The 57,671-nt window shown below is 71.2% G+C and carries 46 protein-coding genes and 1 pseudogene (2 of these 47 only partly in view); 16 read left to right on the top strand and 31 right to left on the bottom strand.

Translation table 11 applies throughout. The features are described from left to right. Nucleotides 1–213 carry the beginning of a LamG-like jellyroll fold domain-containing protein gene (locus tag OG257_RS35115; protein WP_329214157.1) on the bottom strand. 3,114 nt of this gene lie to the left of the window's left edge, so the window shows 213 of its 3,327 coding nt (coding positions 1–213); its start codon is at nt 211–213; its stop codon lies beyond the left edge, outside the window. A 183-nt stretch (nt 214–396) separates the two neighbouring features. Continuing rightward, nucleotides 397–2,832 carry a GH92 family glycosyl hydrolase gene (locus tag OG257_RS35110; RefSeq protein WP_329214155.1) on the bottom strand — a complete coding sequence of 812 codons (2,436 nt, stop codon included), beginning with the start codon at nt 2,830–2,832 and terminating at the stop codon, nt 397–399. A 212-nt stretch (nt 2,833–3,044) separates the two neighbouring features. Here OG257_RS35110 and OG257_RS35105 point away from each other — a divergent pair, with 212 nt between their 5' ends. Further along, nucleotides 3,045–3,776 carry a VOC family protein gene (locus OG257_RS35105; protein WP_329214153.1) on the top strand — a complete coding sequence of 244 codons (732 nt, stop codon included), beginning with the start codon at nt 3,045–3,047 and terminating at the stop codon, nt 3,774–3,776. A 102-nt stretch (nt 3,777–3,878) separates the two neighbouring features. On the opposite strand, the gene OG257_RS35100 is transcribed toward OG257_RS35105, so the two are convergent. Continuing rightward, nucleotides 3,879–4,769 (bottom strand): LysR family transcriptional regulator, encoded by an 891-nt coding sequence (locus OG257_RS35100; protein WP_329214151.1) that lies wholly within the window; start codon nt 4,767–4,769, stop codon nt 3,879–3,881. A 134-nt stretch (nt 4,770–4,903) separates the two neighbouring features. Between OG257_RS35100 and OG257_RS35095 the strand changes: the two genes are divergently transcribed. The 3 genes from OG257_RS35095 (at nt 4,904) to OG257_RS35085 (ending at nt 6,582) form a co-directional block, all read left to right on the top strand. Further along, the gene (locus OG257_RS35095) at nt 4,904–5,356 is read left to right on the top strand and encodes a nuclear transport factor 2 family protein (RefSeq protein ID WP_329214149.1); all 453 of its coding nucleotides are present in this window, start codon (nt 4,904–4,906) and stop codon (nt 5,354–5,356) included. A 68-nt stretch (nt 5,357–5,424) separates the two neighbouring features. Next, on the top strand, nt 5,425–5,793 hold the full coding sequence (locus tag OG257_RS35090) for a DoxX family protein (protein WP_329214147.1): 369 nt from the start codon (nt 5,425–5,427) through the stop codon (nt 5,791–5,793). Nucleotides 5,794–5,925: 132 nt separating this feature from the next. Then, nucleotides 5,926–6,582: a PASTA domain-containing protein gene (locus OG257_RS35085; RefSeq protein ID WP_329214145.1), complete on the top strand. Its 657-nt coding sequence runs from the start codon at nt 5,926–5,928 to the stop codon at nt 6,580–6,582. A 435-nt stretch (nt 6,583–7,017) separates the two neighbouring features. On the opposite strand, the gene OG257_RS35080 is transcribed toward OG257_RS35085, so the two are convergent. The 3 genes from OG257_RS35080 to OG257_RS35070 all read right to left on the bottom strand — a co-directional run bounded on the left by OG257_RS35080 (nt 7,018) and on the right by OG257_RS35070 (nt 10,391). Continuing rightward, complete coding sequence (locus tag OG257_RS35080; RefSeq protein WP_329214143.1) at nt 7,018–8,922, bottom strand: rhamnogalacturonan lyase; 1,905 nt, start codon at nt 8,920–8,922, stop codon at nt 7,018–7,020. A gap of 27 nt (nt 8,923–8,949) precedes the next feature. Further along, entirely contained in the window at nt 8,950–9,291 is a 342-nt protein-coding gene (locus tag OG257_RS35075) for a YkvA family protein (RefSeq protein WP_329214141.1), read from the bottom strand. Between the two features lie 260 nt (nt 9,292–9,551). Further along, on the bottom strand, nt 9,552–10,391 hold the full coding sequence (locus OG257_RS35070) for a helix-turn-helix domain-containing protein (RefSeq protein ID WP_329214139.1): 840 nt from the start codon (nt 10,389–10,391) through the stop codon (nt 9,552–9,554). Between the two features lie 216 nt (nt 10,392–10,607). Here OG257_RS35070 and OG257_RS35065 point away from each other — a divergent pair, with 216 nt between their 5' ends. Next, on the top strand, nt 10,608–11,102 hold the full coding sequence (locus OG257_RS35065) for an ATP-binding protein (RefSeq protein WP_443054593.1): 495 nt from the start codon (nt 10,608–10,610) through the stop codon (nt 11,100–11,102). A 5-nt stretch (nt 11,103–11,107) separates the two neighbouring features. On the opposite strand, the gene OG257_RS35060 is transcribed toward OG257_RS35065, so the two are convergent. The 8 genes from OG257_RS35060 to OG257_RS35025 form a co-directional block, all read right to left on the bottom strand. Further along, nucleotides 11,108–11,788, bottom strand: a complete 681-nt coding sequence (locus tag OG257_RS35060) for a ribonuclease H family protein (RefSeq protein ID WP_329214134.1) — start codon at nt 11,786–11,788, stop codon at nt 11,108–11,110. 26 nt (nt 11,789–11,814) lie between these two features. Next, nucleotides 11,815–12,609 carry an SDR family NAD(P)-dependent oxidoreductase gene (locus OG257_RS35055; RefSeq protein WP_329214132.1) on the bottom strand — a complete coding sequence of 265 codons (795 nt, stop codon included), beginning with the start codon at nt 12,607–12,609 and terminating at the stop codon, nt 11,815–11,817. 94 nt (nt 12,610–12,703) lie between these two features. Further along, the gene (locus tag OG257_RS35050; protein ID WP_329214129.1) at nt 12,704–13,324 is read right to left on the bottom strand and encodes a DUF6629 family protein; all 621 of its coding nucleotides are present in this window, start codon (nt 13,322–13,324) and stop codon (nt 12,704–12,706) included. A gap of 162 nt (nt 13,325–13,486) precedes the next feature. Next, entirely contained in the window at nt 13,487–13,984 is a 498-nt protein-coding gene (locus OG257_RS35045; protein WP_329214127.1) for a peptidylprolyl isomerase, read from the bottom strand. A gap of 180 nt (nt 13,985–14,164) precedes the next feature. Then, nucleotides 14,165–14,749 carry a lamin tail domain-containing protein gene (locus tag OG257_RS35040; protein WP_329214125.1) on the bottom strand — a complete coding sequence of 195 codons (585 nt, stop codon included), beginning with the start codon at nt 14,747–14,749 and terminating at the stop codon, nt 14,165–14,167. Between the two features lie 677 nt (nt 14,750–15,426). Beyond that, nucleotides 15,427–15,852: a DUF6221 family protein gene (locus OG257_RS35035; protein ID WP_329214123.1), complete on the bottom strand. Its 426-nt coding sequence runs from the start codon at nt 15,850–15,852 to the stop codon at nt 15,427–15,429. A 160-nt stretch (nt 15,853–16,012) separates the two neighbouring features. After that, nucleotides 16,013–16,855, bottom strand: coding sequence for a PP2C family protein-serine/threonine phosphatase (locus OG257_RS35030; protein WP_329214121.1), 843 nt, complete (start codon nt 16,853–16,855; stop codon nt 16,013–16,015). A gap of 22 nt (nt 16,856–16,877) precedes the next feature. Further along, on the bottom strand, nt 16,878–19,328 hold the full coding sequence (locus OG257_RS35025; RefSeq protein WP_329214119.1) for a SpoIIE family protein phosphatase: 2,451 nt from the start codon (nt 19,326–19,328) through the stop codon (nt 16,878–16,880). A gap of 319 nt (nt 19,329–19,647) precedes the next feature. Here OG257_RS35025 and OG257_RS35020 point away from each other — a divergent pair, with 319 nt between their 5' ends. The 3 genes from OG257_RS35020 to OG257_RS35010 all read left to right on the top strand — a co-directional run bounded on the left by OG257_RS35020 (nt 19,648) and on the right by OG257_RS35010 (nt 22,932). Next, complete coding sequence (locus OG257_RS35020; RefSeq protein WP_329214117.1) at nt 19,648–21,342, top strand: lysyl oxidase family protein; 1,695 nt, start codon at nt 19,648–19,650, stop codon at nt 21,340–21,342. A 148-nt stretch (nt 21,343–21,490) separates the two neighbouring features. Continuing rightward, on the top strand, nt 21,491–22,276 hold the full coding sequence (locus OG257_RS35015; protein ID WP_329214114.1) for an SAM-dependent methyltransferase: 786 nt from the start codon (nt 21,491–21,493) through the stop codon (nt 22,274–22,276). Nucleotides 22,277–22,299: 23 nt separating this feature from the next. After that, on the top strand, nt 22,300–22,932 hold the full coding sequence (locus OG257_RS35010) for a class I SAM-dependent methyltransferase (RefSeq protein ID WP_329214112.1): 633 nt from the start codon (nt 22,300–22,302) through the stop codon (nt 22,930–22,932). A 16-nt stretch (nt 22,933–22,948) separates the two neighbouring features. Here OG257_RS35010 and OG257_RS35005 read toward each other — a convergent pair whose 3' ends face one another. The 6 genes from OG257_RS35005 to OG257_RS34980 form a co-directional block, all read right to left on the bottom strand. Then, nucleotides 22,949–25,645, bottom strand: a complete 2,697-nt coding sequence (locus tag OG257_RS35005; RefSeq protein ID WP_329214111.1) for a SpoIIE family protein phosphatase — start codon at nt 25,643–25,645, stop codon at nt 22,949–22,951. Nucleotides 25,646–25,728: 83 nt separating this feature from the next. Next, on the bottom strand, nt 25,729–27,879 hold the full coding sequence (locus tag OG257_RS35000; protein WP_329214108.1) for an MMPL family transporter: 2,151 nt from the start codon (nt 27,877–27,879) through the stop codon (nt 25,729–25,731). 122 nt (nt 27,880–28,001) lie between these two features. Beyond that, complete coding sequence (locus OG257_RS34995) at nt 28,002–28,694, bottom strand: YqjF family protein (protein ID WP_329214107.1); 693 nt, start codon at nt 28,692–28,694, stop codon at nt 28,002–28,004. Between the two features lie 136 nt (nt 28,695–28,830). Continuing rightward, nucleotides 28,831–29,844 carry an NAD(P)/FAD-dependent oxidoreductase gene (locus OG257_RS34990; RefSeq protein WP_329214105.1) on the bottom strand — a complete coding sequence of 338 codons (1,014 nt, stop codon included), beginning with the start codon at nt 29,842–29,844 and terminating at the stop codon, nt 28,831–28,833. After that, on the bottom strand, nt 29,841–30,368 hold the full coding sequence (locus tag OG257_RS34985) for an isoprenylcysteine carboxyl methyltransferase family protein (protein ID WP_329214103.1): 528 nt from the start codon (nt 30,366–30,368) through the stop codon (nt 29,841–29,843). Before OG257_RS34985 ends, OG257_RS34990 begins: the two co-directional genes overlap by 4 nt. A gap of 13 nt (nt 30,369–30,381) precedes the next feature. After that, the gene (locus OG257_RS34980) at nt 30,382–31,440 is read right to left on the bottom strand and encodes a type III polyketide synthase (protein ID WP_329214101.1); all 1,059 of its coding nucleotides are present in this window, start codon (nt 31,438–31,440) and stop codon (nt 30,382–30,384) included. A gap of 119 nt (nt 31,441–31,559) precedes the next feature. Between OG257_RS34980 and OG257_RS34975 the strand changes: the two genes are divergently transcribed. Next, complete coding sequence (locus OG257_RS34975; RefSeq protein WP_443054524.1) at nt 31,560–32,429, top strand: UbiA family prenyltransferase; 870 nt, start codon at nt 31,560–31,562, stop codon at nt 32,427–32,429. A 67-nt stretch (nt 32,430–32,496) separates the two neighbouring features. Here the strand turns inward: OG257_RS34975 and OG257_RS34970 are convergent, their stop codons facing one another. From OG257_RS34970 to OG257_RS34960, 3 genes are read right to left on the bottom strand one after another with little or no spacing between them, the layout of a single operon-like run. Then, nucleotides 32,497–33,396 (bottom strand): carbohydrate ABC transporter permease, encoded by a 900-nt coding sequence (locus OG257_RS34970; protein WP_329214099.1) that lies wholly within the window; start codon nt 33,394–33,396, stop codon nt 32,497–32,499. After that, a complete protein-coding gene (locus OG257_RS34965; RefSeq protein WP_329214097.1) occupies nt 33,393–34,352 on the bottom strand; it encodes a carbohydrate ABC transporter permease in 960 nt (319 codons plus the stop codon). Before OG257_RS34965 ends, OG257_RS34970 begins: the two co-directional genes overlap by 4 nt. Next, on the bottom strand, nt 34,349–35,689 hold the full coding sequence (locus OG257_RS34960; protein WP_329214095.1) for an extracellular solute-binding protein: 1,341 nt from the start codon (nt 35,687–35,689) through the stop codon (nt 34,349–34,351). The genes OG257_RS34965 and OG257_RS34960 overlap by 4 nt, the downstream gene beginning before the upstream one ends. Before the next feature lie 344 nt (nt 35,690–36,033). On the opposite strand from OG257_RS34960, the gene OG257_RS34955 reads away from it, so the two are divergent. After that, nucleotides 36,034–36,480, top strand: coding sequence for a hypothetical protein (locus OG257_RS34955; RefSeq protein WP_329214093.1), 447 nt, complete (start codon nt 36,034–36,036; stop codon nt 36,478–36,480). Between the two features lie 359 nt (nt 36,481–36,839). Then, the gene (locus OG257_RS34950; RefSeq protein WP_329214091.1) at nt 36,840–40,211 is read left to right on the top strand and encodes an ATP-binding protein; all 3,372 of its coding nucleotides are present in this window, start codon (nt 36,840–36,842) and stop codon (nt 40,209–40,211) included. A gap of 12 nt (nt 40,212–40,223) precedes the next feature. Here the strand turns inward: OG257_RS34950 and OG257_RS34945 are convergent, their stop codons facing one another. Then, nucleotides 40,224–40,544 carry a DUF6191 domain-containing protein gene (locus OG257_RS34945; protein ID WP_329214089.1) on the bottom strand — a complete coding sequence of 107 codons (321 nt, stop codon included), beginning with the start codon at nt 40,542–40,544 and terminating at the stop codon, nt 40,224–40,226. A 308-nt stretch (nt 40,545–40,852) separates the two neighbouring features. Between OG257_RS34945 and OG257_RS34940 the strand changes: the two genes are divergently transcribed. Both OG257_RS34940 and OG257_RS34935 read left to right on the top strand, forming a co-directional pair. After that, a complete protein-coding gene (locus tag OG257_RS34940) occupies nt 40,853–41,776 on the top strand; it encodes an AurF N-oxygenase family protein (protein WP_329214087.1) in 924 nt (307 codons plus the stop codon). 27 nt (nt 41,777–41,803) lie between these two features. After that, a complete protein-coding gene (locus OG257_RS34935) occupies nt 41,804–43,453 on the top strand; it encodes an FAD-dependent oxidoreductase (protein ID WP_329214085.1) in 1,650 nt (549 codons plus the stop codon). A 136-nt stretch (nt 43,454–43,589) separates the two neighbouring features. Here OG257_RS34935 and OG257_RS34930 read toward each other — a convergent pair whose 3' ends face one another. The 6 genes from OG257_RS34930 to OG257_RS34910 all read right to left on the bottom strand — a co-directional run bounded on the left by OG257_RS34930 (nt 43,590) and on the right by OG257_RS34910 (nt 50,542). Next, nucleotides 43,590–45,431 (bottom strand): ABC transporter ATP-binding protein, encoded by a 1,842-nt coding sequence (locus tag OG257_RS34930; protein WP_329214083.1) that lies wholly within the window; start codon nt 45,429–45,431, stop codon nt 43,590–43,592. Next, nucleotides 45,428–46,309, bottom strand: coding sequence for an ABC transporter permease (locus tag OG257_RS34925; protein WP_329214081.1), 882 nt, complete (start codon nt 46,307–46,309; stop codon nt 45,428–45,430). The genes OG257_RS34930 and OG257_RS34925 overlap by 4 nt, the downstream gene beginning before the upstream one ends. Nucleotides 46,310–46,314: 5 nt before the next feature. Further along, nucleotides 46,315–47,259: an ABC transporter permease gene (locus tag OG257_RS34920; RefSeq protein ID WP_329214079.1), complete on the bottom strand. Its 945-nt coding sequence runs from the start codon at nt 47,257–47,259 to the stop codon at nt 46,315–46,317. Between the two features lies 1 nt (nt 47,260). Next, nucleotides 47,261–48,853, bottom strand: coding sequence for an ABC transporter substrate-binding protein (locus OG257_RS34915; protein WP_329214077.1), 1,593 nt, complete (start codon nt 48,851–48,853; stop codon nt 47,261–47,263). A gap of 311 nt (nt 48,854–49,164) precedes the next feature. Further along, complete coding sequence (locus tag OG257_RS37290; protein WP_383805493.1) at nt 49,165–49,236, bottom strand: putative leader peptide; 72 nt, start codon at nt 49,234–49,236, stop codon at nt 49,165–49,167. 100 nt (nt 49,237–49,336) lie between these two features. Then, the gene (locus tag OG257_RS34910) at nt 49,337–50,542 is read right to left on the bottom strand and encodes an ROK family transcriptional regulator (protein ID WP_329214074.1); all 1,206 of its coding nucleotides are present in this window, start codon (nt 50,540–50,542) and stop codon (nt 49,337–49,339) included. Between the two features lie 521 nt (nt 50,543–51,063). Here OG257_RS34910 and OG257_RS34905 point away from each other — a divergent pair. Beyond that, the gene (locus OG257_RS34905) at nt 51,064–52,029 is read left to right on the top strand and encodes a TauD/TfdA dioxygenase family protein (RefSeq protein ID WP_329214072.1); all 966 of its coding nucleotides are present in this window, start codon (nt 51,064–51,066) and stop codon (nt 52,027–52,029) included. Then, a complete protein-coding gene (locus OG257_RS34900) occupies nt 52,026–53,501 on the top strand; it encodes a sulfatase-like hydrolase/transferase (protein ID WP_329214070.1) in 1,476 nt (491 codons plus the stop codon). Before OG257_RS34905 ends, OG257_RS34900 begins: the two co-directional genes overlap by 4 nt. A gap of 38 nt (nt 53,502–53,539) precedes the next feature. On the opposite strand, the gene uvrA is transcribed toward OG257_RS34900, so the two are convergent. Continuing rightward, the gene (gene uvrA, locus OG257_RS34895) at nt 53,540–56,038 is read right to left on the bottom strand and encodes an excinuclease ABC subunit UvrA (RefSeq protein ID WP_329214068.1); all 2,499 of its coding nucleotides are present in this window, start codon (nt 56,036–56,038) and stop codon (nt 53,540–53,542) included. Between the two features lie 252 nt (nt 56,039–56,290). Here uvrA and OG257_RS34890 point away from each other — a divergent pair. Beyond that, nucleotides 56,291–57,671 (top strand): annotated as a pseudogene (locus OG257_RS34890) (rhamnogalacturonan lyase family protein); its annotated part runs 470 nt beyond the window's last position; the annotation flags it as partial.

Genomic DNA, 57,671 nt, shown 5'->3' with positions numbered 1-57,671 from the left:
CTCGGTGGACGGCTCCTCGGCCGTGAACGCGGAGGCCGCGGCGGTGCCGGCATCGGGCGCCGCGGCGGCGGCCGGGACCAGGGTGGCCCCGACGGGGAGCAGCAACGCGGCCGTACAGACCAGCGTTCTGAAGAGCGTGCGGGGGCGGGCTAGTTGTCGTATCAAGGCGTCGTCCTCGTCGAAGAAGCCGGAGTGCCCCGAACGGCGAGGCACTGCACATAGTCGAACATTGAGCCACAGCCTCAAACACTTAACAACGGTCGTGCACGCATAATTTTCAACGATAGAAAAATCAGGTCCCCGACCGCCCGCCGAGCGTCCGGCCGTTCGCCCCGTCGGTCCGTTCCGTCCGGGCACACCCCGATCGCGGTGGATCGAGGTGTGCCCGGACGGCGGTTACTGCGGCAGACCCGCAGGTCCGGTGGCCCAGCCGGTGTTCGGCCGGTCGGCCAGGCGGTGGTTCAGCGAACCGCCCCGGGTGACCAGTCGCGCGTCGGTCCACGACCGGTCGCTCGGGCGGCCGTCGACCTCGACAGCGTCGATGTACGGATGTGTCGCATCGGCGGCCGGAGCACTGATCGTGATGTCCTTGCCCTGCGGCCGGTCGATCACCGCGGCCGGGAAGAGCGGAGCGCCCAGGAGCATCGTGGCGCTGCCCGGCGTCTGCGGGTAGAGGCCGAGGGCCGAGAACACGTACCAGGCGGACATGGTGCCGAGATCGTCATTTCCCGGCAGCCCGCGCGGACCGGTCCCGTACACCGTGTTCACGATCTCCCGCACGGTCTCCTGGGTCTTCCAGGGCTTCCCCAGGGCGTTGTAGAGCCAAGGGGCGTGGATTCCCGGTTCGTTGGTCGGGTCGTAGCGCAGCGCGTCGCCGCCCCTCACCGACCAGGAGCCGTCCGCCTTGTGGAAGAAGGAGTCCAGCCTCTTGGATGCGGCGTCCCGGCCGCCCATCGCGTCCGCCAGCCCCTGCACGTCCTGCGGGACCATCCAGGTGTAGGTGGCACTGGTGCCCTGGGCGAAGCCGCGGTCGCTGCCGGGGCTGAACGGGGTCACCCAGGAGCCGTCCAGGTTGCGTGCCTGGATGTATCCGGTCGTCCCCGCGCCGTCGCCGGCCTCGGGGTTGAAGACGTTGCGCCACCAACGGCCGCGCGCGTCGAAGGCGTCGGCCTCCGCATCACGCCCCAGCAGCCGGGCCCAGCGGCCCAGTGCGGCGTCCGCGACCGCGTCCTCCAGTGTCTCGGCGGCGCCGCCCCAGCAGTGGCAGACGTCCTGGGGTGCGTAGTGGGACTCCAGGTACTGGGCGAGGTTGGGCCGCTGGCCGGTGCACTGGCCGGGACATCCCGCGTCCGAGAGGCCGTCGGGGTGGGGCACGGTGGCCTGCCGGGCCAGGGACTCGAAGGCGCCCTCGTAGTCGAAGTTGCGTACGCCCATCGCGTAGAACGTGGCCAGGGTGGCCGCTGTGGGATCGCCCGTCATCACATGCGTGGCACCGTTGACGTGTACCCAGCGGTCCCAGACCCCGCCGTTCTGCTGGGCGAAGTTGTACAGGGACTGGGCGAAGTCGCCCGCGATCCTCGGCTTGAGGAGCGCGAGGAGCTGGATCTGGGCGCGGTACTGGTCCCACCCGGAGAAGTTGCTGTACTGAGCCCCCTGCCCGCGCGTCACACGGTGCGGTTTCCCGTCCATGCCCGGGTAGCGGCCGTCGGTGTCGCTGATCAGGTTGGGCTGCATCAGCGAGTGGTACAGCGCGGTGTAGAACGTGGTGCGCTGCGCGTCGGTCCCGCCGCCCGTGCGTACGGAGCGCAGCTCCTGGTCCCAGGCAGCGGATCCGGCCCGGGCGACGTCCTCCACGCCTGCCTTCGGCGCTATCTCCTTGCGGAGGTTGGCCTCCGCTCCGGCCTGGCTGACGTAGGAGATCCCGATCCGCATGCGGACGTCGTCATCGGCGGTGGTGTCGAAGCCGACCCATCCGCCGGAGCCGCGTCCGGCCCGGTCGGCCCCGGTGGCGTACCCCTCGCCGCCGCTCGCGGTGGTCGCGCCGGGTGAGAGGGTGCCGTCCTTCCAGGTGCCGGTGGAGGCGAAGTCCCGGTCGAAGGAGGCGCTGAAGTAGAGCCGGTAGTAGCTCTTGCGGTTGTTGGTGCCACCGTTGGCGCGCCGTCCGCAGAACGCCCCGGTCAGCACCGAGCCGGTCACCTTGCGGTGTGCGGTGTCGATCTCGACCTCGGCGTCCTCGCTGCCGTTGAGGGAGTTGGACACCCGGAAGAGCAGGTTGGCGGGTTTGCCGGCAGGGAAACTGAAGTCGGCCACCCCCGCACGCTTGCTCACCGCGAGGTCGGCCGACGCGCCGGAGTCCAGGCCGAGGGTGTAACGGCCCGGCACGGCACGCTCGTTGTCGTGCGAGAAGTTGGCCGCGTACACCGCGTCCTTGGTGTCGGCGGACGGCGACGAGGTGACGTCACCGACGAACGGCATGATCGGCACATCGCCTGCGGCGCCCGGATTGCACCCGGCACCGTTGACATGGGTGAGGCTCAGTCCGCGCAGACGGGTGGCCCCGTACTCGTAGCCGTTCGCCGCCCCGGTGCTGGTCTGGTCGCCGGTCGTACTGGTCGGGGACCAGGCGATCATGCCGTACGGGAGGGTGGCGCCCGGGAAGGTGTTGCCGCCGTTCGCACTGCCGATCAGCGGGTCCACGTAGGCGGTGGGACGGGTGACGAGCGCGTCGGCCTGGGCGGCCGGCGGCATGACGGCAGCGGCCAGCGCGCCGGTGATGACGATCGCGGCGGCTCGCGCACCGAAGCGCCTGGCCGTGGGCGGTCTGGGGGGCATGTCGTACCTTCCGCAGGTTGGACAACGTTGTCGGACGCCGTTCCCCGACGTCCACGTTGATCGTTGCGCGGCCGAGCGTAGGTCCCCGCAATGCCCGGGGGAAAGCCCTGCGCGGACTCCCACCGGTGAACGGGTGGTGAACGACCCGGCGGGGCGGGGCCCCTGGCACGATGACAGCACCTGCCCTGAACTCGACCTCGCGAAGGAGCGACGTGATCCGCTGGACGTACGCCCTCATCGACCGCCCGACAGCCGCCGCCGGCCGCGCACGCGCATTCTGGACCGAGGTCACGGGGACGCACGAGTCCGTGCCGCAGGGCGAGCGGGCCGAGTTCACCACACTGCTCCCCGACGAGGCCGACGCGTGCCTGGCGGTGCAGGCCGTCGGCGGGGCGGGCGGGGCCCATCCGGATCTGGCGGTCGAGGACATGCCGGCGTTCACCGCGCGGGCCACCGAGCTCGGAGCAGTGGTGGAGGCACGGAAGCCGGAACTGACCGTGCTGCGCTCCCCCGGCGGTCAGCGGTTCTGTCTCGTCCCCTGGCGCGGACAGAAGGTCCGCCCGCCGGTCCTCGCGGCCCGCGGGGTTCCCGAGAGCCGGCTGGACCAGCTCTGCCTCGATGTCGCACCGGCCGCGTTCGACTCGGAGGTCGCCTTCTGGGCGGCTCTGACGGGATGGGAGTCAACTCCCGGTGATCACGAGGAGTTCCATGTGCTGCGTCCGCACCTGGACCTACCTGTGCACCTGCTGCTCCAGCGCCTGGACGAGGCCCGCCCTGCCTCGGCGCATCTGGACATCGCCTGCCCGGACCTCGACGGGGGTCAGGCCTGGCACGAGCGGTGCGGCGCCACGCTCGTCCGCAAGGGCCCGGCATGGACGGTGATGCGGGACCCCGCGGGCGGCATCTACTGCCTCACGCGGCGCGACCCGGTGACGGGCGACTGACCGCACGCCGCCGGACCCGGCCGAGAGACGTCAGGGACGTGGGCCCAGGTTCATCTTCCGTGATCAGGTCAGCCCCAGCTGGGCCGACCGGGCGACCTCCGGTCACAGGGAGATCGGGCCGATATCCGCGGCGGTCTGGGCAAGCGCGCGGATGACGGGGCTGTCGTTGTTCGAGCGCCACGTCAGGGCGAACTGGAGGGCAGGGGCGTCGCGGATGGGCAGAAAGGCGACGCCAGGAGGGTTGTTGTAGCGGGCGGCGATTTCGCCGAGCGGATGGACGCAGTGTCCGGCTGTCACCAGGGAGAGGATCTCGTGGAAGGTCCGTGCCACGGGCCCGCGGGGGATGCGGCGGCCGAGCGGTGTACGTGTGGGGACCATGGCCGACACCCAGTACTCGGGGGCCTCGGGGCCGAGGTCGACGACGCGGTTGTCGGCGAGGTCTTCCAGGGACGCCGTGCCGTGATCGGCCAGCGGATGGTCGGTCGATACGGCCAGCACGCGGCCTCCGGTGAGCACGGTGGGGCCGACAGTGAGGTCCGGTTCCGCAACGGGCAGCCACAGCACGTGCACGTCATGGTCTCCGGTGCGCAGGGCGGTGAACGGGTCGCTGCCGTTGATTTCGCCGAACTGGACGTCGCAGCCGGGGTGCCGGGCGAGGAACGCGTCGACGAGTGGGCGTAGTTCGTGTCCGGCATGGCCGAAGACACCCAGCCTCAGGGTGTGGCCGGCACCCAGGGAGGCCGCTTCGGCGCGAGCCAGTCCCGCCTGGAGGAGGTCGAAGGCCTGCTGCAGGTCTTCACGGAGGCGTCGGCCGACCGGAGTCAGGCTCACGCGCCGACTGGTGCGATCGAACAGGGCCACGCCGAGGCGTCGTTCCTGTCTGCTGATGGCCTGGCTGACGCGGGCCTGGGACACGTGGAGCCGTTCGGCGGTGCGGCCGAAGTGCAGTTCCTCGGCCAACGTCAGGAAGATCTCGATGTCGCGCAGCTCCATGGATAACTCCCATGTTATGAATCTCTGCGCAAACCTTACATTGATCCACCGCTGACCTGCATCGATGCTGAGTACACCACCAGCGGACGGGCGGCACATACCTGCCGTACGCATCGATGAGGCAGGGGAACTTGATGAGCGACATGCGGGCGATCGCCGATCGGGTCGAGATCGAGGCGCTGCGCGCCGAGCTCACCGACGCGGTGATGATGCGTGACTTCGACCGCGTTGCATCGCTGTTCACTCCTCGGGGCGTGATGCGGTGGCCGCACATCGACAAGGAGTTCATCGGCCGGGAGCAGATCCGTGCGGGGGTCGAGTGGGGGCAAGGCCTCTGGGAGTTCTTCGTGCAGAACGTTCACCCAGGCGTCATCCGGCTGGACGGTGACGCCGCGACCGGCCGCGCGTACATCCAGGAGTTCGGGCGGATGCGTGACGGCGCCTCGCACCTGAACTACGCCCTGTACCACGACCACTACCGGCGCACCCCGGACGGCTGGAAGTTCAGCGAACGCGTCTACGACGTCAGGTACGTGGACTCCACCCCGCTGGCGGGCTCGCCGCTGCCCGCGGCACCCCGGGGCTGAGCGCGCCGCGCTGCCGGCCCCGAACCGAACCGTCAGACCTCCCTCCTCCACCATTTCAGGAGTACCTCATGGACCTCGCACTGTGGATAACTGCCGGACTTCTGGCCACCGTTGCCCTGCTCGGCGGCATCACCAAGACGTTCGTCCCCAAGGAGAAGCTGGCCGCGCAGCATGGCGGCGAGTGGACCGGAAACGTCGGCGCCGGCTTCGTGAAAGCGCTCGGGATCCTTGAACTGCTCGCCGCGGTGGGCCTGATCCTGCCGGCCGTGCTGGACATCGCCCCGGTCATGGTCCCGGTGACCGCCCTGTGCTGGATCCTTCTGATGATCGGCGCGATGGTCACCCACGGCCGCCTCGGCCAGTACAAGCTCGTGATGCTGAACTCGGTCTATCTCGCGCTCGCGGCCTTCGTCGCGGGGGGACACCTCGCCGCCTGAGTACGGCCCGAGCGCCGGGAGACAGGGCGCCACCCCTCCCCCACCTTTCAGTCACAACTCTGTCACTACCGGAACATCTTGCTCCCCTCGCCGCATACCGCACCGCTACGGTCATGCCTCCACGAACCACCCTTGGGGGACAACTTGAACACCCGCGCACTCACCGCCGCCCTCGCTTGTCTCGCGGCCGTGACGTTGGTCGGCTGCGACCCTGCCACCACGGATCCGAAGCCCGCAGCGCCTGCCGCCTCCGGGTCCTCCACCGGCGCCGCCGCTGCGCCGCCGTCCGAGAAGGCCGACAAGCCGCCCGCGTCCAAGGCCGTACCGAACTTCGTCGGCATGGGCCTGCAGTCGGCGCAGGACAAAGCCCAGGCCGAGGGTTTCCACCTGCTGACGTCCCACGACAGTGCCGGCCGCGACAGGCTGCAGGCACTCGACCGGAACTGGAAGGTCTGCTCCCAGAGCGTCAAAGCGGGGAAGACGGTGTCCACCGACACCGAGTTGGACTTCGGTGCGGTGAAGCTCGAGGAGACCTGCCCCGCCGGCGACGCCAAGGCTCCTGAGGTGGTCGGCGGGAAGATGCCGAACCTGGTCGGGAAGTCCGTCAAGGCAGCCCGTGGCGCCCTGGACTCGAATACGTCGATCACGACGACGGACGCGGCGCAGGACCGCATGGTCCTACTGGAGAGCAACTGGCAGGTGTGCACCCAGTCGCCGGCTCCGGGAGTGGCCCTGAATGGACAGCCCGTCGAGTTCACGGCCGTGAAGTACGAGGAGAGCTGCCCGTAGGCAATGCCTTCGGCAGCCGGCTGACCCCTCACATGGAGGGGATCGCAGCGTGGGGTGCCCGAGATCAAATCGGCTGGGGAACAAGGTGCTCTACCACTGAGCTACGGAAGCCCTGAGCCTCCGACGGGATTCGAACCCGCGACCGCCCCATTAAGAGTGGAAGTATCCCCTGCCTGCGCACCGGGCACCCCCGACGCTGTGCCTCCCGAGATCAAGACGGCTGCGGCTCTGCGGGGTTCGATCCCCGCCCACCGAAGTGGTTCTACCCAAAAGAAGTAACCGCGGCCTGCGCACCGGGAGGTGCATGATGTTGTGGCCTCACTCTATCCGCCGAGAGCGGGAACAGCGCTTCTATTTATTGACCGGGCATGGGTTCGGCGGCTGCGAGGAACGCCCTTGCAGCCGCCGCCCCATGAGTGGAGGTGACGACGTTTCCTACGGCGTGGTGATCGTCGGCCGCGGTGCGGTGGCCATGCCGCTGCCGATGGCGAAGCTGGGGTGCGGCGGCTGGTTGTACGCGGTGTTCTGCCAGGCCAGCGCAGTGCGGTACATGGTGTCGTGGAGCAGTGTGGTGATCTTGGTGCCCGTCTCGTACGGCGTCGAGTAGATCCGCAGCGCCGTGTTGTTGGTCGTCGGCCAGACGACTTCCTCGCGCCAGTCACCGAAGATGTCGCCGGAGATCGCCGGCGTGGCCTTGGTGCCGTTGTTGCTGTGGACCGAGGCACCGGTCAGCTGGCGCGTGTCGCCCGAGGTGCCGTATTTGTCGATGTGGGTGCCGTCGAGGAGTTCTCGGGTCGTGTCGCCGTCCCACCAGGACAGGAAGTTGGAGCTGGACGGCTTCCGGCTGGTGACCTCGGCGCCCTGCGGGTTGCGCACCCCCGAGACGGCGGAGGACCAGGATTCGGCGCCGGGACTGCCCGACCAGATGTCACCGGACACCCCGCGGCCGTTGTCGCCGCTCGCCGGTGTGGACCAAAGGATCTTGCCCGTCCTCGCCTCCGCCATCCAGGAGGACGGCTTCGAGCTGTCCTCGTCGACCTTGAACTCCTCCAGTCCCGCGCGGGAGGGGTCGAGGTCCCCGACGTGCATGGCGTCGCCGTGGCCGTTCTTCGTCGTCCACAGTCCATTGCCGTTGTCGTCCACGGCCATGGCCCCGTACACGATCTCGTCCTTGCCGTCGGCGTCGACGTCGGCGACCGACAACTGGTGGTTGCCCTGACCGTCGTACCCCTTGCCGGAGTTGGTCGAGCTGTTGGTGTCGAAGGTCCAGCGCCGGGTGAAGGCTCCGCCACGCCAGTCCCAGGCGGCGATGACGCTGCGCGTGTAGTAGCCGCGCGCCATGATCAGGGAGGGCCTGGCCCCGTCCAGATAGGCGGTGCCGGCGAGGAAGCGGTCGACCCGGTTGCCGTACGAGTCGCCCCACGAGGACACCGTGCCGCGCGCGGGAACGTAGTCGACGGTGCCCATCGCCGCGCCGGTCCTGCCGTTGAACATCGTCAGGAACTCGGGTCCGGACAGGACGTATCCGGAGGAGTTGCGGTAGTCGGCGGAGGAGCTGCCGATCACCTTGCCGGTTCCGTCGACGCTGCCGTCGGCCGTCTTCGTGGCCACCTCGGCCTGGCCGTCGCCGTCGTAGTCGTACACCTGGAACTGGGTGTAGTGCGCGCCGGAGCGGATGTTGCGCCCGAGGTCGATCCGCCAGAGCCGGGTGCCGTCGAGCCGGATCCCGTCGATGATCGTGTTGCCCGTGTAGCCGGACTGGGAGTTGTCCTTGGCGTTGGTGGGCTGCCATTTCAGTACGAAGTCGAGGGCACCGTCGCCGTCGAGGTCACCGACGGACGCATCGTTGGCCTCGTAGGTGTAGGCGACCCCGTCGGGTGTCGTGCCGCCCGCGGGCGGGCTGATGGGCACGTCCTTGTAACCGGCGCGGAACTGGATGGCGTTGACCGAGTCGCCCTGCTCCGTACCGTTGACGACGGCCCGCACCGTGTAGTCGGCGGTGGCGGGTGCGCCCGAGTGGAAGTAGTTCGTCGAGGCGGTGACGGGCGAGGCGTTGACCTTCGTGCCGGCCCGGTAGACGTTGAAGGACACGTCGTCGGGGTCGGTGCCCAGCCAGCGCCAGCTGATGAGGTTGCCGCTGTCGGTGTGCACACTGACGACGCCGCGATCGAGCTCCTCTGCCTGCCGGGCGGTGGCGGCGTGCGAGGTGGGGCCGAGGGCGACCAGTCCGGCAGCGGCGACCATGCCTGCCGTCAGCGCGCCGAGCAGTGCCCGGCTACGGGTGATCCGGCGTCGCCTGCGGTGGGAGCGGGGATCGGGGTGGGGGAGCAGAGGGTCCACGGTACGCACCTTCTGGCCGGGGATGGCTTACGTCACGTCAGTTGCTCCCGGACGCCGAAAGGTTGCCGCTTCATCGGCCCGTTTTCCGCCCCGCGCCCCCAGCCCGGCAGCGGTCGCGGCGGTGTGCAGCGAGCGCAGTGCCAGCAGCAGGAAACCGATGTCGTCGAGGTACACGGGATCCGGCAGCAGGTCGACGGGCGACACCGTGTAGATCACCGCGGCCCACATCAGAGCCTTGCTGCGCAGCGGGACCCCCGCATCGAGGAGCAGCTTCCTCGCCCGGAACACCCGCACCAGGAGAACAACGGCGACGCCCGCCGCGACCAGGGCGACGAGCCCGCCGAGGACGAGCCAGAAGGAAGTGTCCATGACCTATCGTCCGCCCGTCCGGCCGTCGGACCTCCCGGGCCCCGCGTCCCCGCTCCCGGCCCGACGGCCGGTGGGGGTGCGTCGTTCCCGGGCGCACTGCTCGCCTGACTCATTCAGGGGCCAATTGTCCATGTGTCCTTCTCCTCTGTTCCGGATCGTCCAACGGGGTGCTGCCGGACAGCGGCGGGTCCGCACAGCGCGGGTGACCGGCTTCGGGCGTCCGAAACCAGAGGGGCCCCTGCCCCTCGGCCCTCCGGCCCTCATGGGACCTCCGGCAGGGGGGATCCCGGGTGCGGAGCCGCCGCGCAGGCGGCGTCCAGCCTGATACGGAGGTCCATCACCGCTCCCGGCTCGTCGACGATGTCCACCCGGTCCCCCGGGGCCTCGAGAATCGCCCGGTCACCGATCTCGGGAGCGGACACCCGCAGGAGGTGCAGCGGTGGGACAGCGGTCATGGGGTGCGGCGGGGCGTCGAGGGGCATCACCTGCACCGTGAGGTGCGGCCTGTGTGCGGCATCGGCGAGCACCGCACACTGCTCGGTCATCACCTCGGGTCCGCCCACCCGGGTATACAGCGCCGCAGCCGGGACCAGGGCCCACAGGGCCGCGCCACGGCCCTCCAGGCGCCGCTGCCGCTCCTGCAGCAGCTCCACGCGCCGGGTGAGCTGCGCCCCGGTGTCCGCGGGGTACAGGGTCCGGTCCAGGGCAGCCGCGTAGGCCGGGGTGCGCAGCAGTTCGGGGATCAGCGCGGGATGCCAGGTCCGGACGAGTGAGGCGGAGGACTCGATGCCGATGACCTCCTGCCGCCACGGCTCCATCACGTCCCGCCAGCGGTGCCACCATCCGGGCAGGTTCGCGGCCCCGAGGCCTGTGATGATCCGTTCCGCCTCGGCCTCGGGAACCTCGTAGCGGTCCAGCAGGACCCGGACCTGGCGGGCGTCGAGCCCGGTCTCGGCGCGTTCGATGCGGCGCACGGTGGCCGGGTGTGCGTCGAGGGCCCGAGCGGCCGCCTGCAGGCTGACACCCGCACGTTCCCGCAGTATCCGCAGTCGTGCCGCGAGGACACGGTGCTCGACCGTGGGACCGGATCGGGGCCTCATGCGCCCGCCTTCCTCATGAGAGCTCCGAAACAGAGCAACCCGGACATTCTGTCACTTGCAAAGTATGCACTTTGCGCCGAGAGTACATACATGCCGGAAATAGACACCCGCTCGCGCCTCGCTCCGGAGGACCCGAGCGGGAGGAGCGCACAGAGCTGGTGGATCCCCCGTCTTCCCGAGGGGGTGCCCGAAGCGCGCCACCGTGTCCAGGAGGCGATGCGGGACTGGGGAGAGCCTGACGACCGTGTCGAAACGGCCGCCCTGGTCGTGACCGAGCTGGTCACGAACGCGGTGCAGCACACCTCGGGCCGGCGGGTCCGCTGCAGACTGCTGCGCTCCTCCGGCGGGGTGCGGATCTGCGTGTGGAACCGCGGCCGGGCCCGTATACCGGCTCCGACGCGGCCCATGGACGCGCAGTCGGCCTCGCACGGCTCCCACGGCCCTCACGGCTCCCACGGCTCGCACGGCCCGACGCCGCGCCGCCCCGAGCTGTCGCACTCACCCGGGGACGGACCTCATGGCCAGGGCGGCGGGTCCGGCGCGAACCACCGGGACCTCGCCGGAGCCATCGACGGCCCCGGCTGCCCCGACATCACGGATATCGACTCCCTCGCCGAGGACGGCCGGGGACTGATGCTCGTGGACGCGCTTGCGACGCGGTGGGGAACACGCACCAGCCTTTCCAGCCGGCTGGTCTGGGCCGACATCTGAACCGCTCAGGCGACGGCCGTCCGGCACTCCGGGTGGCCCCAGCCCTTCGGGTTCTTCGCGATCATGTCCTTCGCCGCATACGCCTTTCCGCAGTGGCACCGGCCCGAGAACTTCGCCCGGATCGTCGCGGAGGGGCGTGAGGCAGCTCCCTCGGTGCCCGCACTCGAGGCCGCCCTGCCCTTCGTCGAGCGGGCGGGAGCCGGCACCGGTACCGCGGAACCGTGCGCGCTTCCCGCAGCCTGCTGCGAAACAGCGGCCTCACTCGCGGCCTGATCGGCGAGCGCGTTGAGCGGATCACCGTTCACCTGGTGCGCGGGCACGTAGCGAAAGGTCACGCTCCGGCCGCCGAGCAGCGCATCGATGCCGACCACCAGCTCACGGTTCGCGACCGGCTTGCCCGCCGAGGTCTTCCAGCCGTTGCGCTTCCAGCCGGGCAGCCACTTGGTCACCGCGTTCATCGCGTACTGGGAGTCCATGCGCACCTCTACCGGCACGGCCGGATCGGTGGACTTCAGCAGCTCCTGCAGGGCGGTGAGTTCCGCGACGTTGTTGGTGGCGGTGCCCAGCGGACCTGCCTCCCACCTCTGCGGGCGACCCTCGGCATCCGCCACGACCCATGCCCAGGCAGCAGGTCCCGGATTTCCTTTGGATGCCCCGTCACACGCGGCGATGATGCTCTCGTTCATGCCCTTGATCATGCCAGCACAGGGGCTCAGGGCACGATCGAGTCGATGTAGCCGCCGTCCACCCGCACGGCGGCACCCGTGGTGGCCGATGCCTGCGGGGAGCTGAGGTAGACGACCATGTGCGCGATCTCCTCCGGCTCGATCAGCCGCTGCAGCAGGGACTGCGGGCGGTGCAGCCGCATGAACTCGCGCTGCGCCTCGTCCCACGGCACGTCCTTGTCCACCAGTTGGTAGACGAAGTCCTCGATCCCACCGGTGTGCGTCGGGCCGGCGATCACGGAGTTCACGGTCACCCCGGTGCCGGCGGCCTCCTTGGCGAAGCCCCGGGAGACCGCCAGCAGCGCGGTCTTCGACATGCCGTACTGGATCATCTCGGCGGGGACCACGATCGCGGAATCGCTCGCGATGTTCTGTACCCGGCCCCAGCCCCGCTCGGTCATTCCCGGCAGGTAGCTGCGGATCAGCCGTACGGCGCTGAGGACGTTGGTGTCGAAGTAGGTGCGCCACTCCTCGTCGGTGATCTCCAGCGCCGGCCTGGCACCGAAGATGCCGAGGTTGTTGACGAGGATGTCGGTGGCCGGCACGGCCTCGTACAGCTCGGCCGCTCCCTGCTCGGTGGTCAGGTCGCAGGCGAGCGTGAGGACGGTCGCGTCCGGTACGGTCCCGCGCAGCACGTCCGCGGCCGTCTCCAGACGGTTCAGGCCACGGCCGGTGAGGACGACACGCGCCCCCGCGTCGGCGAGCCCGGTGGCGATGGCGAGGCCGATGCCCTGTGAGGAGCCGGTGACGACCGCGGTCCTGCCGGCAAGATCGATGCGCACCTTGCGCTCCTTCCGTCGCCCGTCCACGGTGTACGGGGCCGTCTCCACCCTGGCACCCCTCGGACCGGGACGCCTTCCGGGGCGCGGCCGCGTATCAGCTCGCGGCGGCCGGGCTCCGCCGTGTCCAGCCGAGAAGCACGACCGAGCACAGTGCCGCGAGGGCGCACCAGGTGGAGATGAATTCCGTGCGCCACAGCGCGACGCACACCACCGCACCCACGGCGACCAGGACGCCCAGCAGCTCGAGCCACCGGTCTCCCGAGAGCAGCAGGGCCCCGACGGTGGCGAGCAGGTAGCCCGCCACGAGCAGTTCCGGGAGGGCCAGGTCGAGGACGTAGCCGAGCGTGTGGCCGCGGATGTCGGCCGTGACGGGACGGGTGGCCAGGCTGTACGACAGAGCGGCGGCGGTCGCGATGCCGGCCGCGAGAGGGACCGACAGTCGGCGGCGGGCCGTGGGCGGCGCCGCACACAGCACTCCCAGCGGCACCCAGAGCGCCAGCAGGGGCAGCGCGATGACGGCCCAGACGAGGGTGGCGGTCCCGCTGCCGCCTCCGGAGCGCCAGATGACCGATTCGATGATCTGGTGTGCCCCGAGCAGCAGTGGCAGCGAGGCGAGCGGCAGATCGCGGGCCCTTGACGGTCGCGCGACGCAGGCCACCCCGATCGCGACAACTCCCGCGCCCGCGACGAGATCGGCGGTCGCACTCCAGCACATGGCGCCACTCCGGTCCGGAACCGCACACGTCAGCGGTTGCCCGCGCCACGCTACGGTTCCGCGGGCCCGCGATCGGGCCGACACGGCGGCCGCGCCGTCTTCACCGGCTGCGTGCGGGGCCCCGGCCTGCGGAAAGCGCGGCCGGGAGCCCCGATGCGAGTGTCAGAGGACCCCGGACGCGGAGACGGCGATCTGGGCCTTGGTCCGGCCGGTCGACGAGCCGTACGACTCGATCTTGCGGACCAGCTCCATGCTGGGCTCGTCGGCGACCTCACCGAACACGACGTGCTTGCCGTCGAGCCACGGGGTGAGGACGGTGGTGATGAAGAACTGCGAACCGTTGCTGTTCGGGCCCGCGTTGGCCATCGAGAGCAGACCCGGCTTGTTGTGCTTCAGGGTGAAGTTCTCGTCGGCGAACTTCTCGCCGTAGATGCTCTTGCCACCGGTGCCGTCACCCCGGGTGAAGTCGCCACCCTGCAGCATGAAGTCGGGGATGACGCGGTGGAACGGCGAACCGGCGTAGCCGTAGCCGTTCTCGCCGGTGGCCAGGGCGCGGAAGTTCTCCGCGGTCTTGGGCGCCACGTCGTCGAAAAGGTTGAACACGATCCGCCCGGCGGGCTCGTTGTCGATGGTGATGTCGAAATACGCCTTGATGGTCATGAGGCCATCCTGACATCACCGGCCACCTCGCGATGCACAGCCCCCGCCCGACGCGGCTCGCCCTCCACCGAATGCGGGCCGCTCCCCCGCCCGGCGCCGCTCGCCCCTGCTTTCTCCGGTGGAACGAACTGCGGCGTACCACGGCCCCGAAGCCGTGGTACGCCGCATCAAGCCGTCGGATCAGCGGTTGCCGCCACCACCGTTGTGGTGTCCGCCACCGTTGTGGTTGCCGCCACCATTGTTGTGGCCGCCACCGTTGTTGTGGCCGCCACCGTTGTGGTTACCGCCACCGTTGCCGCCGCCGTTGTGCCGGCCCCAGGACTTGGAGTCGACCTTGTGGCCACGGTTGTCGCGCAGGGTCGCGGTGTCCCGGGAGTCCCACACGTACTGGCGGCGGTCCTGGTACACGTCGTGCCGGCTGTCCCGGCCCACGCCCGTGTGGACCCGGACGGAGGAGCGGCCGGGCAGGCGGAGGTCGAAGCGGTAGGAGCGGTTGCTCTCGTCCGTGAGCGTCCAGCCACGGAGGTTGACGGATCGGCGTCCGGTATTGGTCACGGTGACCCACTCCGCGTTCAGGCTGCGGTTGGACGCGTTGTCCCGGCCGGGACTGTCGTACTGGATCTTGCCCAGGACGACTGCCGAGCGCTGGGACGGCCTGTTGTGGCCGTGGTCCCGGCCATCGGCGCTGGCAGGGAGTGCCGCTGCGGCGAGCAGTGCGCCTGAGGCGAGAACGGTAGCGGTGATCCGTCGTGCGGAACGGGACATGGAAACCCCTCATCAATGCAGGCCCGGAACGAAGTGCCGGGCGTTGTTCGGCCCCGGCGTGGTGCCGGGAACGCAAACTTTGTCCCGCTTTCGCTGTGGCCGGAAGATGCCCTGGTTCGTGTGACAAAGTACGGACATTTCTGTCACACACGACTGCAATCGACACCGATCCCGACGGTCGTATACCTGTCAACCGTTGATCCTTGCACCGACCCTTTCAGCGGGCCGTTCCCCTGGTCACAGCGCCCCCGTCACGCCTCGCTCCGCCCCCCGCGCACCCCCGTCCTGCCCGCACGCATCGTGTAACGAAAGCGACAGCGCTTTCCTGGACAGGAGTTCCATTACGTCGCGAAAGAAGTTCACGCGTTCGAGCGTTCAGCGCCCAGCCCGCAGGTCCGATGCGGGCACGCTGTCCACCACTGGTGACCATCGCGTTGACAGAGGTCATCGGGTCGAGCGCCATCGTCCGGGCCAGCAGCACCCCGGCAGCCAGCGGGAGCAGGGTCACGGCCAGGGCCGTGCCGGCACTCGTCAGATTCTGGATGCGGGGGCGCCGCGGCGCGTCGGGGAGCATGGCTCCCATTCGATCAGCGCCGGTCCGACGCGGGATCGGGCAACGTACTCAGGCCGGCGGCTCCCCCGTACTCATTCGCCGCCGCCTGCCGTACCTGGACCGGTCATGCCCCGGGCGCAGCGGGCGGACCCCAATGCGAGTACCTGGGCAGCCACTTCACCCGGTAGTCGGGGTGCCCGGCGTACTCCGCGGCCATCTGCCTGACGACGAACCCCAGCCCCACGGCACGGCCGGAGACGAAGTCCTGGCCAGGACGGTCCGTGTCCATGGACGCGATCTCCTCGTACTCGTCCAGCAGGACCCTGTTCGTCTCGATGCGGCGCAGCGTGCGCGCGGGGTCCTGCAGGGCGATGTGCCGGTCGTAACCACGGTTCCGCACGACGAACGCGATACCGCTCGTGCGGTCGTGCACCTCGCCAGGGGCCTCCGCAGGGCACCGCCAGCCCTCGCCGCCGGCTTCCTGCGCAGTGCGCTCCTCCTCGGAAAGGCGCGCCCGTACAAAGGCCAACAGGTCCGAGTTCTCTGCCATCTTGTTCCAAATCGCTCGCCGTCACAGGCACGTACCGGCTGCGCACCGGACGTGCGCCTGCCGCTCCGGGCCCGTTCTACCCAACCAGCAGAGGATGCCTCACCAGCACGTCTCCGGCGCAGTCCGCTCCGGCCGCGTCCGTATGACGGACACGGGCGCGTCAGGTGCCGACGGGAATCAGCAGTGCCGTGACGTTGTCGTGCCCACCCGCGTCGAGGGCGAGGTCCACCAGGGACCGCGCGTCCTCGATCAGGCCGTCGCCCCGGGCCGAGGCCCCGCGCCGCCGGTGGGGCAGCGCCGACCGCAGTGCCTCGGCGTCGGGCAGGTACCGCCACAGCCCGTCGGTGCACAGCAGGAGGCGGCCGGGCACCGACGGCCGGTAGCTCCGTACCTGCGGCGCCGGTTCTCCCGCGTCCGCTCCCAGCCAGGTGGAGAGCGCCTCGTGCTCACCGGTGTCGTCCTCGGTCAACGCCATTCCCGGCCCCTCGTCCGGGAGCCAGTAGGCGCGGCTGTCGCCGATCCAGGAACTCCAGATGCCCTGCGGACCTGCGATGCCGGCGACATAGGTGCAGGCCGGGGCGGCGTCCTTCGTCACGGCCAGGGCCGCAACCGCGTGCGCCGCGCGGACGGCGGCGTCGTCGAGGGCGGTCTCCGGCAGGGCTCCGGCGCTCAGACGCATCGTCAGCCACCTCGCGCCGACGTCGGCCGCGACCTTCGCGGCGCGCTCGGCCCGCGGTGACATCGACACGCCGTCGCAGACGACGCCGATCGTCCACCGGCCGGCCGTGGCCAGCACCATGGCGTCCGCATTGATCGCCCGCCGTCGGCCGCGGTCGCTGACCGCCGCCGCACCGATGTCCGCGGTGATCTCCACGTGCGAACGGAACGCCGGCTGCGCCGCACCGCAGTCCCAGCAGTGGCCGTCGGGGGCGACCGTGCCGTCGCACTCGGCACATCCCGGGGTCGTGACACCCCGCACGGTTCGTGCGCGCTCCATACCCATCCGACGAACCTATCCGGCCCGGTCAGCCGGGCGACACCCCGCAGGCGGCCAGCAGGAGCGCGATGTCGTCGGGCCGGTCCTCGTCCTGGATCGCCTGCCCGATGACCCGGTCCGCCATCTCGGCGAGGGGCGCGTGGCTCACATCGGCGAGGGTGCTGCGCAGACGCTCGATCCCCTCGTCGATGTCCTCTCCCGACTTCTCCACGAGTCCGTCGGTGAACAGGGCGAGCACGGCGCCCGGGGTGAGGTGCAGTTCGGTCACCGGATACGACGCCTCGGGGTCGACGCCGAGCACGACGCCGCCCGGAAGGTCCAGGACCTCGGTCCGGCCGTCGGGGTGGCGCAGTACGGGCTGGGGGTGGCCCGCCCGTACGGCCTGGGTGAAGCCGGTGCCGGGGTCGAGGACGACGTAGCAGCAACTGGCGAACTGGCCCGGATCCAGGTCGATGAGCAGCCGGTTGGTGGCGCTCATGATCTCCTGGGGGTCGTGCCCGCTGAGGGCGAACGCCCTTACAGCGCTGCGCAGTTGGCCCATGGTCGCGGCTGCTGCGACACCGTGCCCCTGTACGTCCCCGATGACCAGGGCCAGCCCGCTGCCGGTCTCGATGACGTCGTACCAGTCTCCGCCCACCTCCATGCCCTGGGTGCCGGAGAGGTAGCGCCCGACGGTGTCGACGCCCTCGACCACGGGGAGCCGGTGCGGCAGCAGGGCGTCCTGCAGTCCGCGCGCCAGGGCGGCTTCGGTGTCGTAGCGCTGGGCCCGTTGGAGCGCCTGGGCGATGAGCCCGGCCAGGGCGGTGAGCACGGTGCGCTCCTCGGGGCTGAAGCCCCGCGGCTGGTCGAAGCCGAGGATGCACGAGCCGACCGGCCGACCGGAGGCGATGAGCGGCAGGAAGGCGCGGGCGCCGACGCTCGTGTCCATGGGGATGCCGGGGTAGGAGGCCCCCAGCTTCTCCATGGACTCGAAGAACAGTGGCCGGCCTGTCGTGAGCGTGTCCACGCCCGGGATGTGGGCGTCGAGCCCGACGCCGTCGAAGCGGTCCAGGAAGCCCTTCGGGAAACCCGTCTCCCACGCCAGGTAGAGGCGCCCCTCGTTCTGCAGGTAGATGGCCAGCTGTCTGCCGCCGAAGGCGGGCAGCAGTTCCTCCGTGACCACGGCGGACACCTGTCGGGCCGTGACGGCCTCCGTCAGCGCGATGGCCAGGGCGACCGGACGGTACAGGACGGTGGCGCGGTCGGCGGCGGAACCGAGGCCCGCACCCGGTGTGCCGACGGAGTGCGGTGCGTAGTCGGGCTGCGGCGCGGGGAGGACGGTGACCGTGACCCCGTCGCGGCCCGGGTACATCGCCACGGACAGCCATTCGGTCGGGTTGCGTTGGGCGCGGAAGTGCACGGGGGCGTCGGAGAAGAGGGCCGCCCGGTGGTGGTCCTCGTAAGCGGGGTGCGCGAGCCAGGGCAACACGTCCCACAGGAGCCGGCCGACCAGCTCCGCCCGTCTGTGCCCGAGGATGTCCTCCCCCAGCCGGTTGACGTACGTGATCCGTCCGAGCCGGTCGTGGGAGAGCACGCCGCGCGGGATCCGGTCGGCCGCCTCCGGGACGACGGGCTCGGCACCCGGGTCGAGCAGGACACCGGTCAGACGGTGTGCTTGCCCGGCGCCGGGCCCGTGGCCCGAGAGCTCGAGCAGGAGCGACCGGCCGTCGGGGCCGCGCAGCCGCATCCGGCGTACGTGCGGCTGTGCCGACCGTGCGGCCCGGCTGCCCAGCGTCCACAGTCCGCACACGTCCTCCGGCAGCAGCCGGGCGGTCAGCGCCTCCACGGTGTCCGGGTGGAGGTCCGCCGTCTCGGTGCCGAGGATCAGGCACGCCTCGTCGTCCGCGGTGACCGCTCCGGTGGCGAGGTCCCAGTCGAAGTGGCCGATCCGCATCGGCTGCGCGGTTTCCGCGGGCAGCCGGACGGTCATGGGGTCGCCTTCCCACTCGGCCCGGTGACCGTTCCTCTCCAGCTCCGCGATGTCGGCGCCGAGATGTTCCGCGATGCGCTGCAGCCTGTTGCGGTCGGCCCCGCCGACCGGTTCCCCGCGGGTGGCGTAGCGCAGCACGACGAGCACACCGACGATGGTGCGCCCGCTCCTGACGGGTACGTACAGCGACCCGAAGGGGAACGGCAGACCCGCCATGAGCTGCGGAAAGCGCCGCATGGCGTCCTCGGCGTCGCCGAGGTACACGGGCCTGCCCGAGCGGTACGCCTCGGCCACCGGGAAGGGACGGTTCACATGCATGCGCCACCAGGGGCGCATCAAGGGAGCGGGAAGCCCGGCGAGGACCGCCATCAGGAGCAGCCCCGGAGTGCGGGAGCGCAGGTAGATGCCGCCGGCGTACCCGCCGACGGCCTCGATCGCACTGACGACAGCCTGGGCGAGCACCAGAGACGGGCCGCCCGGTGCCCGGCCGACATCGGGTCTCCAGGTCACACCACCAGCATGCGCCACCCCTTCACCACCGGCACCTCCGTGCCCCGCGCAGAAGCCCGGAGCCGGCCGGTCCGGGTACGGGCGGCGCAGCGTCGTGAGCCGGCGCGGGACGAAGCCCCCGGGGCCCGGCTCCGCGTAACACACGTCCTGGGCGTTCGGGTCGGAAACGGCAGGACAACGTCTCATTCCACACCGTACGACCGGCTTTCGGCCAACGATCCGTGACTCATGAGCCGCCGGACAACCTCCGGGGCCCTTCCTCGGCTCTCACAGGAAAAGATCCTCCACTGCCCACAGGGCGCTCGGAAATCGAGGAACGATGACCACCAGAACCCCCCGCAGCCGGCTCTGGCGACCGGCCGTCGCCGCCGCCGCGGCGATCACCGTGATCGCCGGCGTCGCCGCCGCGGCACCTGACGCCAAGAAGGCACAGCCCGTTCCGGAGCTCGGCCTGATCGCCGCTTCGGCATCGGTGACGCTCGACTCGTGGAAGGAGGAGCCCGGTGTCTACCTGGATCTCGGTACGTACCTCACCGCCACGAAGGCCCCTCTGGAACTGAAGGTGACCCGCTCGTCCTACAAGGACCCGGTCGTCGCCACACAGATCATCCGCGTGGGGAAGAAGACCCGCACCAAGGTCCTGCCCAAGGGGCTCGTGAAGGACTTCACGGGGCTGTCGGACTTCGTCCGCGTCACCGTCACGAACGCCGCGGGCAAGACCGTGGTCGACAAGACGGAGTCGTTCTGCCCGAACAACGCGTCGGGACGGGTCCGCCCCGACGCGCCGGCCACGTCGAAGTACCCCGAGAGCTGTCCCGTGAATCCGTTCACGCTCGGCTCGGTCTGGGGTGTCGAGAACGGCTGGGCGGCCAACACGTACGCGGGCTACTCCTCGACGCCGGTCGCACTCCCCGCCGGGAAGTACACCGCGAAGGTGTCGGTGACCAAGACCTATCGCGACCTGTTCGGCATCGCGGACAAGCCGCAGACGGTCAAGGTGACCGTGCGCGAGCGCAGCTGGGAGGAGAACGCGGGCGCCCGGTCGACCGACGCCCATGCCTCCCACATGGCCGGGCACTCGGGCCACGCGGCCGTACGCACGCCCGCGCCCGCGGCGGCCACCAGCGGCGCGGGTCCCTCGTACAACGTGGGCCACGGCCCTTACGCGCCCGCGCCGGCGGCGCTGCCCTGGGCGGTCAAGCGGGAGGGCTTCCGGTCCGCGCAGGCGGGTGACGGTCCGGGGAGGACGGACGGTTCCCGGCAGGCGCCCGCCGCCCGCCCCAACGCGAAGCGGCCGGCCGGCCGGGCCGCGGTCCCGGACGTACCCAAGCCCGACCTCCGTTCGCTGCCCGCCTACGGCATCACCATCGCCGAGGGCGACGCGGACGCTCCGGGCAAGGACTACCTGGCGTTCAGCGCCAATGTGTGGAACGCGGGCCCCGCGCAGCTGGTGGTGGACGGCTTCCGGGCTCCGGGCAAGGCGCTGATGGACGCCTACCAGTACTTCTACGACGCCTCGGGCAAGCAGGTCGGCTACACACCGACCGGCACCATGGAGTGGGACCCCCGTCCGGGTCACGAGCACTGGCACTTCACGGACTTCGCGAGCTACCGGCTGCTCAAGGCCGACAAGAAGGAGACCGTCCGCAGCGGCAAGGAGGCCTTCTGCCTGGCCAACACGGACGCCGTCGACTACACGGTGAAGAACGCCAACTGGCACCCGGACAACACCGATCTGTCCACCGCGTGCGGCCAGGAGAACTCGATCTCCGTACGGGAGGTGCTCGATGTCGGCTCCGGTGACACGTACACGCAGGACCTTCCCGGCCAGTCCTTCGACATCACCGGGCTGCCCAACGGCACCTACTACATCCAGGTGCTGGCCAACCCCGAGAAGCGGCTGAAGGAGACGAACCTCGGCAACAACAGCGCGCTGCGCAAGGTCGTCCTGGGCGGCCGTGCCGGCGCCCGTACGGTGACCGTGCCGGCGCACGGTCTGGTCGACGCCGGCTGACGGCGGCCATGTACGAACCGGCCCCCGGGAGCGTCTCCCGGGGGCCGGTGCCCGCTCCGGACAGCGTCAACAACTGCTGATCGCGGTGGAGTTGCTGTGGCAGACTTCGCAGGTGGAGCGGTTCACCTCATCTGCAACGGAGCTCGTCATGACGACTGGGACGCCACAGCCCCCGATCGACACCAGCAGGCCCCATTCGGCGCGTGTCTACGACTCGCTCCTCGGCGGCAAGGACAACTACCCCGTGGACCAGGCGGTGGCCGAGCACCTGCCGATCGAGGCGAAGACCGGCGCCTTCCAGAACCGCGCGTTCATGAACCGCGCGACGGCCTGGCTGGCCGGCGAGGGCGTCGACCAGTTCCTCGACATCGGTACGGGGATCCCGACCGCGCCGAATCTGCACCAGATAGCCCAGGAGATCAACCCGGCCGCGCGCGTCGTCTACTGCGACAACGACCCGATCGTCCTGAGGCATGCGGAAGCCCTTCTGATCAGCCGTCCGGAGGGGGCGACGGACTACGTCCACGCCGATGTGCGCCAGGCGGGCACGATCATCGAGGCCGCCCGCAAGGTCCTGGACTTCGACCGCCCCGTCGCACTCTCGCTCCTGGGCCTCCTCCATTTCCTGCCCGACGACGACGACCCGTACGCCATCGTGCGCACCCTGACCGCCTCGTTGGCGCCGGGCAGCTTCGTGGTGCTGTCCCAGGGCGCGTCGGACGTGAACCCCGAGCGGGGCGAGCAGGGTACGCAGGAGTACGGGAAGGGCGGCATCAGGCTCGCGCTGCGGACCCGCTCCGAGTTCGGGCGCTTCTTCGAGGGCCTCGATGTGGTCGAGCCCGGAGTGGTGACGGCACCCGAGTGGTACCGCGGGACGCCCGCACCCCGGCCGGAGGAGAGCGGCCTGTACGTGGCCGTCGCCCTGGTCCCCTAGAACCGCACCGAACGGAGCCGGACATGACTGACAGCCACCAGCACCCTGCGGCACGGACGTTCGACGCCATCGGCGCCGATTACGAGCGCGCGTTCGCCGGTTCGGCCGCGCACCGCGACTCGCTGACGCGGCTCCTGGGACGGCTCGCACCGCGCAGCCGCGTCCTGGACGTCGGGAGCGGGACGGGGCTGCCGACCGCCCGGACCCTGGCCGACGCCGGGCACCGGGTGCTGGGGGTCGACGTGTCGCCGGTCATGGTCGATCTGGCGTCACGACAAGTGCCCGAGGCGTCCTTCCGATGCGCCGACATCCGTGAACTCCCTTTGGAGGAGGAGAGTTTCGACGCGATCTGCGTCTACTTCTCACTTCTGCAGATGTCACGCGAGGAGCAGTCCGCCCTCGTGCACCGGCTGGCGGGAGCACTGCGGCACGGCGGCCGCATGGTCCTGGCCACGGTTCCGCTGGACGTGCGGGACGTGAGCACGGTCTTCATGGGCCAGCAGGTGCGGGTGAGCAGCTTCGCCCCCGAGGCCTTCGCCGCTCTGGCGGCCGGGGCGGGGCTCTCGGCGGAGTGGGAGCACAACGCGGTGTTCACGCCGGCCGGCGACGGGGCGGTACCCGAACCTCATATGTTCCTGCACTGCCTGCGGAGCTGACGTACGCCCGGTCCGGTCAGCGTTCGGGCGGCGCGGTGGACGGCAGCAGCTGCTCCGTCCAGATGACCTTGCCGCCGTCGTCGGTGTAGCGCGTGCCCCATCGCTCCGCGAGCTGTGCGACGAGGAAGAGCCCACGGCCGCCCTCGTCCGTGGTGGCCGACTGCCGCAGATGGGGCGAGGTACTGCTGCGGTCGGAGACCTCGCAGATCAGCGTGCGGTCCCGGACCAGCCTGACGCGGATCGGGCCGGTGGCGTAGCGGATGGAGTTGGTGACCAGTTCGCTGAGGATCAGCTCGGTCGTGAACGCCTCCTCGACCAGGTCCCACTCCGCCAGTTTGCGGGACACCTCGGCGCGCACGCGGGACACCGCTGCGGGGTCCGAGGGCACCTCCCAGTCGGCCACGTCCTGCGCGGCGAGCCGGCGTGCGCGGCCGACGAGCAGCGCGATGTCGTCGCGGGCACGTGCGGGAACCATGACGCGCAGGACCGCCTCGCAGGTCTCCTCGGGTGTCCGGTCGGCGTAGTCGGCGAGGGTGCCGCGCAGGAGTTCCAGTCCTTCGTCGATGTCCCGGGTCCGGTCCTCGACGAGCCCGTCGGTGTAGAGCACCAGCCGGCTGTTCTCCGGCAGCTGTACGTCGAGCGTCTCGAAGGGAAGGCCGCCGAGGCCCAGCGGCGGCCCGCCGGGCACGTCGGCGAACTCGGCAACGCCGTCCGGGTGGACGATCACCGGCTGGAGGTGGCCGGCCCGTGCCATGGTGCAGCGCCCGGACACCGGATCGTAGATGGCGTAGAGGCAGGTGGCCCCGGTGACCCCACCCGCGAAGTTGTCCGCCGTCTCGTCCTGGTCGATCCGGGCGACCAGCTCGTCCAGGTGCCAGAGCAGTTCGTCGGGGGGAAGGTCCAGCGTGGAGAAGTTGTGGACCGCGGTGCGCAGCCGTCCCATGGTGGCGGCCGCGTGGAGACCGTGGCCCACGACGTCGCCGACGACGAGTGCCACCCGGGCGCCGGGCAGCGGAATGATGTCGAACCAGTCCCCGCCCACCCCGCCGAGCCCGCCGACCCCGGCCTGCGCGGGCAGGTACCGGTAGGCCGCGTCGATGGCGGTCTGGTCGGGGAGGCCGCGCGGCAGCAGGCTGCGCTGCAGGGTGACGGCCACGGTGTGCTCACGTGAGTAGCGGCGGGCGTTGTCGATGCTCACGGCGGCGCGGGCCACGAGTTCCTCGGCGACGGACAGATCCTCGTCCTCGAACCGTTCGGGCCTCTGCGCCCGCCAGAACATGGCCACGCCCAGGATGACGCCGCGGGCCCTCAGCGGAACGGCGATCATCGAGTGGAAGCCGCACTCGACGAGGCGCTCGGCCCGTGCGGGATGCTGCTCCTGCCATCCCGACAGGGCCGACAGGTCCGTGTCGATGACCGCCTCGCCCCTGAGCAGGCCGGCGCCGATGGCGGTGCTCGGCATGAAGCGGATGACCGACCCGAGCGGGTAGAGGCCCGTGTCGTGCCGGGTACCGCTGAGCGCGGTGCGCCGCATGTCGGCGACCGTACGTGCCGCCGTCGGCTCCTCGCCGCGCAGTACGGTCTCCGCCACGTCGACGGTCGCGTAGTCGGCGAACCTGGCCGTGGCGAAGTCCGCCAGTTCCTCGCACGTCCGTACGACATCGAGGGCTGTGCCGATCTCCGTACCGGCGTCGTACAGCAGTTTCAGCCTTCCCCGCGCCACGTCGGCCTTGCCCGTGAGTGCCTGCAGCTCCGTCGTGTCGCGCAGGGTGGTCACGCTGCCCGGCGGCCCGCCGTCCTGATCCGTGGAGCGCTGGCTGACCGCGAGAATCCGGTCGCCGACCGAGAGGACCTCGTCCGTGGCGATGCGCCCCGAGACCAGCAGATCGGTGGTGAGAGGGTCGAGACCCAGATCGGTGACCTGGCGGCCTTCCACCTGCGCCGGCAGGCCGAGCAGCCGCCGCGCCTCGTCGTTGGCCAGCAGGAGCCGGCCGTCCCCACCGACGATGAGCACGCCCTCCCGGACGGCGTGCAGGACGGCGTCGTGGTGTTCGTACATCCGGGTCATCTCGGTCGGGCCGAGGCCGTGGGTCTGACGCCGGAGCCGTCTGCTGACGAGCGCCGTTCCGCCCATGGTGAGGAGCAGGATCCCCGCGGCGGTGCCGAAGAGGAGGGGGAACTGGTCCTCGACGACGCCGCTCACCCGCTCGATGGTGATTCCCGCGGACACCATGCCGATGACTTTGCCGTTCGCACCGAAGACGGGCACCACGGCCTGCACGAGGGGGCCGATCGTCCCGTTGACCCTCTCGGTGACGACGTGGCCCTCGAGTGCGGGCTTCACGTCGCCGACGAACTTCTTTCCGATCCGGTCGGGCAGCGGGTGGGTGTACCGGATCGAGTCGAGGTTCAGTACGACGACGAAATCGACTCCCGAGCCCTTCCGTGCCGCCTCGGCCTTCGGCTGGAGCACCGCGCTGGGGTCCGGGCTCTCCAGGGCGGCTTCCATGCCCGGGGCGTTCGCGAAGGTCTCGGCGACGGCGACGGAGCGATTGCGCGCCTCCCGCGCGCTGTCGGCCCGGGACTGCAGCACGAGCGCGGCCACGGCAGCAGCGACCAGCAACACCACGATCGCCAACTGCAGGAGAAAGACCTGACCTGCGACGGTCCTCATCTTGAGAAACGAACGCGGGCGGCCGTAGCGTCCGGCCATGGTCCCCTTTTTACACCCTCGGCATGGACCGGGCGAGCCGTGAGCCGCGATGCACCGCGGCCGTGAGCGCCCTGAGCTGCACCCTACGGCTGCGCGGCCGGCGCCTCCGGCCTCCTCGCTGCGCCCCCGTCCTCATGGGCGAGCCGGTGGGGCCACCACACGGCGGGGCCGATGTCCAGGAAGAGGGAGGTGACCAGCACGGAGCGTACGACGAAGGTGTCCAGGAGCACGCCCAGGGCGACCGCGAAGCCGATCTCCGCGAAGGCCACGACAGGCAGGGTCCCGAGTGCGGCGAAGGTGCCCGCCAGGACCAGTCCGGCCGAGGTGATCACGGCCCCGGTGGCGGCGAGGCCCGTCAGCACACCGGCCCTGGTGCCCTGGTGGAGGGCCTCCTCGCGGATCCTTGTGGTGAGGAAGATGTTGTAGTCGATGCCTAGTGCAACCAGGAACACGAACACGAAGAGCGGGAAGTCCGTCGTCTCGCCCGCGTAGTCGAACACGTAGCGGAAGACGAGCGCGCTGATACCGAGGGCGGCGGCGAAGGACAGCACCACGGTCGCGATCAGCAGCAGTGGTGCCACCAGTGCGCGCAGCACCAGCATCAGGACGATCAGTACCACCAGCAGGACCAGCGGAATGATGAGCAGGTTGTCGTGCCTGGTGGCGGCGTCCATGTCGAGCAGCGCCGCTGTGTCGCCACCCACCTGGGCATCCGCGTCCGGCACCTGATGCACCGCGTCGCGGACCCGCTCCACGGTCTGCTCGGCCTGCTCGCTGTCCCCGGGGTCGGTCATCGTCGCCTCGAAGATCACCCGGCCGTCGTTCACCGGCTTGGCACCGGGCGGTACGACGAGGGAGCCGGGCACCACTCCGGGGGTCGTCTCGACCGCCCTGCGCACCTGCGCGCCCTTGCCGAGGTCCGCGATGACGACCAGCGGGCTGCCGCTGCCTGCCGGGAAGTACTGGTGCTGGATCTCCTGGCCGACGATGGAGTCGGGCTTGTCGGGGAAGGAGTCTGCGTTGCTGAGACCTGCGGCGCGCAGCTGGATCAGGCCCAGGGACAGGGCGGCGAGCACGAGTGCGGTGGCCACCCAGATCTTGCGCGGGCGCACGGCGAGCCGCTCTCCCGTCCGTGCCCAGAATCCGTGCTCGGTCGGCTCGTCGCTGCCGAAGTGCGGGATGACCGGCCAGAACACCCACCGGCCGAAGATCACCAGCAGGGCGGGCAGGAGCGTGAGCATCGCGATCAGGGCGACGGCCACTCCGATCGCGGCAACCGGACCCAGGCCCCGCGTGGAGTTCATCTCGGCGACCAGCAGGACGAGCATGCTCAGCACCACGGTGCCGCTGCTCGCGAGCACCGCGGGCCCGGCGCGGTGCAGCGCACGCGCCATCGCCTCGTGCCGGTCCTCGTGCCGGCGCAGTTCCTCCCGGTAGCGGGCGACCAGAAGCAGGGCGTAGTCCGTTCCCGCGCCGAAGACGAGGACGGTCAGGATGCCGGCGCTCTGTCCGTTGACGGTGAGGCCGGCATGCGCGGCGAGCAGGTAGATGACGGCCTGTGCGGCGAGCAGTGCGGCGACGACGGCGAGCACGGGCAGCACGAGCAGGGTCGGGCTGCGGTAGGTGATCAGCAGCATGACGATCACCACGGCAAGCGCGGCGAACAGCAGGGTCGAGTCGATGCCCGAGAAGGCGTCGGCGGAGTCCGCGGCCACGCCGCCGGGTCCGGTGATGTGGACCGCGAGGCCTCCCTCGCTGCCGCCCACGACGTCCCGTACGGAATCGACCGCCGGACCGATGCGCTCCCATCCGTCCTCGTCCATCGTGATGGGCACGAAGATCTGGGCGGCCGCGGGTGCGTTCTGGCTGTCGTAGACCGGTCCGCGTGTCTCCGCGCCGCGCACACCGTGCGCGCGCAGCGTCATGAGCTGCTGCTTGTCCTCGGCGATCCGGGTGCGGTCGGCCCCGGTCAGGCCGGACTCCCGGGCGTACACGACGATCGCCGTGATGATCTCGGGCCGGAATCCCTTGGACTCCTCCCAGACCTGGGTGGACTCGGCGCTGCTGGGCAGCCAGGACGTGGCGTCGTTGTCCTGGGCGTCGGTGAGCTTCCCGGCGAGTGGCGCGGCGACGACGAGGACGATCAGCCAGAACGCCACGATCAGCCACTTGGTGCGCCGTCCGCAGACCAGCCTGGCCACTCCCTGCCGTCGACGCTGCTGTACGTCCGGCATGCCACTCCCACCGCGTCGTCCTGGTCCGTGGCGGCGACAGTAGAGCGGTGTCCTGCGGGTCGGGGACGCGACATGCCGTACGGCCGCGGCATGAGCCTCGGTCGGACCACCGTTCGGCGGGTCTACGGGGTGGGGATGCCGCCGGGCCGGGACGGACGGCCGAAGCGCACGGGGACGCCGGGTGAGTACAGCACGCTCGCCGGCTCCCCCGCCGGTGCGGCCAGGCCGGCCGCTGTCACCAGGTTCTCGTCGCACTCGATGAGCCGGGCGTGGTGCAGCGGCCAGCGGGGATGGGTGTTCCGGAGATACGTCTGCCGTCCGAAGAAGGTGTAGTGCATCCCCCAGCGCGCGGTGAGGAAGTGCTCGAGTTCGCTGGGCTCCCCCACCTGGTCCCCGACGCGAAGCACTATCCGGCTGTGCGCGCCCCGCGGGCCCGGCCGGCGCCTGCTGGTGTAGGTGAGGGTGTCCGCGTCACGCCGGATCGCCATCCGCGACCACCTGTACGGCAGTCGGAACGCCGTCCGTGCAACGGCCACCGGGATCAGCCGGGAGGCGTCGAGCGAGCGGAAGACCACACCCCGCCGCCCTTGGGAGTCCAGGGAGTACAGGCGGACATTGGTCTCCGGGAACGTCCCGAGGTAGGGCACTCCGGGGAGGCGGAACCAGCCGACGCGGTGCATCCGGAAGGCGACGAGTCCGATGTAGGTGACGCCGTCCAGGGTGTCGGGAACCGTGCCGACCGGCAGGAGCGGCGCCACGTCCAGGGGGTCGGCCGGCCAGTGCAGGAAGGCCAGATCCAGCCAGGACTGGGTCATCAGCGGGTTGATACCCGGGTGGGGCGAGTCTGCCGTGATGGCTTGCGGTGCTCGGGACGAGGGCGTCACCGGGCCAGCATCGCAGAGCGGGACCGCGGTCCGGAACCGGGCGGGCGGGGGTGGCACCGGGTCGTGCCTACTGCAGTGCGCGTACCGCGGTCTCGAACACCCTGGGCAGGCGGTGAGCGGCAGGGACGATCAGCCGGGCGATGCCGGGTTGCCGGGCGGCGGCCAACAGGCCCTGGGTGAGCATGCGGTGACGTCGTGTCAGCCGGGCCCATCGCGCGGGGTAGGCCTCCGGCCGGTCCGCGGTGAGGCACGCGACCGCAGCCGATGCGGTCGCCATGGCCAGGGCGATGCCTTCACCCGTAAGTGCGTCGACGTAGCCCGCCGCGTCACCGACCAGCAGGACCCGTCCGGCCCTCGGGCTCCGTGCGTCCTGACGCAGGGGTCCCGCGCCGCGGACGGGACCCGCTTCCAGGCCCCGGAGCGCACCGGCCAGGGCCGGGAAGAAGGACAGGTGCTGTTCGTAGGACCGGCGGTCGCGGCTGAGTACGGCCACACCGACCAGCCGGTCCCCGAGGGGTGTCACATAGGCCTCGCCGCGGCGGGACCAGTGGACCTCGACGAAGTCCGTCCAGGGGGCGACCCGGTAGTGCCGGCGCAGACCGTAGCGGCGCGGGGCGGACCCCGGGCGGTCCAGGCCGAGTTCGCGGCGCAGCGGGGAGTGCAGTCCGTCGGCGGCGATCAGCCAGCGCGCCGTCAGCCCCGCCGTGCTGACGCTGCCGTCGTCCTGCCGGACCGCTCCGGCCTTTCCGGGGACGATGCGTACGCCGAGTTCCAGGGCCCGCCGGTGCAGAGCCGCGTGCAGTTCGGTGCGCCGTACGCCGAGCCCGGTGCCGCCGCGGAAGGTCGCCTCCGCGCTGCGGTGGCCCTCGACGTACCGGATTCCGCGCAGGTCGTGGCCGGCCACGCCGACGCCCAGCGCCTGCAGGGCCGCCACTCCGCTGGGCATGATTCCCTCGCCGCAGGCCTTGTCCACGGGAGCGGCGCGGGGTTCGAGCACGACGACTTCCCGGCCGGCTCCGGCGGCCCGGATCGCCGCTGCCAGACCGGCCGGACCGCCACCGGCCACCAGGATGTCGATCACGGGCGCGCGGCTGCCGGCCGGGCGGTGGCCAGTGCCCGGTCCTCGCACCGGACGCGCACTGCCATGAGTACGGCGTTGAGTGCGGTGAAGACGACGGCGGTCGTCCAGGCTCCGTGGACCAGCGGCAGCGCCAGCCCTTCGGCGGCGACCGCCACGTAGTTGGGGTGGCGCAGCCACCGGTAGGGCCCGCCGGTCACCAGGGGCAGGTCCGGGACAACGATGACCCGGGTGTTCCACCGGTGTCCGAGCGTGCGGATGCACCACCAGCGCAGCCCCTGCGCCGCGGCCACCACAGCCACCATGGTCCAGCCGAACCACGGCAGGAACGGGCGCCCGGCCAGCCAGGTTTCGGCGAGGCATCCCGCCAGCAGAGCGGTGTGCAGGGCGACCATCGCCGGGTAGTGTCCGCGCCCGGCTTCGGTGCCGCCGCGGGCCAGACTCCAGCGCGTGTTGCGCAGTGCCACGGCGAGCTCGGCAAGGCGTTCGCCCGCGACGGCCAGCACCAGGGCCGTGTACCAGATCATGCGTTCCTCCCGACTACCAACGCAGCAGCACCAGTTCGCAGCAGAAGCCGGGGCCCATGGCCATCAGCAGACCGGGCGTGCCGGGCTCGGGCCGCCTCTGCCGCATCGTGTCCCTCAGGACGTGCAGCACGGAGGAGGACGACAGGTTGCCCACGTCGGCCAGCGAACGCCAGGTGACGTCGAGTGCGCCCTCGGGGAGTTCGAGCACGTCGGAGACGGCTTCCAGGACCTTGGGGCCGCCGGGGTGGCACACCCAGTGGGCGATGTCCTTCGGCTTCATCCCGTGTTCCGCCAGGAACCCGCGGACGTCGTCGGCGAGATACCGGCGTACGACGTCGGGGACCGCCGGATCGAGCACCACCTTGAAGCCGGAGCTCCGGATGTCCCAGCCCATCACGCGTTCGGTGTCGGGGTACAGACGGCTGCGGGTGTCGATCACCTCGGGTCCGTCGGCCGAGGCGCGGTGCTCGCCGCCGACTGCGACGACGGCCGCCGCACCGTCGCCGAACAACGCGGTGGCGACCAGGTTGGCGGGCGTCGGGTCGCCCCGCTGGAAGGTGAGGGAGCAGAGCTCGACCGACAGCAGTACGGCCACCTGACCGGGCCTGCCGAGCAGGTAGTCGTGCAGCCGGGCCACCCCTGCGGCTCCGGCGACGCAGCCCAGGCCGAAGACGGGGAGCCGTTTCACGTCGGGCCGCAGACCGAGTCGCCCGACGAGCCGGGCGTCGATGGAGGGAGCCGCCACTCCCGTGACGGAGGTGAACATCAGCAGGTCCACGTCGGCGGGCCGCAGCCCCGCCGCCCGCAGGGCCCCGCGCACCGCCTGACCGCCCAGGTCGACCGCGGCGCCGATGAACACGTCGTTGGCCGCCCCGAAACCGTCCAGTTCGCCGTAGCGCTCCAGTGGCAGAACCATGTTCCGGGTGCGGACCCGGGCGTTCTCGTGGATCCGGTCCAGGACGCGGCGGTCGGCCCCCGCGGGCAGGCAGGTGCGCGCCACCATGTCGGTGACCGCCCGCTGGGTGTGGCGGTGCGGTGGCAGGACCCCGTGAACGGCTGCGATCCGGGTCATCCTGGCCCCTGCTTCGGAGAGGTCATGGCCCTCATCCTGCCCATATAACGGGGTGAAACCCTGCAAATCCGACGCGCGGCTGGCGTGTTCGTGAGATCCGGAGTCCTTACGATCCCCTCGTGGACACCACTGACCGGCCACAGGTGTACGAGTCCGTGACGCGGCCGCCCCGCCCCGCGGTGGGGCTGGCGCTCTCCTGCCATCCGGGCCCGGTGGCCGCGGTGACCGTCCTCGTCGTCGCACTGTCCGTCAGCTCCGGGCTCGGGGGAGCCCGCTGCGTCCTGGTCGGCGGGGCCGTACTGACGGGCCAGCTCTCGGTGGGCTGGTGCAACGACGCCTTCGACGCCCGGCGCGACGCGGCCGCCGGGCGCCGCGGGAAACCGGTGGCCGACGGCGTGGTGTCACGGAGCACCGTGTGGCAGGCGGCGTCCGCCGCGTTGCTGCTGTGCGGGGCGCTGTCGCTGGCGTGCGGCCCTGTCGCCGGTGCGGTGCACCTCGCCGGTGTCGCGGCGGCGTGGATGTACAACCTGAAGCTCAAGACGACGGCGCTCTCGTGGCTTCCGTACGTGATCGGCTTCGGCGGCCTGCCCGTCCTGGTCGCCCTGAACATGCCCGGTCACCCCTGGCCCGCCTGGTGGGTCGTGACAGCCGGGGCCCTGCTGGGTGTCGGGGCCCATCTGGGCGATGTGCTCCCGGACATCGACGGGGATCTGGCGGTCGGCAGTCGCGGCCTGCCCCAGCGGCTGGGCGCCTCCCGTACCCGGATGCTGCTCCCCGTACCCCTGGTGGCGGCGACGGCGGTGCTCGTCCTGGGGCCCGCGGGACCGCCCGGCTGGTGGGGAGCGCTCGCGCTGGCGGCGGTGGTGCCGACGGCGTTCGCGGGGTTCGTGCCCCGGCGCACCTGGCGCAAGGCGGCCCTCACGGGGGCGGTGGCCGCGGCGTCGGTGGACGTGGCGCTGCTGTTGATGCGGGGTACGTCCATCGCTTGACGGTCCGCCGCACTCGCGGGCGTACGGCCGGGCGCGGGCCGCCCGGCCGTACCGCCTCGTGCGGCCCCTACTGGCCGCCCAGACCGGTGTGCGCGATACCGCGCACGATCTGCCGCTGGAAGAGCGCGAAGACGATCAGGAGCGGCAGCCCGGCGATCACGAGCGCCGCCATGATCTGTGCGTACCGCACCCCGAACGACGACTGGACGTTGACGAGGCCGACGGGCAGGGTCATGCCGTTCGGGTCGGTGGTGACGAGGAACGGCCAGAGGAAGTTGTTCCAGGTGGAGATGAAGGTGAAGATCGCCACGGCGGCCAGCACCGGCCGCGACAGCGGGATCACGATCGTCCAGAACACCCGCCAGCGTCCGGCGCCGTCGACGAAGGCCGCCTCCTCCAGCTCTCTCGGTACGCCTTCGAAGAACTTCACCAGGATGAACACCATCGCGGGCACCGCGACCTGGGGCAGGATCACGCCCCAGTAGGTGTCGACGAGGCCGAGCTGCACCATCTCCTGGAACAGCGGCGCGATGAGCACCTGCGGCGGCACCATGATGCCGGCGAGCACCAGCCCGTAGAGCAGTCTGCGTCCGCGGAATTCGGTACGGGTGAATCCGTACGCGGCCATCGCGCAGGTCAGCACGGTCAGCACGGTCGTCATGAGCGAGATGTACGCCGAGTTCATGAGCCAGCGCATCAGTTCGCCGGATTCCCAGACCTTGGAGTACGCGTCGAACGTGATGCGCGAACCGATCCACTCGAGCGGCGTCCCGGTCGTCTCCGCCTCCGGCTTCAGGGAGGTGGCGACGGCCCAGGCGAGCGGGACGAGCCAGGCCACCGCGAGGACCAGGGCCATGACGAGCAGGACGACCCTGGCGGGTGTCCAGCGCGGGCGCCGGCCCCCGGATCCGCCCGGCTGCTCGCTCCGGGGTACGCGACGGGTTCTGACGGTGACGGAACCGCTCACTTTGCGGCCTCCTCAGCTCGGCGCCGGGACAGCAGCGGCTGCACCAGGGAGACGGTCAGGATCAGGGCGAAGAAGATGTAGGAGACGGCCGAGGCGTAGCCGATGCGGTAACCGGTGAAGCCCTGTTGGTAGACGTACTGCAGGATCGGCCGGGTGGAGTCGTCGGGACCGCCGCCGGTCATGAGGTAGATCTGATCGAAGATCTTCAGCGAGGCGAGTACCTGGAGGACCACGAGGAGTCCTGTGGTCCGGCGGAGCATCGGCATGGTGATGTGCCACAGCTGGTGCCTGCCGCCCGCTCCGTCCAGCTCGGCGGCCTCGTACAGATGGGCCGGGATGGCCTGCAGAGCGGCGAGGTACAGCAGGAAGTTGAAGCCCACGGTCCACCACAGGGTGGTGGCCACGACGGAGAGCATCGCGTAACGCTCGTCGCTCAGCCATCCGATGCCCGGCTCCAGGCCGACGGAGGCGAGCATCTGGTCGGCGAGGCCGAAGCCGGAGGGAAAGATCATCTGCCCGAAGAGCAGGCAGACGACTCCGGACGGCAGGAGGAACGGGGCGAACCAGCTCAGCCGCCACAGCCACTGCACCACACGCAGCTGATGGGCGAGCAGCGCAAGGCCCAGCCCCACCAGGACGAGCGGGACGGTGGACAGGACGGTGAACCAGACGGTGTTCCAGAGCGAGGACCACACCTCGGGGTCGCCCAGGGCCTCCGCATAGTTGTCGAGACCGACGAACTCCCCTCCGGAGCCGGTGATGTTATCGCTGGTCAGGCTCATGCCAACGCCTGATATCAGCGGCCAGACCAGGAACATGCCGTACACGAGCAGGAACGGGGCGATGAAGACCAGACCGTGCTCGGTCCATTTCCTGTCCACGGAACGGGCCGTGGGGCGGACGACGTCCGCCGGCTTCGTCACGGGTGGCGGTGCCGCCGCGGTGGTGGAGGTCATGACGCGGCTCCCGGAAGGGGGTTGCGGGTGTCGAGGAGAGTTCTCAGGCGGGCCTTGCACTCGGTCAGCGCACCGCGCGGGGTCCGGGACCCGGTGAGCACACCGGAGAGCACCGCGCCGAGCTCGATCCACATACGGGAGGCGGAGCCGGCGAACCAGGCGGGCTCGTCCAGCGCCACCTCGTCGATCACGTCCCGGTACTCGGACTGGGGCTTCAGCTCCAGGTACGCCGGATCGTCGAGCACCGGGAGATAGGCGGGCACATGGCCGCCCTCGGCCCACGCGACGGAGTTCTTGAGCATCCAGGCGACGAGGGCGTGCGCCGCCTCGTTGGTCGCGCCGCCGCGGTCGTTCTGGTGCGGCAGGACGAAGGAGTGGCAGTCGGCCTGCGCGGCGGCACTGCCGAAGAGCGCGGGCACGCGGGTCATGGAGAAGGGGATCCCGGCCGTCCGGAAGGTGGTGATCTCCCACTCGCCGTTGAGGTGGAAGGCGGTCTTCCCGGCGTTGAAGATGCCCACGGAGGCGCCGTAGTCGCACCGGCGCACCATCAGCCCCTCCTCGGAGAGGGCCGCCATGTACTCCAGTACGCCCAGGGCCTTGGCGTCGTCCAGCGCGAGGCGCTTGCCGTCCTCCGACAGGACCTTGCCACCGGTCTGCGCGTAGAACGTGGAGAAGAGGCGCCAGGGGGTGATGCAGTCGGGGCCGAGCGTCTCCGTCACCAGGCCCGGCTGTCCGGTCACCTTCTTCGCGGCGCGCAGCGCGTCGGCGAACTCCTCGGCGCCGCTGATCGGCTTGAGCCGGCCGCCCGACATGAGCCCGGCCTTCTCGCACACCTCGGTCTGGTAGTAGAGGACGAAGGGGTGGGTGTCGAACGGCACGGCGTACTGCTTGCCGCCCGCCCGGCCGCGGCTCCAGATCTCCGGCGGGAAGTCCTTTTCCTCCACCCCGTGTTCGGCCAGCAGATCGAGGTCGAAGGGGTCGACGAGTCTGCCGGGGGCGAAGCCTGCGAGCCGCGCGAGGTGCAGTACTGCCAGTTCGGGTGCCCTGCCTCCGGCGCCGGCCATGCCGAGCTTCGTGTAGTACGGCGCACCCCACTGCAGGGTCGCGGCCTCCAGGGCTATGTCCGGGTGTTCGGTGCGGAAGTCGTCGAGCATTCCCGCCATGTTGACGCCGTCGCCGCCGCCGAAGAGATGCCAGAACCGCAGCCGGGTCTGCCCCGGCCCGGCCGCGGTGGCGGGCGCGGCGCAACCTGACAGGGAGCCCAGGGCTCCGGCGGCCGCAAGGGCGCCGATTCCGCCTGCGAGGGCTCGGCGCCGACTGGGGTGGTGTGGGTGCATGGCGGCTCGTCTCTGAGGGGTACGGGTCGTTCGCTTCGGGCCACGTGTTCGATATGTCGAATCCCGCCCGTCACTTCGGACGGGACCGTAGGCGCGGGGCAACCCGGCGTCAATGACTCGCGCTGAAATTGCGAACGATGTTCGACACCCCGGACAGCCTGTCCTGCTGGCGGACATGCGACGCCGCACACCGGTCTCCCACGGTGCTCGGCGGCCTCCCGCGGCGACTCCGGCGCAGAGCCGCGACAAGGCGAACCAGCCGCCCCTCCGCTGCGTCCATCGGTACATGACGAGCGTGTCGTCACACCGGCCGCAGGGCGCAACCGGGACGGAAGGGGCAGCAGTTGACGGAGACGGCCGACGCTGACGGCAGTGGGGCGGAGCAGCACGCGGCCGAGGCGGCCGGGCCCGGCGCGCGATTCCGTCAAGCCGTGGCATCCGTGATCACTGCTGCCAGGAAAGCGGCAGTCGTCGCACCGCCTGCCGTGGTCGTGTCGTACGTCGACGCCTCGCTCGTCCGTAGCAGCGCAGGAGAGACAGGCCTGCTGTTCGGTGCGGAGTTCTGGCTCATCGCCGTGATCCTTGCCGGGCTGCGCATCCAGGGGTGGACACAGGACGACAGCCGCTGGGTCACGCTGTCCGTCCAGGGAGCCCTGGTCGTCGGGGCTGTCGCCGGCCCGGTCCTCCTCTTCCACGGTGCGCTCGCCGCTTCGGCCGTGGCGGTCGGTATGACGGCACTGGGGGCGTTGGCGGCCGTCCTGGCCCGGCCGTTCGGCTTCCGGGACACCTGAATCCACGGCCTGTAGTGCTCCGGTAACGGCCCGTTCCCAGCTTCCCGGGACAAGCCCTCCACCGCGCACGCCCCGTCTCGTACGGGGCCGGTGAAGGCCACCCGTACCTGCCCTGGAGGGATCGACTCGACCGTTCTCGACACCGCCAGGAGGGGCCAGGCCTACGCGGCGGGCAACACGGACCACCGGATCCTCACCCTGGAACATCGACCTCTCGGGAGCCAGCCACCGGCTCTCGGACGATGGCCTGCACGGTCCGGTCGTCCCGAAGCTGACAAGCTCCCGACCTGCCCCGTTCACGCCGCCGATACCGTGCCCTGACGAAGGGCACGGTATCGGTGGCTAAAGTGGCTGCTCTCATGGCAGCAGCACAACCGTACGAAACGGCACCGAGCACTCCGGACAGACCACCACTGCTCCGCGTGTACCTCCTCGGTGGGTTCAGGGTGGAGCGCGACGGCGGCGCTCCCCTGGCCGGAAAATGGCCGCGCCCGAGCGCGCGGGCCCTGGTCAAGCTTCTCGCCGTCTCCCCCGGACACAGCCTCCACCGTGAGCAGGCCATGGAGATCTGCTGGCCGGACTCCGATGCCCAGGCCGCGCTCGGCAGCCTGCGGGTCGCCCTGCACGCCGCCCGCCGCGCCATCGAGCCGGAGCTCGCCCCGCGCGCATCCTCGTCCTATCTGACCGGCGAGGGCTCGCTGCTGCGGCTCGATCCGCAGACCGTGGTGATCGACGCCGATGCCGCGGAGACCCTCGCCGAGGGGGCGCTGGCCGGGGGGTCGACCGCCGCCCTGGCCACCGCGCTCGCGTCGTTCACCGGGGAGCTGCTGCCCGAGGACCGGTACGCCACGTGGGCCGAGGTCCGGCGCGAGGAGATGTCCGCGCTCCGCGACCGGGTACGGCTCGCACTCGCAGAGGCCCACCTCGCGGAGGGCGAGACCGAGCTGGCCACCGAGGTGGCGCTGCGCGCCCTGGCCGCCGCGCCCGCCGAGGAGCGCGCCCACCGGGTCCTGATCGATGCCTATCTGCGCCAGGGACTGCGCCGGCAGGCCGTGCGCCAGTACCACCTGTGCCGGGAAGCGCTCGACGCGGAACTCGGCATCCGCCCCGGGCCCGCCACGGAGCAGTTGCACCTGCTCGCGCTGGACGCCGCCACGACAGTGCTGCCCGCCACTTCCGCGCCCGTCCTCCCGGCCGCGATCCGCACCCCGCCCGGGACGCCGCTTCGCGGCCGGTCCGAGGAGCTGGGTGCTCTGCTGGCCGACGGGGGGCCGCCGGTGCGGCTGGTCCGCGGTGAGGCCGGGGTGGGCAAGACACGACTGACGGCGGAGGCGGCCCGGCGGGCGGCGGAGGCCGGGACGACCGTGCTGTGGGGCGCGGGCCACGACGCCGAGGGACACACCCCGTACGGCGTTTTCGTCGAGGCCCTGGATGCCTGGCTCGCCGACCGGACGTCCGCCGAGCGGGCCAGGATCGGCGGCGAATATCCCGAACTCGCCTCGCTGATCCCCTCGTTGGGGCAGATCGGCGCAGGTTCGGAGCGCAGCCCGGAGGAGGAGCGCGACCGGTTGTTCCGGGCCGCGGCGGGACTGCTGGGCGATCTCGCGGCGACCACCCCCGTCCTGCTGGTCCTGGATGATCTGCACGCCGCCGACACCGGGTCGTACCAGCTGCTGAGCCATCTGGCCCGGCGTGCGGTGACCACGCGGACGGACTGGCGATTCGCTGTGACCTACCGCGCGGAGGAGATCGGGAGCACGGATCCCCGACGCGCCTCGCTGGACTCCTTGGTACGCCAAGGGCTCGCCCATTCCCTTGAGTTGGGAAGGCTGGGACGGTCGGAGTGCCTGGCGGTCGCCGAGGACGCGGGCGCCCGGAGCGGGCTCGACCGGGTCTGGGAACTGTCGCTCGGCAATCCCCTGTTCGCCCTGGAACTGGCCCGCACCGCCGACGGGTCGACGGACCCGGCCGAGCTCAGCGCCCCGGAGGGCGTACGGCAGTTGGTGGCCGCACGGCTGTCCCGGCTCGAGCCTGCGGCACGCCGGGTCGTCGAGGCGATTTCGGTGGCGGGCGGGGGCGCCGCCCTGTCCGAGGTGGTGGATGTCGCCGGGCACGGGCTGCATCCACGGCTCTCGCCGGCCGAGGCGACGGATGCCGTGGAGGCGGCTGTCCAGGCTTCGGTCCTGGAGGAACGGAACGTCGTGGTCGGCGGGCAACCGATGCCCGGGCTCGTCTTCCGGCACCCACTGGTGCGGCTGACCTGCTACGACGGATTGTCCGCGGCCCGCCGCAGGCAACTGCACTCGGCGTACGCGGAGGCGGTCCTGCGCCGCCGGCCCGACGCGGTCGACACGCTGGCCTCGCATCTGATGCGCGCCGACGACCCGCGCGCCACGCAGTATCTGCGGCAGGCGGCGGAGCGAGCCGCGGCGCTGTGCGCGAACGACACGGCGGACCGGTACTACATCGAACTGACCGCCCGCCTCGACGCGTTGGCCGCCGACGCCGCGCAGGCCAGGATCGACAGGGGGGCTGTGCTGCGCCGGATGGCCCGGTACCGGGAGGCGGCGGCGGTGCTCCGGGAGGCACTGGAGGACATGGTGCGGCGGGGCGACGTGCACGGCCAGGTGCTGGCCGCGGCGCGGCTCACCGAGGTGCTGGTGAAGTACCGCTCCACGGACGAGGGCGAGGAACTGCTCCGCCGGTTCCCGCCGGGCCCCGGCACCCCGGCACTCACCGCGGCCACGCACCATCTGGCGGCAGCGGTCCTGAGGTTCGTCACCGGGCGGTACGAGGAGGCGCATCTGTGCGCCTGTACCGCACAGCAGGCCGCCGACGCGGTGCCGGGCAACGGACGGCGCGGCCTGCTGGCCCGGGCGCTGGCCATGCAGGCCACCTCCCTCGGACTCGCGGGCAGACTGGCGGAGGCGCGCCCGGCGGCCGACCTGGCGCTGCCGCACGCCGAGGCGTACGGCGATCAGGAGCTCATGGTCACGATTCTCTCCGTGCAGCGGGAGCACGCCCGCCGCTCCGGACGGCTCGCCGAGGCCGTCTCCACGGGGCAGCGCGCGCTGCTGCTCGCCGAGCGCACGGGGGATCCGACCGCAGTCGCTTTCGAGCGGGCCAATCTCGCCGAACTCCACCTACTCCTCAGGGAGTTCACCGATGCTGCCGATCATGCCCGGGGCGCGGTGAGCGAGACGGGCGAGCGGTCCGAGTGGTGTACCCCGTACGCCCTGGCAGCCCTGGCCAGGGTCCTGACCAGGACGGGTGAGCGTGGCGCGGCGGAGCTGCTTGCTCGCGCCGGCGAGGCGGCCGAGGCGCAGGGAGACCAGCAGGCCGTGCACGAGGTGCGGACCGCGGCGGCGGAGATGCTGGTGCACGAAGGCCGCCCCGCCGAGGCGCTCGCGCTGCTGGCCCATGGCGGCGGCCCAGGTGCAGCCCCTCTGCGGGCATGGGCGGAGCTCGCGTCGGGCCGGCCGGAGCGCGCGGCCCGGTACGCGGCCGAGGAAGCGGTGCGCGCGGAGCGGGCCGGCGAACGCCTTTCGGAGACGGACGCCCGTACGGTGCACGCCGCCGCCCTCATGACGCTGGGCCTGGAGCGGGAGGCCGAGGAGGAGTTCGACAGGGCCGCGGGGCTGTCCGCGGAACTCCCTTATCCCGAAGGCGCGTTCAGGGTCGAGCGGGCCCGCGGCGCGAGGTCCGGCTCCGTGGGGGAACAGATCTCCTGACGCAGGGCGCCCCTATCGGCCCGCCTGCGGCATGCGGATCACCGCCGTTCCGCCGTCGAGGTCCACCGTCGTCCGGTTCGGCGGCGCCCCGTCCTCCTCGTCGTCCCGCATCAGCAGCGCGGACTGCCGCTCCTTCAGTTCGCTCTGTTTCCCGGGCGAAAAGCTCGCGTGCAGCTGTTCGAACCCGGTTGCCGATATCTGGCCCTGCCGGGCTGCGTTGCGCCATGGCAGAACCCCTGCCCGCCCGGCGCGCAACAGCAGCTGATCGACGAAGGCCAGTACGGTCAGCACGACGACCAGCCCGGGCAGAGTCATGAAGACAGCGAATTCCATGACCCGATTATCCGCGTCGGCGGCCGCCGGGAGCGCACTCCGCCCGGCCTGCCCGCCCTCTGTACCGCAGGAGTGCACCCCCTCACGCGACTGGACGGTGCTTCCGCTCCGTGGAGAGCTAGTGCCTATTTCCTACTCAGGGGTAGGCCTACGCACCCCTCTTGTTATACCTTCCGTCCAACAGCTTGCTAGACGTGACGTCTAATAAGCGCCTACGGCGCTCGCAGCCACCGGTCCCGTCGCACGGGCACAGGACGGACACGGTCGGGGCGGCGTCGAGTCGATCTCTCGATTCTAGGAGCGGCAGCATGGCAAGCAGCACCGTTCGGCCGGATGACAGGAACCACCAGGACCGGCTCGCCGAGCAGGAAGTCGCCAGGCGGCTGCTCGACTCGGCCGCGAAGCTCTCGTACGACCCGGCCACCGAGGTGGACTGGGAGACACCCCTCAACACGGACGACCACGGCGCGAGCCCCGAGTGGAGCACGCTCTACGGCACCGCGTACTGGCAGGAGTTGTCCGATGCGCAGCGCAAGGCGCTGACCCGCCAGGAAGCGGCGTCCGTCGCCAGCACCGGCATCTGGTTCGAAATGATCCTGCAGCAGATGGTGCTGCGCGACATGTACGCCAAGGACCCGACCGACCCACGGTTCCAGTGGGCGCTCACCGAGGTCGCCGACGAGTGCCGGCACTCCATCATGTTCGCCCGGGGTGCCGCGAAGCTGGGCGCACCGGCCTACCGCCCCCACCGCATGGTGATCGAGCTCGGCCGGGCCTTCAAGACGCTCGCCTTCGGTGAGGCCGCGTACGCGGCGATCCTCGTCGCCGAAGAGGTGCTCGACGTGATGCAGCGCGACTGGATGCGGGACGAGCGGGTGGCTCCGTTCGTCCGGACGATCAACAACATCCATGTGGTGGAGGAGTCACGGCACATGAAGTTCGCCCGTGACGAGACCCGCAAGCGGCTGCGCGGCGCGGGCCCGGTGCGGCGCCGGCTCAACTCGCTCGTGGTCGCCATCGCCTCCTATTACATCGTCACCAGCATGGTGAACCGGAAGGTCTACGCGAACGCGGGCCTGGACACCGAGCGGGCCCTGGCCGAGGCCAGGACCAATGAGCACCACAAGTCCCTGATGCGTTCCAGCTGTTCGGGACTGATGGAGTTCCTGGCCTCGGCCCGCCTCCTCACGAAACCCGCCCTGTTCTTCTACAAGCGCGCCGACCTGATCTGACCCGAGCCGACGACCTGAGCTGACGAGATGACCTACGCCATCACCCAGACCTGCTGCAGCGACGCCACCTGCGTCGCCGTGTGCCCCGTCAACTGCATCCACCCGACCCCCGAGGAACGGGAGTTCGGCAGTACGGAGATGCTCCACGTCGACCCGGCGACCTGCATCGACTGCGGCGCCTGCGCCGACGCCTGCCCGGTCGACGCGATCTTCCCGGTGGACAGCCTCTTCGGGGCGCAGAATGAGTACGCGGCCATCAACGCCGCCTACTTCGCGGACAGGCCGGCCGCCCCGGCCCCGGCGGGGCCGAACTTCCACGCCTGGGGCGAGCCCTCGTTCACGCGCGGCGTGCCGTCCGACTTCGCGCCGATCCGGGTGGCGGTCGTCGGCACCGGGCCGGCCGGCATGTACGCCGCCGAGGACATCCTGCTGCACACCAACGCCGAGGTGACGCTGATCGACCGGCTGCCGGTGGCGGGCGGCCTCGTCCGGTACGGCGTCGCGCCCGACCACCCCGCGACCAAGGGGGTGGGCGAGACCTTCGCGCGCTTCCACTCCCACCCCCGCGTCCGCATGCAGCTGGGCCTCCAGGTCGGCAAGGACATCACCGCCGGTGAACTCGCGGCGCACCATGACGCGGTGATCTACGCGGTCGGCGCCTCGACGGGCCGCCGCCTCGGCATCCCGGGCGAGGACCTGCCGGGCAGCATCCCGGCCACCTCGTTCGTGTCCTGGTACAACGCCCACCCGGACGTCGAACCGGAGGCCGTGAGCCTGTCCACCGAGCGGGTGGTCGTCGCCGGCAACGGAAACGTGGCTCTCGACGTCGCGCGCATCCTCGTGGCGGATCCCGCCGCGCTGGCGCGCACCGACATCGCCGACCACGCGCTGGCCGTCCTGCGGGACTCGAAGGTGCGCGAGGTCGTCGTGCTCGGACGGCGCGGTCCCGAGGATGTGGCCTGTACGGCCTCCGAGTTGCTCGCGCTCAAGCATCTGCCGGGCGTGGACCTGGTCGTCGACGACCACGATCCGAGGATCAGCGCGCGGATCGACGCGGCTGCGCCCGGCGAGAAGGCCGCCCTGCTGCGGGACGTCGCCCGCGAGAGGACCGACTGGTCGCGCCCCCCGGCAGCGGGCCGGCGCATCGTCTTCCGCTTCCACTCCGCCCCCGTGGAAGTGCTCGGCGACGACGGTGTCGCGGCCGTGCGCGTGACGGCTGAGACGGGCGAGCAGGACATACCGGCCGGCCTGCTCCTGCGGGCGGTCGGCTACCGCGGCGTTCCGGTGCCGGGCCTGCCCTTCGACGACGCGACCGGCACCGTGCCGCACGAGGACGGCCGGGTGACGGGAATGCCCGGAACGTATGTGGTCGGCTGGATCAAGCGCGGGCCCTCAGGAGGCATCGGAGCCAACCGCACCTGCGCGGCCGAGACCGTCGGCGCTCTTCTGGCCGACGCCGTCGAGGGCCGGCTCCCTTCGCCCGCGCAGCCGCCCAAGGCCTTCCGCCGCCTCGCCCAGCAGCGCTCCCTCCATGTCGTCGACGCCCGGGGACTGGCCGCCATCGACCGTGCCGAGCTGGCACGCGGTCGCGCCCTCGGCCGCCCGCGCGTCAAGTTCGGCACCGTGCCGGCGCTCATCGCGGCGTCGAAGAGCGGACGTGGGCGATCGTCCGGCTGACCCCGTCAGGAGGACACCGGGACGAGGCGGGCCGGCTCGTCGGCGAGTGGCGGTGGCGGCGGGCTCGTTCACCTCGCCGAAGGCGTCGCCCATCCGGAAGCCCCCGTACACGCACGTCCGGGGGTGCGGCACGCTCTCACGCGAGGACTCCGGCCTTCCGGGTGCGCGTGGCACGAGCGGCCGCGGGTACGGGTTCGGGGACCGCGGCCAGCAGGGCGCGGGTGTACGGGTCCCGGGGGTGTTCGCACACCTCGTCGGCGCTGCCGCTCTCCACGATCCGGCCCCGGTGCATGACGGCGATGCGGTGGCTGACCTGGCGGACCACCGCGAGGTCGTGCGCGATGAAGACCAGGGCGAGGCCGAGGTCGCGCTGGAGGTCGGTGAGGAGGCCGACGATCTGTGCCTGGACGGAGACGTCGAGGGCGGAGACGGGTTCGTCGCAGATGAGCACGGACGGTTCGGGGGCGAGTGCCCGGGCGATGCCGATGCGCTGGCGCTGGCCTCCGGAGAAGGCGCGCGGATGCCGATGGGCGGCGTCCGGGTCCAGGCCGGCCCGGCGAAGCAGGTCCGCCACCCGCTCCTCCCGTTCGTCCCGGTCGCCGAGGCCGAAGGCGATCAGGGGTTCGGCCACGATCTGACCGACCGTCATGCGGGGGTTGAGGGAGGCGTACGGATCCTGGAACACCATCTGCACCTGTCGGCGCACCGCGTGCAGTGCGCGGCGCGAGGGCCTGGTGACGTCCTCGCCGCGCAGCCGCAGGGTGCCGCCGTCCGCGGGATGGGCGTGCGCCAGCACCCGGGCCAGGGTGGACTTCCCGGAGCCGGACTCGCCGACGATGCCGAGGGTCTCCCCGGCGGCGAGGGTCAGGGACACTCCGTCGAGTGCGGTGAATCCGCGCCCCCGGTACGTCTTGCGCAGGTCGTGGGCCTCCAGGACGACTGCCCCCGGTGCGGGACGGTCGATGGGAGCGGGCGTGGCGGGTGCGGTCAGTGGTTCGGTGCGCCCGGCGGCGGGCAGGCAGGCCACCCGTACACCGCCCGCCGACTCGGCGAGCGGTGGTGTTCCCGTACGGCAGCGGTCCTCGACGAGGGTGCAGCGGTCGGCGAAGGCGCAGCCCTCGCCGAGGAGGGCCGGATCGGGCGGGCTGCCGGGGATTCCCGTGAGCCGGGTGCCGGAGGGGGTGGCCAGCCGGGGTACCGCGGCGAGGAGGCCCGCGGTGTACGGGTGGCGGGGGCGGGTGAGCACCTCGGCGGTGGGTCCGTCCTCGACGACCGTGCCGCCGTACATGACCAGGACGCGCTCGCAGGCGCGGGCGACGACACCCATGTTGTGCGTGATGAGGACAAGGGCTGTGCCGGTCTCCCGGTTGAGGTCGGCCAGCAGGGTGAGGATCTGGTCCTGGACGGTGGCGTCGAGCGCGGTCGTCGGTTCGTCGGCGAGCAGGATGTCGGGCTCGCCCGCCAGCGCCATGGCGATGAGGATGCGCTGGCGCTGACCACCGGAGAACTGGTGCGGATGGTCCTCGGTCCGGCGGTGGGGGTCGGAAATGCCGACCCGGTCGAGGAGTTCGACGGCGCGGGCCCTGCGCGCCGCACGGTCGTGGTTCCCGTGGGCACGGAGCACCTCGTCGAGGTGGCGGCCTGCCGTCAGGACGGGGTTGAGCGCTGTCATCGGGTCCTGGAAGATCATGCCGATGCGGGCGCCGCGCACCGCGCGCAGCTCGGCCTCGGTCGCGGCGGCCAGGTCCCGGCCGTCCAGGTGGACCGAGCCGGTGGTGATGCGGCCGGTGCCGGGCAGCATCCGGGTGAGCGCCAGCGCGGTGGTGGACTTGCCGGAGCCGGATTCCCCGACGACGGCCAGCGTCTCGCCCCGGCGCAGACTGAAGGAGACCCCGCGCACGGCGCGCAGCGCCGAGCCGTCCGGGGCGGTGAACTCGACGCCGAGGTCGCGGACCTGCAGCAGCTCCTGGGCGGTCATCGGCGTATCTCCCGGTTGAGCGCCTCGGCGATGAGTGAGAGTCCGAGGACGAGCGCGGTCACGGTGATCAGTGGGCCCGCCGCGAAGTGCGGAGCCTGGGCGAGGTAGGGCATGGACTGGCTCAGTACGGCTCCGAGCGTGGGCTCCGGTGGCCGTACGCCCACGCCGAGGAAGCTCATGGCGCCCTCGATGAAGACGGCGACGGTCAGCGATACGGCGATCTGGACGATGAGGGGGTCGGCGGCGTTGGGCAGGATGTGCCGGACCAGCACCCGGGGGCCGGAACTGCCCCCGACCCGGGCGGCGGTGACGTACTCGCGCTCCCGCTGGACGAGGATCCCGCCGCGCAGCAGCCGCCCGAAGACGGGGATCTCGGCGAGTGCGATGACGAGGACGACGGGGAGCCGGCCGGGGCCGAGGATCGCGGTGACGGCGAGCGCCAGAATCAGGCCGGGGAAGGCGAGCAGCAGGTCGAAGACCCGCTGGACGACGGTATCGACGACGGGGTGTGCGGCGGCGAGGAGGCCGAACAGGCAGCCGAGTGCCGCGCCGACGGGGACCGCGATCGAGATGATGCCGAGGTCGGCGCGGATGCCGTGGAGGAGTCGGCTGAGCAGGTCCCGGCCGAGGTCGTCGGTGCCGAGCGGATGTCCTGGGGAGCCGAGAGCGGCGAGGCTCTGGCCGCTCTGGTCGGTCGGCCCGTGCCCGGCGAGTACCGGCGCGAGCAGCCCGGCGAGAACCACCACGCCGACGAGGACGAGCCCGGTACGGGCACGTGCGGTGGCCAGGGCGCTGCGGTAGGGGTGGCGGTTCCGGCTCCGCGCCTTCGGGGCGGTCGGTGGCGGGCCGGCGGTGAGGAGTTCGGCGGTCGGGGTCATCGGGGTTACTCCCACCTGATCCGGGGGTCGAGCCAGGCGTACACGAGGTCCGTGAGCAGCTGGACGAGGACGAAGACGGCGACCAGGAGCAGCAGGAGATCCTGGACGACCGGGTAGTCGCGCCGGATGAGGCCCTGTTCGGCGAGCTGCCCGAGGCCTGGCCAGGCGAAGATCGCCTCGACGAGGACGGCTCCGCCGAGCAGATGCCCCACCTGCATGCCGAGCAGGGTGACGACGGGCGGGAGGGCGTTCGGCAGGGCGTGGCGCCACAGCAGCCGGCGCGGTGCCACCCCGGCCGCCGTGGCCGTGCGGATGTAGTCCTCTGCCAGTGCGCGCTCGATCCCGTCCTTCAGGTAGCGGCCGAGGACTGCCGCGCTGGGAAGTGCCAGGCAGAGCGCGGGAAGCAGCAGGTACTGCGCGGCGAGGTCGGGCGCGGTCAGGAAGGCGATCCGGCCGCCGGGAGGGAGCACTCCCAGGATGACCGCGAACAGCATCACGAGGAGGACACCGCTGACGAAGGGCGGCACGGCCAGCGCCGCGGTCGTGGTCACCCGGATCGCGGTCCGGATCCCGCGGCTGCGGGAGGTGGCCCCGAGTACGCCGAAGGCCGTACCGATCACGACCACGAACAGCAGTGCGGCCAGGGCGAGTTCAGTGGTGGCGCCGAGCCCGTTGCCGATCAGGTCGGCCGTCCGGCCACCGATCGCGTAACTGGGACCGAGGTCACCCGTCAGCAGGGACCCGATCCATTGGACGTACTGGGAGAGCAGGGGTGCGTCGAGGCCGAGCCGGTCCCTGATCGCGGCTACGGTCGCCGCGTCCGCGTCCGGGCCGGCGAGGGTCGTGGCCGGGTCGCCGGGGACGAGGCGCAGGATCGTGAAGATCAGGAACGAGGCGGCGAGCAGCACGAGAAGGGCCGAGGGCAGCCGTCGGAGCAGGTAGCTGCGCATGTCAGGCCAGGTAGGCGTGGTCGAGGTTGAGATACGAGAACTTGTTCAGCGTGACGCCGTGCAGGCGGTCGGCGGCGACCTGGACCCGTCCGCGGAGGACGAGGTCGATGAGGAATGCCTCGTCGAGCAGGATGCCGGAGATCTTCTCGTGCAGGGCGTTGGCCGCCGCGGGGCTCGACTCCGGCTCGGTCCAGGCCTCCTGCACGACCTCGGTGTACGCGGCGGAGCGGTATTTGGAGGTGTTCTTCGCCTCGTTGAAGGGGTAGGCGCTCACGGCGAGGGTGGAGGGCTGGACCTGCGCGAAGCCGTGCCCCAGGGACCACAGGGCCGGCATGTCCTGCGAGATGAGCTTCTTCTGCGCGGTCGCCGCGTCGGTGGGCTGGAGCGTGACGTGGACGCCCACCTGCTTGAGGTCGTACTGGAGGGATTCGGCGATCGCGGTGTCCGTGGGCAACGCGATGTGCAGCAGCGGCAGTTCGAGCTTGCTGACCCCGGCGGACTTCAGCAGCTCGCGGGCCTTGCCGGGGTTGTGGGAGTAGTGGGTGCGGTGTGCCTCGGAGAAGGCGGGCGAGGATTTGGGCCACGGGGCGGCGGAGGCGAGGCCGTAGCCGCCGAGTGTCTGTGCGAGCAGCCGGTCGCGGTCGACGGCCCAGGCGAGGGCCTGGCGGACGGTCCGGTCGTCCAGCGGGGCGACCGTGGTGTTGACGCCGAGGTAGGAGGCGCCGGAACCGGTGTCGTAGTCGGTGATGTTCAGGCGCGGGTCACTCTTCACGACGCCGAGGCTCTTGCCGGGCACGTCGAAGGAGAGCTGGGACTGGGCCGAGCGCAGGGACGAGATCAGCGCGTCGGCCTGGGGTATGACCCGCAGCTCGACACCGTCGAGGTAAGGGCGGTCGGGCTGCCAGTAGTGGTCGTTCCTGGTCAGGCTCAGACCGGAGCCGGGGCTCCACTTCTTCAGCTTGAACGGACCGGTACCGATGAAGTTCCTTCCGGTGACGGCGTCCTCCACCGTCTCCGGATCAGTGATGATCATGAACTCGAACAGGTCGAAGAGGTTGTTCACCGGATGCGCCAGCGTGAGCACCAGCTCGTGGTCACCACGCTTCTCGAATCCGGTGATCGTGGCGGCCGTGCTGCGCAACTGGGCTGCGCGTACGGGGTTCTGAAGGTTCTTCACGGCGAAGATGACGTCGTCCGCGGTGAACGTGCGGCCGTTGTGGAAGGTGACGTCGTCGCGCAGCCGGAGGGTGATGCTGCGCCCGTCCTTGGCGTAGTTCCAGGAGGCTGCGAGCTCCGGCTGCGGGCTCAGCCGGTCGTCGTAGCGGGTCAGCGTGTTGTAGATGAGCCGGTGCTGAAGGGACTGATAGCTCTGGGCGAACAGCAGGGCGGGCGTGAAGTCGCTGTTGACGGCGACGTTGAGCACGCCGCCGCGCTTGGGGGCGGCACCGGCTCCCTGCGGAGCGGACGAGGCCTCGGAGACCGCCGAGCGGCAGCCCGCCAGGCCCAGTCCGAGAAGCAGGGTGCCGCCGCCGGCGGCGCGCAGCGTGGAGCGCCGGGACGGTCCGGTGGGCGTGGAGGGGTACAGCTCGGTCATCGAAGCCTGCCTGTGACGGTGAGGGACGGTGAAAGTGCGGGAAGGGGGTGCGGAGTCGGGGCGTCCCCGAATTCATTCCGCTGCGGGAGGAATGGAGAGCGCGCGGCGCTCAGCTCTGCGGGCGCACGGAATCAGCACGGTCCGGCTGCGGAATCCGCGCGCGGACAGGGAAGGGGAAGAGGAACGGGAACGGGACAGCGACGGGGAACGGGCCGGGAAATCGGCCCGGGGCCACGGCGGGGAGCGCCGCTCCACCGGTGCGGCGTCAAGGACGCGCAGCGGACAGCGGGGCCGTGCGGGAGACCGTCCGGTCAGTTCTGGACGGCACAGACCGCGCTGGCCTGTCGACAGAGGTCGACGTGCCTGCGGGAGGTGAGGCGCATGTCCGGGTTCACGGGAGCAATATGACAGCGGCTTCGCCGGACGGTCAACCTTGCCTGTCCGGATCCTGGTACGGATCGACCTCTCGCCCCCTGGGTGCGACTACCCGCCGAAGGCCGCCAAAGGGCTCTTGAACAGCGGGTTCAGCAAGATGGTGCCCGCCGCGACAGGAAGGACTGCCATCCCGGCATGCGGACTGACGATCCGTTCGGGATCCCGGCAGACGTGGGACAGGTCGATCGCCGCTCCCCGTATCTCCTCGAGGTAGTCGGGGTTGAGCAGGCTGGAGTGCTCGGTGACCACGACCAGGTCGGGGTTGAGGACGTCGAGCAGCAGGGCCGTCGCGCGACCGACCGCCCGGGCCCGCTCGCGCAGCAGCCGGTCCGCGCGCCGGTCCCCCGCCGCGGCCGCATCCACCACGAGGAACGCGTCGGGGTCGGGCACGATCCCGCGCCGCACGGCGGTCAGTCCGACGGCCGTGTTGGAGGCCGTCGCCTCCAGGCAGCCGGACCGCCCGCAGGGGCAGACGGCTGTGGAATCCGGTACGGGCAGGTGCGCCACGTCCCCCGCGCCGGACCCCGGGCCCTGGTGGACGACCCCGGCGATACCCAGGGCGGCGTCGACCACATTGCCGACGAAGAGATGGACCAGGCTGCGGCGCGCCGCGGGCCGGCCGAAGAGGATCTCGGACTGCGCGATGGCCCGGGCGTGGTTGTCGATCCGTACCTCCAGTCCGCCCAGCCCACGGGCCAGTTCGGCCGCGAGCGGGCGCTGGTGCCAGCCCAGCGCGTCGTGCCGAACGGCCGTCCCCAGGCCGGGATCCACCCAGCCGCCGAGGGCGGCGCCGACCCCCAGCAGACGACGGCCCGGGTTGGCATCGGCGAGAAACGTGCGCAGCGCGCCGAGGATCCGGTGCGACAGATCCCCGGGGGCGATGCCGTCGTGCGGGAGCGCACCGCGGGCCAGCAGCCGGCCGCGCAGATCCAGCAGGCCGAACGTCGATCCGGGAACGCCGATGTGGACACCACCGGCCACCGGCCCTTCGGCCGCCCCGGTGTGCAGGTCGACCGGGATCTGCGGTCTGCCCACGCCGCTGCTCTCGACGAGTTCGGGAAGCTCCCTGACCAGGCCGAGGCGGACCAGGTCGGTGCACTGACGTGACACGGCTGCGGGGCTGAGACCGGAGAGTTCGGCAATGGTCCTGCGGGCAACGGGCCCGTGATCGAGCACGGTGCGCAGGACCGTGGCGGCATTGGCCTCGCGACGGCCGTCGCCGGTCGTCCGGGCGACGTGAGGGGCGGCTGTCATGGGAGCTTCCTCCGGTCCTGCGACACGGGACGGTCGCAACGTTACGGCGGCGTGAAATCGCGCCGGGGAATGTGGCCCGCGCCCCGGCAGGGTGCGCGAGGCATCCAGAACGGCAGGGATAACTGCTGCTCAGAGGCTGTTTGACGCTGCGTCGCCGGACAGGTCACCGGCCTCACACAGGCGCCGATTCAACCACTGCCGCGCACCGTCCGGGGCATGGATGTGCGCTTGACGGACGCCGCGGGCCACTGGAAGTCTCCGAGGCATGTTCGCGACGGCCGTTCCCGCCGCGCGGTCCGCCCACGCCGGCCGCGCCACAGCGCCCCAGGCGTGTCCGGGTCGCTGTACCGCCGTCTGACCTGCCGCTCCGGCCCCGCACCTCCGACGGCCTCACCCCGCTCCCCCGCCTTCCACGGCACCCGTGCCGCATCGCGTCCGCTGCAGGGCGCCTCGTTCGCCCCAATTACTTCCTCTCCAAGATTAATCAATCAATGATCTTGGTCTCCGAAAGGAATCCCGCCATGTCCTCGGCAACCACCGCCCCTGCCTCCACCGTCACCGTCCAGAAGATCGGCGGCCGTCTCGGCGCCGTCATCTCCGGAGTGCGCCTCGGCGGCGACCTCGATCCCGCGACCGTCGCAGCGGTCCGGGCCGCCCTGCTGGCCAACAAGGTCGTCTTCTTCCGCGGCCAGGACCACCTGGACGAGGACAGCCACGAGGCGTTCGGCCAACTGCTCGGCACCCCGGTCGCCCACCCCACCGTTCCCTCCGCCGACGGCCGCTACTCGCTCGGCATCGACTCCGACCACGGTGGCCGGGCGAACCAGTGGCACACCGACGTCACGTTCGTACCCGCCTACCCGGCGTTCTCGATCCTGCGCGCCGTCGTCATCCCCCCGTACGGCGGCAACACCCTGTGGTCCAACACCGCAGCCGCCTATGCCGAGTTGCCCGAGCCCCTGCGCGTGCTCGCCGACAGTCTGCGCGCGGTCCACTCCAACGACTACGACTACGCGGCCCTGCGCCCCAACGCCCTGCCCGAGGCACTCGCGCAGTACCGCGAGGTGTTCACGTCCACCAAGTTCCTCACCGAGCACCCGGTCGTGCGCGTCCACCCCGAGACCGGCGAGCGCGTGCTGCTCCTCGGCAACTTCGTCCAGCGCATCAGCGGTCTGACCGGACGGGACTCCCGCGCCCTGCTCGACCTGTTCCAGTCGCACATCGAGCGCCCGGAGAACACCGTGCGCTGGCAGTGGCAGACCGGTGACGTCGCCATCTGGGACAACCGGGCCACGCAGCACTACGGCGTGGACGACTCCGACGCCCACGAGCGCAAGCTCCGCCGCGTCACCATCGACGGCGACATCCCGGTCGGTGTCGACGGCCGCTCCTCCACCCTGATCAGCCCCGAGGAGGTGCCCGACCCCGCCTTCGGCATCGCCTCCGGCGCCTCGGAGTCCTCGGTGGCGCAGAAGGCCGGCGCGTGAGCGTGTCCGCCCCGCACGGCGACGTACCCACCCCGGCGGGCGGTGCCCCGGCGCCGCCCGCCGGGGCAGGACCGCAGGTGATCGTGGTCCTCACCGACCAGCAGCGCTGGGACACGACCGGTGCCCACGGCAACCGGGCGGGGGTGACTCCCGAATTCGACCGGATCGCCCGCGAGGGCACGCTGTTCGAGCAGGCGATCACGCCCAACCCGGTCTGCGCCCCGGCCCGTTCGTCCCTGCAGACCGGCCGCTACCCGACCTCGACGGGCGTGTTCCGCAACGGACTCCCGCTCCCGCAGGACATCCCCACGCTCGCCGGGGCATTCGCCGGGGCCGGGTACGCGACCGGCTACATCGGCAAGTGGCATCTGGCGGGCGAGGACGGCCCCGACGGTCCGGTGCCGCCCGGTCGCCGGGGCGGTTACGAGACGTGGCTGGCCTCGGACCGCCTCGAATTCACGTCGGACGCGTACCGCACGGTGGTCCACGACGAGGCCGGTGAACCCGTCCGGCTCCCCGGCTACCGCTCCGACGCCCTGATCGACGCGGCGATACGGTTCGTCGCCGACCACCACGACCGCCCGTACCTGCTCTTCCTCTCCCTCCTGGAGCCGCACCACCAGAACCCCACCGACGACTACCCCGCCCCCGCCGGCTACCGCGAGCGCTACGAGGGCGCCTGGCTGCCGCCGGACCTGGCCGCGCTCGCGCCGGGCGCTCCGCAGGGCGGCGCGCACCGGCATCTGGCCGGGTACCTGGGGCAGATCAAGCGGGTCGACGAGGGGGTGGGGCGGCTGCGCGACGCGCTGCGGAGCCTCGGGACCGAGGAGAACACCGTGCTGGCGTGGACGGCGGACCACGGTTCCCACTTCCGTACCCGCAACAGCGAGTACAAGCGCTCCGCCCACGAGGCGTCCGTCCGCGTACCGCTCGCGCTCACGGGTCCCGGCTTCACCGGCGGCGGACTAGTACGGGAGCCGGTCGGCACGGTGGACCTGATGCCCACTCTGCTGGCGGTCGCGGGCATCGACGTACCGGACGGTGTGCAGGGCCGCTCCCTGCTGCCGCTGACCGGCGGTGGCAGCGATCCCGGCCGGACGGGCTCCGCCTTCGTGCAGATCAGCGAGGACCGGGTGGGCCGCGCCGTACGCACCTCCCGGTGGAAGTACGCCGTGGAGGCACCGGGTGCGGACGCCTGGAACGAGCCGGACGCGGACCGCTATACGGAAACCGAGCTGTACGACCTGGCGGCCGACCCCTACGAGCTGGACAATCTGGCCGGTCTCGACTCCCACCGGGCCGTGGCCGACGAGCTGCGTCAGGAGCTGCTGGTGTGGCTCGCGCGGATCGAGGACGCCGAGCCCGAGATCCGTCGGGCCGCCCGGCGCCCGGCGGGCCAGCGCCGCGCGGAGTCGTTCCCGGAGGAAGTGCCGTGGGAGGGAGTGCGGTTCGGCCACAGTCCCGGACGGTGACAACGGTCCTCGGGCGGCGGACCGCCGGGCACCTCGGCTCAGCCGCTGAACCGGCGTGCCAGGTAGTCCGCCGTACGGCTCCCGCCCGCCCGGGCCACGTCGGCCGGCCGTCCTGAGGCGACCACCCGGCCTCCCGCGTCGCCGCCTCCGGGGCCCAGGTCCACGATCCAGTCGGCTCCGGCGACCACTCCCATCTCGTGCTCGACCACGAACACCGAGTGGCCGGCGTCGACGAGTCCGTGCAACTGTCGCGTCAGGAGCTCGACATCGGCCGGATGCAGCCCGGTGGTCGGCTCGTCCAGCACGTACACGGTGTGTCCGGTGCGGCTCCGCTGGAGCTCCGACGCGAGCTTGATGCGCTGGGCCTCGCCGCCCGACAGCTCGGTGGCGGGCTGTCCGAGCCGTAGATAGCCCAGGCCCACCTCCCGCAGGGTGCGCAGGCTCCGTGCCGCCTGCGGGACATCGGCGAAGAACTCCGCGGCCGCGTCCACGGTCATGCCCAGCACCTCCGCGACGTTGCGGCCCCGGTAACGGACCTGCAGGGTCTCCTCGTTGTAGCGGGCGCCACGGCATTGCGGGCACGGCGCGTAGGTACCCGGCAGGAAGAGCAGCTCCACGGCCACCATTCCCTCGCCCTGGCAGGTCTCGCACCGGCCGCCGGCGACGTTGAACGAGAAGCGGCCCGCGTTGTAGCCGCGCTGCCTCGCGTCGTCGGTGGCCGCGAAGAGCTTGCGTACGGAGTCGAACAGGCCGGTGTAGGTGGCCAGGTTGGAGCGCGGCGTACGGCCGATGGGTTTCTGGTCCACCTGCACCAGGCGGTCCACCGCCTCCATCCCCTTGGCCGCGAAGCCCGCACCGGCGCCGGTCTCCCGCTCCCCCGCGTCGCGTGCGTCGCTCGCCTCGCCGGCGTTGTCCGGCGGGACGTCCGTGCCCAGGTGCTCGGCGAGGGCCCCGGCGAGCACCTGCGTGATCAGGGTCGATTTTCCCGACCCCGACACGCCGGTGACGGCCGCGAACACGCCCAGGGGCAGGTCCACATCGAGGTCGCGCAGATTGTGCCGGTCGATGCCCCGCAGATGGAGCCAGACCGACGGTTCCCGCGGGGTACGTCCTGCCGCGGGGTCGGGACCCGAGGCGAACAGGAACCGTCGGGTCGCCGACTCGGCCACGGCTGCCAGGCCGTCCACCGGGCCGCTGTGCAGGACCCGGCCGCCGAGCTCGCCCGCGTGCGGCCCGACGTCGACGATCCAGTCCGCCCTGCGGGCCACGTCCATGTCGTGCTCGACGACGTACACCGTGTTGCCTGCCTCCTTCAGCCGCACCAGCACCGTCAGCAGGGCCTCGGTGTCCGCCGGGTGCAGCCCCGCCGAAGGCTCGTCCAGGACGTACACCACGCCGAACAGGCCTGATCTCAACTGGGTTGCCAGGCGCAGCCGTTGCAGCTCTCCGGGCGAGAGCGACGGCGTCGTGCGGTCCAGGCTCAGATAGCCGAGGCCCAGTTCGTTGATCACCGCGATGCGGTCGACGAGGTCCGTGCAGAGCGTTTCGGCGACCTGCCGCCGGGGGCCTTCGGGGAGTTCACCGCCCTCGCCCCGGGCGACGGGCCGCAGCACTTCGGCCAGGGCGCCGAGCGGCATCGCGTTGAGCCGGGCGATGGTCGACCCGGCGAAGGTGACGGCCAGGGACTCGGGGCGGAGCCTGCTGCCACCGCAGGACGGACAGGCCGAGCTCTCCAGGAACCGTTCGGCACGGGCGCGCAGCGCCTGGCTCCTGGAGTCGGCGAACGTGTGCATCACATAGCGCCGGGCGCTCTGGAAGGTGCCCTGGTACGAACGCTGGATCCGGCCCGCCTCCCGCACCGGGTCCACGGTCACGACCGGCTGCTCGTCCGTGAACAGGATCCACTCCCGGTCCTTGTGCGGCAGCTCCCGCCAGGGCAGGTCGATGTCGTGGCCGAGGGTCCGCGTCACGTCCCGCAGGTTCTTGCCGTGCCAGGCCCCGGGCCACGCGGCGACGGCACCCTCCGCGATGCTCAGCGACGGGTCCGGGACCAGGAGTTCCTCGGTGGTGCGGTGCACCCTGCCCAGGCCGTGGCACTCCGGGCACGCGCCGGCTGCCGTGTTCGGGGAGAAGGCGTCGGAGTCCACCGGCTCGGCGCCCGGAGGGTAGGTGCCCGCGCGGGAGAAGAGCATCCGCAGCGTGTTCGACAACGTGGTCACTGTACCGACGGAGGAGCGGGACGTCGCCGAACCCCGTCGCTGTTCCAGTGCGACGGCCGGCGGCAGCCCGATGATGTCGTCGACCGCGGGCACTCCCACCTGATGGATCAGCCGGCGCGCGTACGGGGCGACCGACTCGAAGTAGCGGCGCTGCGCCTCCGCGTAGATCGTGCCGAACGCCAGCGACGACTTGCCCGACCCGGAGACTCCGGTGAACACGGCCAGGACGTCCCGCGGGATGTCCACGTCGACGTTCCGCAGGTTGTGTTCGCGGGCGCCACGCACCCGCACGTACGGGTCATCGGCCGGGCTGGTCATGTCTCTCCGGACGGCATCGGGGACGGACGGGCACGCCGCCGCCCGACGCGTCTCCTTCCTCAGTGTGCGCCCGCCGTTGCTCATCCGCAGTCCGCGCCCCACGCCTTTGTTAGCGCGTCGTTGCGGTCGTGTGGCACATCACCGGAAAAGATCGACATGGGACTCGGGGGCCCGCATCGTGGGAAGCGCTTACTACCTTCCGCAGCTGCACTTTCGCACCCTGCGCCCCCGCCTTGAGGAGTACCGATCGTCATGCAAGCCATCCGTTCCGGATACCGAAGAATCGCCGCGGTGAGCGCCGCGGCGGTACTCGCCGGACTCCTGTCGGCCCCGGCCGCGGCGGCATCCGGCCACAGCGGCCCCCCGCAGCCCCGCCGCATCCTGGAGAACCTCGACCGGGGACTCGTGGCCGTCCCGTCCGGGAAGGGAACCTTCCTCAGCTGGCGTCTGCTGGGCACCGAGTACGGATCCGACATCTCGTTCAACGTCTACAGGGCCGGCAAGCGCATCAACAGCAGGCCCGTCACCGAGTCGACCACGTACCAGGACGACCGCAGGGGCAGCGGTACGTACACCGTGCGTGCCGTCGTGGGCGGCCGGGAGCGGCAGGCCGGCGCCCCCGCACTCTCCTTCGCCGGGGGCTACGCCGAGATACCGCTCGCCGATGCCGACGGCTATACGGTGCAGCACGCCTGGCCGGGCGACCTCGACGGCGACGGCCGCTACGAGCTGGTCGTCAGCCGCCTCTCCGGCACCCGGGACAGGCCCGACCTGCTGGAGGCGTACTCCCTCGCCGGCCGTCGGCTGTGGCGCGTCGACCAGGGGCCGGGCTCGTACACCCAGGTCGCGGGCAACGGCGCCAACGACCCCGCGCCCGCCGCGATCAGCGGGTCGACGGCCATCGGCGGCTACCGCAACGACGACAACGTCACCGTCTACGACCTCGACAGCGACGGCAGGGCGGAGGTCCTCGTCCACACGGCGGACGGCACCACGTTCGCCGACGGTGCGAAGGTCCAGGCCGACTCACCCGCGCAGCAGTTCGTCTCGGTCATCGACGGGGAGAAGGGAACGGAGCGCACTCGGCAGCCCGTTCCGCAGGACTTCGTCGCGGACGGCCCCTCCGGAGGCCACTTCGGCGTCGCCTACCTGGACGGGGTGCACCCCAGCCTGGTGACCAAGCTTGTCACCCGGGTCGGTGCCAAGCGCGGTACCTTCCGTACCCTCTTCCAGACCTGGGACTTCGACGGCCGCGAACTGAGCAGCCGCTGGAAGTACGTGGCCACCCCGGAGAGCCGCGCGACGAGCTTCCACCAGATCCGGGTCGTCGACGTCGACCAGGACGGCAAGGACGAGATCGCCGACGGCAACTACGTGGTCGACAGCGACGGTTCCCTGCGCTACGTCGTCGACGGCGCGGGCCACGGAGACCGCTTCCACATCGCGGACCTCGACCCGGACCGCCCCGGACTCGAGGGGTTCGCGATCCAGCAGTCCGAGCTGGGCGTGGTGTCCGCGTTCCCCTGGTACTACTACGACGCCGGGACCGGTGAGCGCCTGACCACGGGCGTCCACCCCGAGAACCCGGCCGGTGAGGCGGACCTCGATGTGGGCCGCGGTACCGCCGCCGATA

The sequence above is a fragment of the Streptomyces sp. NBC_00683 genome (assembly GCF_036226745.1).
Lineage (GTDB): Bacteria > Actinomycetota > Actinomycetes > Streptomycetales > Streptomycetaceae > Streptomyces.
Note: the sequence above shows the minus strand (reverse complement) of the source record. Positions and strands in the feature narration are given on the sequence as shown.

Excerpts from the sequence above, each read along its gene's own strand:
- OG257_RS35110 (WP_329214155.1), bottom strand. The coding sequence starts at position 2,832 with ATGCCCCCCAGACCGCCCACGGCCAGGCGCTTCGGTGCGCGAGCCGCC.
- OG257_RS35100 (WP_329214151.1), bottom strand. The coding sequence starts at position 4,769 with ATGGAGCTGCGCGACATCGAGATCTTCCTGACGTTGGCCGAGGAACTG.
- OG257_RS35095 (WP_329214149.1), top strand. The coding sequence starts at position 4,904 with ATGAGCGACATGCGGGCGATCGCCGATCGGGTCGAGATCGAGGCGCTG.
- OG257_RS35090 (WP_329214147.1), top strand. The coding sequence starts at position 5,425 with ATGGACCTCGCACTGTGGATAACTGCCGGACTTCTGGCCACCGTTGCC.
- OG257_RS35075 (WP_329214141.1), bottom strand. The coding sequence starts at position 9,291 with ATGGACACTTCCTTCTGGCTCGTCCTCGGCGGGCTCGTCGCCCTGGTC.
- OG257_RS35070 (WP_329214139.1), bottom strand. The coding sequence starts at position 10,391 with ATGAGGCCCCGATCCGGTCCCACGGTCGAGCACCGTGTCCTCGCGGCA.
- OG257_RS35065 (WP_443054593.1), top strand. The coding sequence starts at position 10,608 with ATGCGGGACTGGGGAGAGCCTGACGACCGTGTCGAAACGGCCGCCCTG.
- OG257_RS35060 (WP_329214134.1), bottom strand. The coding sequence starts at position 11,788 with ATGAACGAGAGCATCATCGCCGCGTGTGACGGGGCATCCAAAGGAAAT.
- OG257_RS35050 (WP_329214129.1), bottom strand. The coding sequence starts at position 13,324 with ATGTGCTGGAGTGCGACCGCCGATCTCGTCGCGGGCGCGGGAGTTGTC.
- OG257_RS35045 (WP_329214127.1), bottom strand. The coding sequence starts at position 13,984 with ATGACCATCAAGGCGTATTTCGACATCACCATCGACAACGAGCCCGCC.
- OG257_RS35040 (WP_329214125.1), bottom strand. The coding sequence starts at position 14,749 with ATGTCCCGTTCCGCACGACGGATCACCGCTACCGTTCTCGCCTCAGGC.
- OG257_RS35035 (WP_329214123.1), bottom strand. The coding sequence starts at position 15,852 with ATGGCAGAGAACTCGGACCTGTTGGCCTTTGTACGGGCGCGCCTTTCC.
- OG257_RS35030 (WP_329214121.1), bottom strand. The coding sequence starts at position 16,855 with ATGGGTATGGAGCGCGCACGAACCGTGCGGGGTGTCACGACCCCGGGA.
- OG257_RS35020 (WP_329214117.1), top strand. The coding sequence starts at position 19,648 with ATGACCACCAGAACCCCCCGCAGCCGGCTCTGGCGACCGGCCGTCGCC.
- OG257_RS35015 (WP_329214114.1), top strand. The coding sequence starts at position 21,491 with ATGACGACTGGGACGCCACAGCCCCCGATCGACACCAGCAGGCCCCAT.
- OG257_RS35010 (WP_329214112.1), top strand. The coding sequence starts at position 22,300 with ATGACTGACAGCCACCAGCACCCTGCGGCACGGACGTTCGACGCCATC.
- OG257_RS35005 (WP_329214111.1), bottom strand. The coding sequence starts at position 25,645 with ATGGCCGGACGCTACGGCCGCCCGCGTTCGTTTCTCAAGATGAGGACC.
- OG257_RS35000 (WP_329214108.1), bottom strand. The coding sequence starts at position 27,879 with ATGCCGGACGTACAGCAGCGTCGACGGCAGGGAGTGGCCAGGCTGGTC.
- OG257_RS34995 (WP_329214107.1), bottom strand. The coding sequence starts at position 28,694 with ATGACCCAGTCCTGGCTGGATCTGGCCTTCCTGCACTGGCCGGCCGAC.
- OG257_RS34985 (WP_329214103.1), bottom strand. The coding sequence starts at position 30,368 with ATGATCTGGTACACGGCCCTGGTGCTGGCCGTCGCGGGCGAACGCCTT.
- OG257_RS34980 (WP_329214101.1), bottom strand. The coding sequence starts at position 31,440 with ATGACCCGGATCGCAGCCGTTCACGGGGTCCTGCCACCGCACCGCCAC.
- OG257_RS34965 (WP_329214097.1), bottom strand. The coding sequence starts at position 34,352 with ATGACCTCCACCACCGCGGCGGCACCGCCACCCGTGACGAAGCCGGCG.
- OG257_RS34960 (WP_329214095.1), bottom strand. The coding sequence starts at position 35,689 with ATGCACCCACACCACCCCAGTCGGCGCCGAGCCCTCGCAGGCGGAATC.
- OG257_RS34950 (WP_329214091.1), top strand. The coding sequence starts at position 36,840 with ATGGCAGCAGCACAACCGTACGAAACGGCACCGAGCACTCCGGACAGA.
- OG257_RS34945 (WP_329214089.1), bottom strand. The coding sequence starts at position 40,544 with ATGGAATTCGCTGTCTTCATGACTCTGCCCGGGCTGGTCGTCGTGCTG.
- OG257_RS34940 (WP_329214087.1), top strand. The coding sequence starts at position 40,853 with ATGGCAAGCAGCACCGTTCGGCCGGATGACAGGAACCACCAGGACCGG.
- OG257_RS34935 (WP_329214085.1), top strand. The coding sequence starts at position 41,804 with ATGACCTACGCCATCACCCAGACCTGCTGCAGCGACGCCACCTGCGTC.
- OG257_RS34930 (WP_329214083.1), bottom strand. The coding sequence starts at position 45,431 with ATGACCGCCCAGGAGCTGCTGCAGGTCCGCGACCTCGGCGTCGAGTTC.
- OG257_RS34925 (WP_329214081.1), bottom strand. The coding sequence starts at position 46,309 with ATGACCCCGACCGCCGAACTCCTCACCGCCGGCCCGCCACCGACCGCC.
- OG257_RS34920 (WP_329214079.1), bottom strand. The coding sequence starts at position 47,259 with ATGCGCAGCTACCTGCTCCGACGGCTGCCCTCGGCCCTTCTCGTGCTG.
- OG257_RS34915 (WP_329214077.1), bottom strand. The coding sequence starts at position 48,853 with ATGACCGAGCTGTACCCCTCCACGCCCACCGGACCGTCCCGGCGCTCC.
- OG257_RS34910 (WP_329214074.1), bottom strand. The coding sequence starts at position 50,542 with ATGACAGCCGCCCCTCACGTCGCCCGGACGACCGGCGACGGCCGTCGC.
- OG257_RS34905 (WP_329214072.1), top strand. The coding sequence starts at position 51,064 with ATGTCCTCGGCAACCACCGCCCCTGCCTCCACCGTCACCGTCCAGAAG.
- uvrA (WP_329214068.1), bottom strand. The coding sequence starts at position 56,038 with ATGACCAGCCCGGCCGATGACCCGTACGTGCGGGTGCGTGGCGCCCGC.